The 55,690-nt window shown below is 66.0% G+C and carries 55 protein-coding genes and 2 rRNA genes (1 of these 57 cut by a window edge); 24 read left to right on the top strand and 33 right to left on the bottom strand.

Going from position 1 to position 55,690, the window contains the following annotated elements; translation table 11 throughout:
• Together ACFWF1_RS13935 and ACFWF1_RS13930 are read right to left on the bottom strand one after the other, a co-directional pair.
• Positions 1-1,174, bottom strand: partial view of a cutinase family protein gene (locus ACFWF1_RS13935; protein ID WP_379290131.1) — the 5' portion only. 707 nt of this gene lie to the left of the window's left edge; only the first 1,174 of its 1,881 coding nucleotides appear in the window; its start codon is at positions 1,172-1,174; its stop codon lies beyond the left edge, outside the window.
• A gap of 179 nt (positions 1,175-1,353) precedes the next feature.
• Positions 1,354-1,512 carry a hypothetical protein gene (locus ACFWF1_RS13930; RefSeq protein ID WP_379290129.1) on the bottom strand — a complete coding sequence of 53 codons (159 nt, stop codon included), beginning with the start codon at positions 1,510-1,512 and terminating at the stop codon, positions 1,354-1,356.
• 404 nt (positions 1,513-1,916) lie between these two features.
• On the opposite strand from ACFWF1_RS13930, the gene ACFWF1_RS13925 reads away from it, so the two are divergent.
• The 3 genes from ACFWF1_RS13925 to ACFWF1_RS13915 all read left to right on the top strand — a co-directional run bounded on the left by ACFWF1_RS13925 (position 1,917) and on the right by ACFWF1_RS13915 (position 6,973).
• The gene (locus tag ACFWF1_RS13925) at positions 1,917-3,062 is read left to right on the top strand and encodes a lactonase family protein (protein WP_379290127.1); all 1,146 of its coding nucleotides are present in this window, start codon (positions 1,917-1,919) and stop codon (positions 3,060-3,062) included.
• Between the two features lie 120 nt (positions 3,063-3,182).
• Entirely contained in the window at positions 3,183-5,444 is a 2,262-nt protein-coding gene (locus tag ACFWF1_RS13920; RefSeq protein WP_379290125.1) for a TIM-barrel domain-containing protein, read from the top strand.
• Positions 5,445-5,539: 95 nt separating this feature from the next.
• Entirely contained in the window at positions 5,540-6,973 is a 1,434-nt protein-coding gene (locus ACFWF1_RS13915) for a protein kinase (RefSeq protein ID WP_379290123.1), read from the top strand.
• Positions 6,974-6,976: 3 nt separating this feature from the next.
• Here the strand turns inward: ACFWF1_RS13915 and ACFWF1_RS13910 are convergent, their stop codons facing one another.
• Complete coding sequence (locus tag ACFWF1_RS13910; protein ID WP_379290121.1) at positions 6,977-8,026, bottom strand: alpha/beta hydrolase; 1,050 nt, start codon at positions 8,024-8,026, stop codon at positions 6,977-6,979.
• 223 nt (positions 8,027-8,249) lie between these two features.
• On the opposite strand from ACFWF1_RS13910, the gene ACFWF1_RS13905 reads away from it, so the two are divergent.
• The gene (locus ACFWF1_RS13905) at positions 8,250-9,707 is read left to right on the top strand and encodes a M20/M25/M40 family metallo-hydrolase (protein ID WP_379290119.1); all 1,458 of its coding nucleotides are present in this window, start codon (positions 8,250-8,252) and stop codon (positions 9,705-9,707) included.
• Positions 9,708-9,745: 38 nt separating this feature from the next.
• Here the strand turns inward: ACFWF1_RS13905 and ACFWF1_RS13900 are convergent, their stop codons facing one another.
• A complete protein-coding gene (locus ACFWF1_RS13900) occupies positions 9,746-10,315 on the bottom strand; it encodes a hypothetical protein (RefSeq protein WP_379290117.1) in 570 nt (189 codons plus the stop codon).
• Positions 10,316-10,496: 181 nt separating this feature from the next.
• On the opposite strand from ACFWF1_RS13900, the gene ACFWF1_RS13895 reads away from it, so the two are divergent.
• Positions 10,497-11,372, top strand: coding sequence for an LLM class F420-dependent oxidoreductase (locus ACFWF1_RS13895; RefSeq protein WP_379290115.1), 876 nt, complete (start codon positions 10,497-10,499; stop codon positions 11,370-11,372).
• A 3-nt stretch (positions 11,373-11,375) separates the two neighbouring features.
• On the opposite strand, the gene ACFWF1_RS13890 is transcribed toward ACFWF1_RS13895, so the two are convergent.
• The 5 genes from ACFWF1_RS13890 to ACFWF1_RS13870 form a co-directional block, all read right to left on the bottom strand.
• Positions 11,376-12,845, bottom strand: a complete 1,470-nt coding sequence (locus tag ACFWF1_RS13890; RefSeq protein ID WP_379290113.1) for a benzaldehyde dehydrogenase — start codon at positions 12,843-12,845, stop codon at positions 11,376-11,378.
• Positions 12,846-13,013: 168 nt separating this feature from the next.
• A complete protein-coding gene (locus ACFWF1_RS13885; protein ID WP_379290111.1) occupies positions 13,014-14,369 on the bottom strand; it encodes a CAP domain-containing protein in 1,356 nt (451 codons plus the stop codon).
• 130 nt (positions 14,370-14,499) lie between these two features.
• Positions 14,500-14,997 (bottom strand): hypothetical protein, encoded by a 498-nt coding sequence (locus ACFWF1_RS13880; protein ID WP_379290109.1) that lies wholly within the window; start codon positions 14,995-14,997, stop codon positions 14,500-14,502.
• A gap of 422 nt (positions 14,998-15,419) precedes the next feature.
• Positions 15,420-16,877, bottom strand: coding sequence for an AMP nucleosidase (locus ACFWF1_RS13875; RefSeq protein ID WP_379290107.1), 1,458 nt, complete (start codon positions 16,875-16,877; stop codon positions 15,420-15,422).
• A gap of 47 nt (positions 16,878-16,924) precedes the next feature.
• Entirely contained in the window at positions 16,925-17,668 is a 744-nt protein-coding gene (locus ACFWF1_RS13870) for an alpha/beta hydrolase family protein (RefSeq protein WP_379290105.1), read from the bottom strand.
• Positions 17,669-17,775: 107 nt separating this feature from the next.
• Here ACFWF1_RS13870 and ACFWF1_RS13865 point away from each other — a divergent pair, with 107 nt between their 5' ends.
• The gene (locus ACFWF1_RS13865; protein WP_379290103.1) at positions 17,776-19,605 is read left to right on the top strand and encodes an ABC transporter ATP-binding protein; all 1,830 of its coding nucleotides are present in this window, start codon (positions 17,776-17,778) and stop codon (positions 19,603-19,605) included.
• Positions 19,605-21,320: an ABC transporter ATP-binding protein gene (locus tag ACFWF1_RS13860; RefSeq protein WP_379290101.1), complete on the top strand. Its 1,716-nt coding sequence runs from the start codon at positions 19,605-19,607 to the stop codon at positions 21,318-21,320. Before ACFWF1_RS13865 ends, ACFWF1_RS13860 begins: the two co-directional genes overlap by 1 nt.
• Position 21,321: 1 nt before the next feature.
• Here ACFWF1_RS13860 and ACFWF1_RS13855 read toward each other — a convergent pair whose 3' ends face one another.
• Both ACFWF1_RS13855 and ACFWF1_RS13850 read right to left on the bottom strand, forming a co-directional pair.
• Complete coding sequence (locus tag ACFWF1_RS13855) at positions 21,322-21,807, bottom strand: GNAT family N-acetyltransferase (RefSeq protein WP_379290099.1); 486 nt, start codon at positions 21,805-21,807, stop codon at positions 21,322-21,324.
• Positions 21,785-22,801 (bottom strand): helix-turn-helix transcriptional regulator, encoded by a 1,017-nt coding sequence (locus ACFWF1_RS13850; RefSeq protein ID WP_379290097.1) that lies wholly within the window; start codon positions 22,799-22,801, stop codon positions 21,785-21,787. The genes ACFWF1_RS13855 and ACFWF1_RS13850 overlap by 23 nt, the downstream gene beginning before the upstream one ends.
• Before the next feature lie 90 nt (positions 22,802-22,891).
• Between ACFWF1_RS13850 and ACFWF1_RS13845 the strand changes: the two genes are divergently transcribed.
• On the top strand, positions 22,892-23,290 hold the full coding sequence (locus ACFWF1_RS13845) for a VOC family protein (protein ID WP_379290095.1): 399 nt from the start codon (positions 22,892-22,894) through the stop codon (positions 23,288-23,290).
• Positions 23,291-23,783: 493 nt separating this feature from the next.
• Here the strand turns inward: ACFWF1_RS13845 and ACFWF1_RS13840 are convergent, their stop codons facing one another.
• On the bottom strand, positions 23,784-25,091 hold the full coding sequence (locus ACFWF1_RS13840) for a glycosyltransferase 87 family protein (protein ID WP_379290093.1): 1,308 nt from the start codon (positions 25,089-25,091) through the stop codon (positions 23,784-23,786).
• A gap of 350 nt (positions 25,092-25,441) precedes the next feature.
• On the opposite strand from ACFWF1_RS13840, the gene ACFWF1_RS13835 reads away from it, so the two are divergent.
• Positions 25,442-26,071 (top strand): glyoxalase, encoded by a 630-nt coding sequence (locus ACFWF1_RS13835; RefSeq protein ID WP_379290091.1) that lies wholly within the window; start codon positions 25,442-25,444, stop codon positions 26,069-26,071.
• Here the strand turns inward: ACFWF1_RS13835 and ACFWF1_RS13830 are convergent.
• The 6 genes from ACFWF1_RS13830 to ACFWF1_RS13805 form a co-directional block, all read right to left on the bottom strand.
• Positions 26,068-26,763 (bottom strand): MspA family porin, encoded by a 696-nt coding sequence (locus ACFWF1_RS13830; protein WP_379290089.1) that lies wholly within the window; start codon positions 26,761-26,763, stop codon positions 26,068-26,070. The genes ACFWF1_RS13835 and ACFWF1_RS13830 overlap by 4 nt on opposite strands.
• Positions 26,764-26,792: 29 nt before the next feature.
• Positions 26,793-27,398 (bottom strand): MspA family porin, encoded by a 606-nt coding sequence (locus ACFWF1_RS13825; RefSeq protein WP_379290087.1) that lies wholly within the window; start codon positions 27,396-27,398, stop codon positions 26,793-26,795.
• 141 nt (positions 27,399-27,539) lie between these two features.
• On the bottom strand, positions 27,540-27,941 hold the full coding sequence (locus ACFWF1_RS13820; protein WP_379290086.1) for a hypothetical protein: 402 nt from the start codon (positions 27,939-27,941) through the stop codon (positions 27,540-27,542).
• A gap of 45 nt (positions 27,942-27,986) precedes the next feature.
• Complete coding sequence (locus ACFWF1_RS13815; protein WP_379290084.1) at positions 27,987-28,385, bottom strand: hypothetical protein; 399 nt, start codon at positions 28,383-28,385, stop codon at positions 27,987-27,989.
• A 468-nt stretch (positions 28,386-28,853) separates the two neighbouring features.
• Positions 28,854-29,345, bottom strand: coding sequence for a MarR family winged helix-turn-helix transcriptional regulator (locus ACFWF1_RS13810; protein WP_379290082.1), 492 nt, complete (start codon positions 29,343-29,345; stop codon positions 28,854-28,856).
• Positions 29,346-29,448: 103 nt separating this feature from the next.
• On the bottom strand, positions 29,449-29,892 hold the full coding sequence (locus ACFWF1_RS13805) for a nitroreductase family deazaflavin-dependent oxidoreductase (RefSeq protein WP_379290081.1): 444 nt from the start codon (positions 29,890-29,892) through the stop codon (positions 29,449-29,451).
• Positions 29,893-30,119: 227 nt separating this feature from the next.
• Between ACFWF1_RS13805 and ACFWF1_RS13800 the strand changes: the two genes are divergently transcribed.
• Entirely contained in the window at positions 30,120-31,007 is an 888-nt protein-coding gene (locus ACFWF1_RS13800) for a LysR family transcriptional regulator (protein ID WP_379290080.1), read from the top strand.
• Between the two features lie 7 nt (positions 31,008-31,014).
• On the opposite strand, the gene ACFWF1_RS13795 is transcribed toward ACFWF1_RS13800, so the two are convergent.
• Both ACFWF1_RS13795 and ACFWF1_RS13790 read right to left on the bottom strand, forming a co-directional pair.
• On the bottom strand, positions 31,015-31,746 hold the full coding sequence (locus ACFWF1_RS13795; protein WP_379290078.1) for an SDR family NAD(P)-dependent oxidoreductase: 732 nt from the start codon (positions 31,744-31,746) through the stop codon (positions 31,015-31,017).
• 45 nt (positions 31,747-31,791) lie between these two features.
• The gene (locus ACFWF1_RS13790; RefSeq protein ID WP_379290077.1) at positions 31,792-32,595 is read right to left on the bottom strand and encodes an oxidoreductase; all 804 of its coding nucleotides are present in this window, start codon (positions 32,593-32,595) and stop codon (positions 31,792-31,794) included.
• A 235-nt stretch (positions 32,596-32,830) separates the two neighbouring features.
• On the opposite strand from ACFWF1_RS13790, the gene ACFWF1_RS13785 reads away from it, so the two are divergent.
• Together ACFWF1_RS13785 and ACFWF1_RS13780 are read left to right on the top strand one after the other, a co-directional pair.
• On the top strand, positions 32,831-33,487 hold the full coding sequence (locus ACFWF1_RS13785; protein WP_379290075.1) for a winged helix-turn-helix transcriptional regulator: 657 nt from the start codon (positions 32,831-32,833) through the stop codon (positions 33,485-33,487).
• On the top strand, positions 33,484-34,293 hold the full coding sequence (locus ACFWF1_RS13780; protein WP_379290074.1) for a class I SAM-dependent methyltransferase: 810 nt from the start codon (positions 33,484-33,486) through the stop codon (positions 34,291-34,293). Before ACFWF1_RS13785 ends, ACFWF1_RS13780 begins: the two co-directional genes overlap by 4 nt.
• Before the next feature lie 11 nt (positions 34,294-34,304).
• Here the strand turns inward: ACFWF1_RS13780 and ACFWF1_RS13775 are convergent, their stop codons facing one another.
• The 4 genes from ACFWF1_RS13775 to ACFWF1_RS13760 form a co-directional block, all read right to left on the bottom strand.
• Positions 34,305-34,880: a TerD family protein gene (locus ACFWF1_RS13775; protein ID WP_379290259.1), complete on the bottom strand. Its 576-nt coding sequence runs from the start codon at positions 34,878-34,880 to the stop codon at positions 34,305-34,307.
• Positions 34,881-35,405: 525 nt separating this feature from the next.
• On the bottom strand, positions 35,406-36,176 hold the full coding sequence (locus ACFWF1_RS13770; RefSeq protein ID WP_379290072.1) for a hypothetical protein: 771 nt from the start codon (positions 36,174-36,176) through the stop codon (positions 35,406-35,408).
• Between the two features lie 48 nt (positions 36,177-36,224).
• A complete protein-coding gene (locus ACFWF1_RS13765) occupies positions 36,225-36,920 on the bottom strand; it encodes a TIGR00266 family protein (protein WP_379290070.1) in 696 nt (231 codons plus the stop codon).
• Positions 36,921-37,091: 171 nt separating this feature from the next.
• Positions 37,092-38,027, bottom strand: a complete 936-nt coding sequence (locus tag ACFWF1_RS13760; RefSeq protein ID WP_379290069.1) for an undecaprenyl-diphosphate phosphatase — start codon at positions 38,025-38,027, stop codon at positions 37,092-37,094.
• Positions 38,028-38,491: 464 nt separating this feature from the next.
• On the opposite strand from ACFWF1_RS13760, the gene ACFWF1_RS13755 reads away from it, so the two are divergent.
• The 3 genes from ACFWF1_RS13755 (at position 38,492) to ACFWF1_RS13745 (ending at position 39,763) form a co-directional block, all read left to right on the top strand.
• Entirely contained in the window at positions 38,492-38,623 is a 132-nt protein-coding gene (locus ACFWF1_RS13755; RefSeq protein ID WP_379290067.1) for a hypothetical protein, read from the top strand.
• 45 nt (positions 38,624-38,668) lie between these two features.
• Entirely contained in the window at positions 38,669-39,175 is a 507-nt protein-coding gene (locus tag ACFWF1_RS13750; protein ID WP_379290066.1) for a barstar family protein, read from the top strand.
• Positions 39,176-39,256: 81 nt separating this feature from the next.
• Positions 39,257-39,763, top strand: coding sequence for an O-acetyl-ADP-ribose deacetylase (locus tag ACFWF1_RS13745; RefSeq protein ID WP_379290065.1), 507 nt, complete (start codon positions 39,257-39,259; stop codon positions 39,761-39,763).
• Positions 39,764-39,806: 43 nt separating this feature from the next.
• Here the strand turns inward: ACFWF1_RS13745 and ACFWF1_RS13740 are convergent, their stop codons facing one another.
• Positions 39,807-40,697 carry a ketopantoate reductase family protein gene (locus tag ACFWF1_RS13740; RefSeq protein ID WP_379290064.1) on the bottom strand — a complete coding sequence of 297 codons (891 nt, stop codon included), beginning with the start codon at positions 40,695-40,697 and terminating at the stop codon, positions 39,807-39,809.
• A gap of 79 nt (positions 40,698-40,776) precedes the next feature.
• On the bottom strand, positions 40,777-42,111 hold the full coding sequence (locus tag ACFWF1_RS13735; protein WP_379290062.1) for an amidohydrolase family protein: 1,335 nt from the start codon (positions 42,109-42,111) through the stop codon (positions 40,777-40,779).
• Positions 42,112-42,173: 62 nt separating this feature from the next.
• Between ACFWF1_RS13735 and ACFWF1_RS13730 the strand changes: the two genes are divergently transcribed.
• The 4 genes from ACFWF1_RS13730 to ACFWF1_RS13715 all read left to right on the top strand — a co-directional run bounded on the left by ACFWF1_RS13730 (position 42,174) and on the right by ACFWF1_RS13715 (position 45,027).
• Entirely contained in the window at positions 42,174-42,668 is a 495-nt protein-coding gene (locus ACFWF1_RS13730) for a MarR family winged helix-turn-helix transcriptional regulator (protein ID WP_379290060.1), read from the top strand.
• A 188-nt stretch (positions 42,669-42,856) separates the two neighbouring features.
• Complete coding sequence (locus ACFWF1_RS13725) at positions 42,857-43,294, top strand: hypothetical protein (RefSeq protein ID WP_379290058.1); 438 nt, start codon at positions 42,857-42,859, stop codon at positions 43,292-43,294.
• Positions 43,295-43,371: 77 nt separating this feature from the next.
• Complete coding sequence (locus ACFWF1_RS13720; RefSeq protein WP_379290056.1) at positions 43,372-44,040, top strand: alpha/beta fold hydrolase; 669 nt, start codon at positions 43,372-43,374, stop codon at positions 44,038-44,040.
• 48 nt (positions 44,041-44,088) lie between these two features.
• Complete coding sequence (locus ACFWF1_RS13715; RefSeq protein ID WP_379290054.1) at positions 44,089-45,027, top strand: hypothetical protein; 939 nt, start codon at positions 44,089-44,091, stop codon at positions 45,025-45,027.
• A gap of 68 nt (positions 45,028-45,095) precedes the next feature.
• Here ACFWF1_RS13715 and ACFWF1_RS13710 read toward each other — a convergent pair whose 3' ends face one another.
• Both ACFWF1_RS13710 and ACFWF1_RS13705 read right to left on the bottom strand, forming a co-directional pair.
• A complete protein-coding gene (locus tag ACFWF1_RS13710) occupies positions 45,096-46,181 on the bottom strand; it encodes an LLM class flavin-dependent oxidoreductase (protein ID WP_379290052.1) in 1,086 nt (361 codons plus the stop codon).
• Between the two features lie 339 nt (positions 46,182-46,520).
• Positions 46,521-46,967, bottom strand: coding sequence for a nitroreductase/quinone reductase family protein (locus ACFWF1_RS13705; protein ID WP_379290050.1), 447 nt, complete (start codon positions 46,965-46,967; stop codon positions 46,521-46,523).
• Positions 46,968-47,054: 87 nt separating this feature from the next.
• Here ACFWF1_RS13705 and ACFWF1_RS13700 point away from each other — a divergent pair, with 87 nt between their 5' ends.
• Positions 47,055-47,678: a TetR/AcrR family transcriptional regulator gene (locus ACFWF1_RS13700; protein WP_379290048.1), complete on the top strand. Its 624-nt coding sequence runs from the start codon at positions 47,055-47,057 to the stop codon at positions 47,676-47,678.
• A 54-nt stretch (positions 47,679-47,732) separates the two neighbouring features.
• Positions 47,733-48,707, top strand: coding sequence for a CorA family divalent cation transporter (locus tag ACFWF1_RS13695; protein WP_379290046.1), 975 nt, complete (start codon positions 47,733-47,735; stop codon positions 48,705-48,707).
• Positions 48,708-48,709: 2 nt separating this feature from the next.
• Here ACFWF1_RS13695 and ACFWF1_RS13690 read toward each other — a convergent pair whose 3' ends face one another.
• Entirely contained in the window at positions 48,710-51,055 is a 2,346-nt protein-coding gene (locus ACFWF1_RS13690) for a pyruvate dehydrogenase (protein WP_379290044.1), read from the bottom strand.
• Between the two features lie 215 nt (positions 51,056-51,270).
• Between ACFWF1_RS13690 and ACFWF1_RS13685 the strand changes: the two genes are divergently transcribed.
• Positions 51,271-51,633 (top strand): PadR family transcriptional regulator, encoded by a 363-nt coding sequence (locus ACFWF1_RS13685; protein ID WP_379290042.1) that lies wholly within the window; start codon positions 51,271-51,273, stop codon positions 51,631-51,633.
• Positions 51,633-52,979 (top strand): permease prefix domain 1-containing protein, encoded by a 1,347-nt coding sequence (locus ACFWF1_RS13680; RefSeq protein WP_379290040.1) that lies wholly within the window; start codon positions 51,633-51,635, stop codon positions 52,977-52,979. Before ACFWF1_RS13685 ends, ACFWF1_RS13680 begins: the two co-directional genes overlap by 1 nt.
• A 7-nt stretch (positions 52,980-52,986) precedes the next feature.
• On the opposite strand, the gene ACFWF1_RS13675 is transcribed toward ACFWF1_RS13680, so the two are convergent.
• Both ACFWF1_RS13675 and ACFWF1_RS13670 read right to left on the bottom strand, forming a co-directional pair.
• Positions 52,987-53,409 carry a MarR family winged helix-turn-helix transcriptional regulator gene (locus ACFWF1_RS13675; RefSeq protein ID WP_379290038.1) on the bottom strand — a complete coding sequence of 141 codons (423 nt, stop codon included), beginning with the start codon at positions 53,407-53,409 and terminating at the stop codon, positions 52,987-52,989.
• A gap of 246 nt (positions 53,410-53,655) precedes the next feature.
• Positions 53,656-54,468: a thioesterase family protein gene (locus ACFWF1_RS13670; protein ID WP_379290036.1), complete on the bottom strand. Its 813-nt coding sequence runs from the start codon at positions 54,466-54,468 to the stop codon at positions 53,656-53,658.
• Between the two features lie 323 nt (positions 54,469-54,791).
• Between ACFWF1_RS13670 and mug the strand changes: the two genes are divergently transcribed.
• A complete protein-coding gene (mug, locus tag ACFWF1_RS13665; protein WP_379290034.1) occupies positions 54,792-55,337 on the top strand; it encodes a G/U mismatch-specific DNA glycosylase in 546 nt (181 codons plus the stop codon).
• 24 nt (positions 55,338-55,361) lie between these two features.
• On the opposite strand, the gene rrf is transcribed toward mug, so the two are convergent.
• Positions 55,362-55,478: ribosomal RNA gene (rrf, locus tag ACFWF1_RS13660) — 5S ribosomal RNA — on the bottom strand.
• Between the two features lie 69 nt (positions 55,479-55,547).
• Positions 55,548-55,690, bottom strand: a 23S ribosomal RNA gene (locus tag ACFWF1_RS13655); the annotation flags it as partial.

Below are 55,690 nucleotides of genomic sequence, written 5' to 3'. Positions count from 1 at the left end.
GCGCCAGGATCTTCGCCGCCGAGTTGAGCAGGGCCGCGGGCAGGTCGGCCACCGGTGCGACCTGCCCGACGAGTGCATTGATCTTGATCGTCAGCGTGGCCGCATCGGGCGAGTTCGCTTGGAGCGTCCGAATTCCCCGGCCCAACAGGCTGGTTGCGGTATCGGCGATCGTGCTCACCGCGGTCGCCGCGCCGGTCAGGTCGGACTCCTCGACCTTGCTCAGCACCTGGCCCGCATTGTTCTCGGCGGATCCGGCCGGGGCAGCGGCCAATCGATCGGCGGTGCTGGAATCTTGCAGACCGGCCAGCGTTTTGAGGGTGACCTCCAGCCTCGCCGCGGTGTCGCGGACGCGGGTCAGGTTGATGCCGCCCGGCGTGGTGAGGCTGGTGGACAGCTCGTCGACGGCATCGGCCAGACCGGGGAGGTCGGCCTTGGTGACATTCGCCGTCAGGGTCTTGGCCATGCTGGAGTTGCCGAGCACCTTGCTCAGCAGCGAGCCGAGTTTCCCGAGTAACGGGTTGTCGCCCTTCTTGATCGAGCAATACAGGTCGCCCGGGTCGCAGATCGAACTGACTCGACCGCTGAGCTTGCCCATGCCCGCCGGCCGCGGATCGGCGATCCCGGAGCCCGCGGTGTGCGGGCCGACGGCGGTTTCGCCCTTGGTGCCCGCGGCGGGATCGGCGATGAGACCGACGGCCAGGACCCGCTCCGCTGGCACGGGTCCGCGGTCGTTGCCGATCTCGGCGGCGACGTCGCCCGCGGCGTCCGCGCCCTGACTGTAGCCGGTGATCGTGAATTTCGCTGCGGGACAACGCCTATCGTAGTCATGCAGCGCCTTGCGGGCATTGACCAGCGCGGTGTTCTTGCTATCCGCGTAGGTGTGGCCGTTGTCGAAGGCACGGGCCATGTACGGCGTGAAGTAGATATCGGATTTGGGGCCTTGCTGACGCTGGATCGCCTCGGCGATCGGCCGGAGCATGCCGATCGGCTGTGCGGGATCGGCGTTTTCGTTGGTCTCCCAGGTGCCGGGGATGAACAGATTGAACGTCTCGGCGCAGTCGGCCTGCGCCGAGTGCGCGAGGGCCGGAGCGGCGACGGCCACCGAGGCGACGGCCACCCCGACGGCCACTATCGTCGCCATCACGTAGCGATTGGACGAATGCAGGACTGACATCTGAACCTCACTACCGAGCTCGGTCGACCGCTCATCGCCGAACGGCAGAGTCGGCCGATTCGACCGGAGAACAACGGGGGAAGCGGGCTTGGAGGTATCGCGCGGAATTTCCTCGGCACTGCTCACGCATATTCAGCGCGGCGACCGCTGGCGCCGCGCTGAATATCGCGAATTACCGGTCAGGACAAATTGCCGACAAGCAGGCTGAGCAGTTTCAGGGCGACCTTGGCGATATCCAGCCCGGTGCCGAGTGATCCGGTCGATGATCCACCGCCGCTGAGCGAATCGCCCGCATCGCTGGAGCCCGAGCTCGTGGCGATGTAATTAACGGTGTCCATAACGCTGAGGAGAGTCGACATGTCTCAAACCGCCTGTCTTGTAACGGTATTACACCGAGCAGCACCTGAGCTCAGGTGCCGTGACTATGGGATGTTGGCAGCCACAAGATTCCCCTGGGATCCCCGCCGCGTCCAGACGCTCAACTGGGGAAGTTGGACCACCGTGCACCATTCCGAGCGAATGCCGGTGGCAGACCGGCAGGTTTTCTGATCTCCCCACTGTGGACTGGGGAACGCTGATGAGGCTTTTTCGTGGCGACCGGCCGAAGATTGCCCACCCCTTGCAACGGAGCACGAACCGTATTGCACACTATGCAATATATGTTGCGCCACTTGCGGACTGGTGTGACGTACGACATTCTGACCCGAACGCGGGACCGGCCGCGGGAGGGAAGGAGAAAACCGTGCGCGATGGTGAACTCGGACGGCGGCGTCTGCTCGGAATAATGGGTGGCGCGGTGGGCGTCGGTGTCGCGGTGGCGACCGGAGTCTTACGTCCGGCGTCGGCGGGCGCGGCGAATGGGACTCGCGCGTTCCTCGGTTCCTATACCTCCAGTGGCGCAGGCGGTTCCGGTGTCAGTGTCGCCGCCGTCGATCCCGGCACCGGCCGGCTGACCGTGGAAAGCACGGTGGACGTGGCCGATCCGTCCTTCCTAGCTTTCTCGCCCGACCGGCGTTATCTGTACGCGGTGAACGAAGGCTCGGGCGCGGGCACGGCCACCGCGATCGATCTGCGACCCGCGCGGCCGACCGTATTGAATACGGTTGCAGTGCAAGGCAATGCGCCAACGCACCTGTGCGTCACCCCGGATGGCCGTTACGTGCTGACCGCGAACTACGAGTCGGGCAGCGTCAGCGTGCTCGCCGTGGCCGACGACGGACGACTCGGCGCGGTCACCGATGTCGTCCAGCACACCGGCAGCGGACCGGACCCGGATCGACAGTCCGCACCGCACGCGCATCAGGTATCGATCGATCCCTCCGGACGCTGGGTGCTGGTGGTGGATCTGGGCATCGACTCGATTTACGTCTACGAACTGGCCGGCGGCACGCTGAATCAGCACGCGCGGGTCGCGATGACGCCCGGCAGCGGACCACGACACCTGACCTTCCATCCCAACGGCCGCAACGCATTTCTGGCCAACGAACTGAATTCCACCGTGACCGTGCTCGATTGGCAGGCCGACCGCGGCGAACTGCGCGCCGGGCAGTCGCTGCCCGCGGATCTGAACGGCGGCGGCGATCGGAACTACCCGTCCGCGCCGGTGGTCGCCAAGGACGGCCGCTTCCTCTACCTCGCCAACCGTGGCCACGACAACGTCGCGACCTTCGCCATCGTCGGCGGGTTGCTGGTGCCGGTGGGCAGCACGCCGTGTGGCGGAAAGTTCCCCCGCGATCTGACGCTGAGCCCGGATGGCCGTCGGCTGTACGCGGCCAATCAGAAGTCGAACTCGGTGGCCTGGCTGGACCTCGATCCCACCACGGGCCTGCCCGCCGCGCCGTCGGCCGCACTGGACGCAACGGCGGCCACCTGCGTGCTGTTCGAGTAACGGGGGTTCGCGAGTCACTCTCTCGCACAACGGATTCCGAACCGCCTGACGCGTCAGGCGGACCGGTCCCCAGTTGTGCGCCCAGTCGAGTTGGGCGGCCGGGTGTGGTTCTACTTGGTCATGAATCGCACCCATCGCAGTTACGGCGGAGTGATCGACCTACGCAGGATCACGCATATCACGCTGGGTTTGCTGATCGTGGCGGGCAGCCTGGTCGCCGCGCCCACCGCCCTGGCCGAAGCGGACGCCGGTCGGCTCGGCAACCTCAGCGGCATCGCCGACGACGGCGTGACGACCACCATGCGCTCCGGTACGGCCGCGGTCCGGGTGAGCTTCCCCAACTCCGGCGCGGTGCGCGTGCAGCTGGCACCCGACGGCACGTTCACCGACCCGGCCCGCGACAAGATCGTCCTGCCGACCAAACTCCCGCCCGCCGCCGCGCACCGGACCGACAAGGGCGACTACTGGGCCATCGCCACCTCCGGTGTCACCTTGCGCGCGTACAAGACTCCGCTGCGCTTCGCGCTCTACGACGGCGCCAACACGAAGCAGATCTGGGCCGAGTCCGCGCCGCTGTCCTGGACCAAGACCGCGACAACGCAAAGCCTCGGCCGCGCCCAGAACGAGCAGTTCTTCGGCGGCGGCGAGCAGAACGGGCGGTTCAGCCACCGCGACCAGACCATCAAGATCTTCGCCGACGACAACTGGAACGACGGCGGCGCGCCGAACTCCCAGCCGTTCTACCTGTCCAGCAACGGATATGGCGTGCTGCGCAACACCTTCGCGCCGGGCAACTACGCCTTCACCGATCCGGCGCGCACCACGCACGAGGAACGCCGCTTCGACGCGATCTACGTCGTCGGCGACGGCCCCAAGTCGGTGATCTCCGCCTACACCGCGCTGGTCGGCAGGCCGTTCCTGCCGCCGATCTACGGGCTGGAGATGGGCGACTCCGACTGCTACCTGCACAACGCCAACCGCGGTGAGCGGCACACCTTGGACGCGGTCGGCATCGCCGACGGGTATGTGCGCAACCAGATGCCGAACGGCTGGATGCTGGTCAACGACGGCTACGGCTGCGGCTACGAGAATCTGCCGCAGGTCGGCGAGGGGCTGCGCAAGGACAATATGCAGCTCGGGTTGTGGACCGAGAACGGGCTGCCGCATCAGGCCGACGAGGTGAAAGCCGGTGTGCGCGTGCGCAAGCTGGACGTGGCCTGGGTCGGCCGCGGGTATCAGTTCGCCTTGGACGGCTGCGACAGCGCGCACCGTGGCATCGAAGACAACAGCGACGCCCGAGGTTTCGTCTGGACGCCGGTGAGCTGGGCGGGCGCGCAACGCTGTGCGGTGTTGTGGAGCGGCGACCAGTCCGGCACCTATGACTACATCCGCTGGCAGATCCCCACCTACGCGGGTTCGACGATGTCCGGCATCGCCTACAACACCGGCGACGTCGACGGAATCTTCGGCGGCAGCCCGCGCACCTACACCCGCGACCTGCAGTGGAAGGCGTTCCTGCCCACAATCATGTCGATGGACGGCTGGGCGCCCAACGACAAGCAGCCGTGGCGCTACGGCGAGCCCTACACCTCGATCAACCGAAAGTACCTGCAGCTCAAGGAAAGACTGCTGCCCTACACGTATTCGTACTCGGTCGAGGCGAATCGCACCGGCGTCGGCCAGGTTCGGCCGCTCGCGCTGGAGTACCCGAAGGATCCCGCGACCTGGGGTGACCAGGCGCGCTACGAATTCCTTTCCGGGAAGGACTTTCTCGTCGCGCCCGTGTACAACGACGCCGAAAAGCGCGACGGCATCTACCTGCCGGAGGGCACCTGGATCGACTACTGGAGCGGCCGCACCTGGACCGGGCCGACCACGGTGAACGACTACCACGCCCCACTGGACACGCTGCCGCTGTTCGTGCGCGCGGGCGCGGTGGTGCCGATGTGGGCCGAGGGCACCCAGTCGTGGCAGACCCGCGACAAGAGCGTGCTGGATCTGGACGTCTACCCGCAGGCCGCGGGCAGCTTCACGCTGGTCGAGGACGACGGGGTGACCCGAGGCTTCCAGCGCGGCGAACAAGCCTCGCAGAACTTCGCGGTCCGCTCGGCGTCCGGTTCGACCGAGGTGACCATCGGCGCCAGCACGGGCTCGTACCCGGGCAAGCCCGCCGTCCGGCGCTACGAACTCACCGTGCACGCCGCTTCCGCCCCGAAGGCCGTCCAGACCGCCGCCGGTCCGCTGACGCAGCGTGCCAGCCGCGCCGACCTCGATCGCGCGCCCAACGGATGGTGGTTCGACCCGCAGGATCGCGGCGGCGTCGTCCACGTCAAAACCGATCCGATCGCCGCGGCGAACAGTCAGTCGGTGACGCTGCGCTGATTATCGGAGGGTGCGTGTTCGGAGTGAGGGTGGTTAACTCCTCCTCGGATTGTCGTGCTCGAAGGGAGTTGGGGGTAGGCGTGGTGCAGCTCGGAGTGAACGAGTCATTCGCGGACTACCTCATCGAGGGCGTGCTCGGCCGGGGCGGGATGGGCACCGTGTATTTGGCGCAGCATCCGCGGCTACCGCGCCGGGTCGCCCTCAAACTGCTCAATCGCGAGGTCTCGGCGGAGCCGGAATTGCGGCGGCGGTTCGAGCAGGAGGCCAATGTCGTCGCGCGGCTGGACCATCCCGGCATCGTCGGCATTCATGATCGCGGCACGCACGACGGGCACCTGTGGATCGCCATGCAGTACATCCACGGCTCCGACGCCGCCCGGTTGAATCCGCGGGACGTGCCGATCGACCGGGCGCTGCGCATCGTCTCCGAGACCGGGGCCGCGCTCGATTACGCGCACAGCCGCGGCGTGCTGCACCGCGATATCAAACCGGCGAACATCCTGCTGTCGTCGCCGGACACCGGTCGCGCGGAACGCGCGGTGCTGACCGATTTCGGCATCGCCCGGCTGCTCGACTCGAACACGCAGCTGACCGTGAGCGGGACGTTCAACGCCACCCTCGCGTACGCCTCGCCGGAACAGCTGTCCGGCGAGCCGGTCGATCACCGCTCGGATCAGTATTCGCTCGCGTGCACCTTGTTCACGCTGCTGGCGGGGCACGCGCCGTTCGCGGCGACCAATCCCGGGCAGGTCGTCGCCGGGCATATCAGCAAGCCGGTGCCGCGACTGAGTTCGGTGCGGCCCGATGCGCCGCCCGCGCTGGACGAGGTGATCGCCAAGGCGATGGCCAAGCGGCGCGACGAACGATTCGGCAGCTGCCGCGAGTTCACCTCGGTGGCCTGGGATTCGCTGCACGGTCGGGCGGCTCCGGCTCGAATCACGCCGCCGCCCAACCGGATAGCGCCGACGGCGTTGAACCAGAACGGTACGGGTCGGCAGGCGGCACCGACGCCGGCACCGGTCGCCAAGCCCACTCCGGCACCTGCTGCCAAACTCGCGCCAACATCCGTTGCCCAGCCTGCGCCCGAGTCGGCTGCCCAACCGGTACCGGCGAGTGGTCGAGGCCGCGCGATGGGTGCCGCCCTGCTCGCGTTGCTGCTCGCCTGCGTCGTCACGGTGCTGGTGGTGAATCCGCGGGTGCGGGTCATTCGCGCCCTCATCGAGTTTCGGGACCCGCACATCGCGCCCTATGCCGCGGCGGGCATAGCGGCCGCAGGCGCGGCGGCGCTGCTGCTCGGTGGCGCGGTGCTGCTGCTCGCGCGCAGGCGGTTCGGCCGGGTGCTGGTGGTTTTGGGGTGCCTCGGCTATCTGGCGAGCCTGGTCCCGGTTCGATTCGAATATGACAGCCCGAAGGGCACCACCGGCTTCACCATGGCAGTGGGATTGGCGTTGCTGATACTGACGCTGATATTGACGCTGTCCAAGCCGACGGCCCGCTGGTTGCGGACCGCCGGCTCCGGCCGTCGGTAAGCCCTATTCAGGGAGACTGTCGGCCAACGCGTTTCGCATCACGTACTCCACGCCGGGGTCACCGGGCAGCGTCCAGTTGGGCCCGACGAAATACCTGGCCGCGTCCTTGTCGCCCTTGGCGAGGTATTGCATCCACGCCAAGGTGATCGGCGCGAACGGATTGTGTGCCGGATCGTCCATCGGGGTGATGTGGGTGCCGCCCCTGATACACGCGAGATAGGCCGGAATCGTTATGGCGGTGTGGTATTGGGTCCACATGGGGTGGTACCAGTGCCAGACGATCGCGTCGTTACAGCCGGTGAGATAGAGCGTCGGCACGTTGAGGAGAATGCCGAGCGCGTACGGCGAAGGCTCGACGGGTACCGCGCCGATGATCCGCACGTCCGGATCGACCGTGTGCCACACATCCGGCGGCAGGCTCGCGTTGAGTTGGGTCGCCCCACCGCCGCCGGAGTGTCCGGCGAAGATGACGCGGCCGAGATCCACCTTGCCGAACATCGGGCTGTCGGGATTCTTGCTGGCATTCGACAGCGCCTGTACGCCACCGAGTCCCATTTCCGGGGTCGAATTGAGCAGGTCGTAGGGCATCGCGATCACATAGCCGTAGCTGGCCCAGAAGCGAGCACTGGAGTCGTAATATCCGGGCTCCTGGCCGGTACCCGGCGAGAAGACGACGACCGGCAGCCGATCCATGTTCGCGATGTCCTTCGGGTAATAGAAGGTGACACCGAACGGTGAATCCGTTCCCGACGGAAATATATTCGTGCACTGCAGTTCCGACTGATTGCCCCAGAAACGCCAGGTGTTGTTGATCATTGATCCGTACGGCGACGAATCGCAGCTGTGCGTAGCCGTGGTTTGCGCTGTCTCGTAAGGCCCGGGCTCGGCATACCTGCTCAGTGGAATATCGCCCGGCGCGAAGCCGTCTTCGGCGGTAGCGGCCGGTGCGGCGCCGATCGCTAGACCGGTCAGGACAGTGGCCGCCAGAAAAACAGCGCTCAGTGATCGGCTGGTTTTTGTCGCCCAACCCGGACCGAGTCGTTCGGTACGCAACTCTCACCTCTCGTTCCCAAAGAATGCAAGCAAGTGAATGCGACTCGACAGTCGCGGAATTGGGTTCACTGTGGGATAAATTCACCTGGTAGTCAAGCAAACACGCTGATGGCAGTCCCGCGAACTCGGCACACCGAGCCGTGCACCAGGAACACAACAGCACTCGCGGGCTGACGTGCGCATTCTCGATACATCGTACTGAGCTTTGTGTTAAATTCTTGGCGTGTCTGAAATCAGTCGCCGCAATCCGCTCATTTCGGTGGCCGCCCTGGGACTTATCGCGGCGCTCACCGCAACAGCCTGCAACTCCGATGCCTCGAAGAACGAGACGAGCTCCGCATCGAGCTCGTCGAGCGTTCCGGCACAAGACAATACGAAACTCTTTCACGACATATACAAGCAATTGGTGGAAACCGATACCTCGCACTCCACCGGTAGCACGACGGTCGCCGCGAACGCGATGAAGCAGCGCCTGCTCGACGCGGGTTTCGCCGAAGGCGATATGCAGATCTTCGAACCCGTCCAGCGCAAGGGCGACCTCGTTCTGCGCTTCACCGGAACCGGGCAACGTAAACCGTTGCTGCTCTTGGGACATCTCGATGTGGTGGAGGCCAAACGCGAGGACGGGTGGAACACCGACCCCTACAAGCTCACCGAAACCGACGGCTTCTATGCCGCCCGCGGTTCGATCGACGACAAATCCATGGTGGCCGCCTTCGTTTCCGGCCTGAGCCAATTGAAGCGCGAAGGGTTCAAGCCCAACCGCGACATCGTGCTCGCGCTGACCGCCGACGAGGAGGCCGGGACGGACAACGGCGCGAAATGGTTGATGGACAACAAATTCGACCTGATGAACGCGGAATACGGCCTGAACGAAGGCGGTAGGGCACTGCTGGTCGACGGCAAGCCCGGCCTGCAGGGCGTGCAGGTGGCCGAGAAGACCTACGTCACCTATCAGGTCGAAGCCAAGGCGGCCGGCGGGCACAGCTCGGTGCCGACGCCCGACAATGCCATCTACACCCTCACCGCCGCACTGAATCGTCTTGCGGCATACCGGTTTCCGTCCTCACTGAGCGACCCGGCCCGCGACAACTTCGCCGCGCTCGCCGCGGGCCGCACCGGGCCGGAGGCCGACGATATGCGCGCGGTCGCCGCGGGCAACCCGAGCCCGGAGGCGGTGGATCGGCTCTCGGCGAATCCCGAGTACAACGCCCAGCTTCGCACCACCTGCGTGACCACCATGCTGAAGGCCGGGGAAGCCGAGAACGCGTTGCCGCAAACGGCCGACGCGACGATCAACTGCCGAATCCTCCCCCAGGACAAACCCGACGACATCGACAAGCAGTTGAAGGCGGCCCTCGCCGACAGCAAGCTGACCGTCACCCCCAAAGTGGATCCGGCAGGCGGCATCTCACCCACCAATGGCGACGTCATGACCGCCGTCACGTCGCTGACGAAGGAACTGTTCCCCACCGCCGCCGTGAGCTCGTTCATGTCCACCGGCGCCACCGACAGCAAATACGCGCGCAGCAAAGGGATTCCGATGTACGGCGTCAGCGGGCTGTTCATGGTCAGCGCCGACGCCGGGCGCATCCACGGCGTGAACGAACGAGCACCGATCGCGGGTCTCGATGCCAGCCGCGAATTCCTCTACCGCCTCATCAAACAACTGTCCCGATAGTTTTCCGTCGGCCGCCGCGCCCCACCGGGCGCGGCGAGTCACGCGGGCTGGTCCAGGGATTCGAGTTCGGTCCGCAGCGCGACGACCTCGGCGGCGAGTTCGTCGCGCAACTGTTCGCGTTCCAGCAGGCTGGCGCGCATGCTGTCGATGGTGTCGTTCATGGCCGCCAGCTTCTGGTCCGCGCCGGACAGGCGCCATTCGATGACCCCGCGGCGGTCGACATCTTCGCTGGCCTTGCTCACCCAAGCCACGACGTAGTCGAGCCAGTCCGGCTGCTTGGGCATCTCCTCGGTGGCATCCCAGCCGCGCCGGGCCGCCGTCTTCGCGGAGAGCACCCGCTCACCGGCGAGGCCGTCGGCGGGCGCGTTCATCTGCACGTGGCTGAGCTTGCCTGCGGTCGTCACGACGGCGGTCAGCCGGTAGCGCCCGGCGAGATGCATCTTCAGCTCCGCCGCGCCACGCCCGTCGGCATCCATCGCGCCGAGCCACGGGCCGTCGGCCGCATTGATGATCGACTCGAGCATGCCGAGCTGTCCGGCGGCGCGGCGCACCCGGTTCGCGTGCTCGCGTAGTTCGTCCGGCGTGGCGGTCATCTGGTCCCAGTGCATCGCACCTACTTCCTCGTCGACCGGCTCCCAAAGATTGGGAACTGCTACGAACGTACATTCGTCGCTCGCGCAACCGTGGGAGATGTGCGGCGTCGGCGGCTCGCGGCCGCACTTGACTTGGAGTGCACTCCAGGTCGTAGCGTGAAGGCTCTGAGTCGCCCACACACGAGGGGATCCTTCAATGGAACTCGGTTTTCACATTCCGATATTCGACATCGACGGCGGCACGGCGGCGATCGCCGGCGAGCTGACCAGGGTGGGCGCCGCGGCCGAGGCGTCCGGCGCGACCTGGTTGTCGTTCATGGACCACTACTTTCAGATCGAGCCGACCGGGCGGCCCGCCGAGTCGAACATGCTCGAGGGCTACACCACGCTCGGGTTCCTGGCCGCGCACACCTCGACCATCCAACTCGGCCTGCTCGTCACCGGCGTGACCTATCGGCATCCCGGCCTGCTCGCCAAGATCGTCACCACGCTCGACGTGCTCTCCGGCGGCCGGGCCGCGCTCGGCATCGGCGCGGCCTGGTTCGAGCGCGAGCACCTCGGGCTCGGCGTGCCGTACCCGCCGATCGCCGAGCGGTTCGAGCGGTTGGAGGAGGCGCTGCGCATCTGCCTGCAGATGTGGGATCCGGCGAACAACGGGCCGTTCGAGGGCAAGCACTATCAGCTGGCCGAGACGCTCTGCTCGCCGCAGCCGATCAACCGGCCCAAGATCCTCATCGGCGGCAGCGGCGAGCGCAAGACGCTGCGGCTGGTCGCGCAGTACGGCGACGCGTGCAACCTCTTCGGCAGCGCGCCTGCGGATATCGAGCACAAATTGGACGTGCTGCGCCGGCACTGCGACGACGTCGGCCGGGATTTCAACCAGCTCCGGATCACCATCATGGCCAACAATCCCCGGCCGACGCCGGATACCCGCGACGAATTCGTCCGGAGCATGGCCGATTACGCGAAGCTCGGCGTGCACGCCGTCATCATCACCCCGACCACCGGATCGCCCGCGGCGTGGATCGACAAGATGGCGCCTGCGGTCCCGCAGCTCGCCGAACTCGGCTGACCCTCAGAACGGGTAGGTCGCGGGGCGGTGCCGCATGGTGATCCACCGCGTTTCGGTGAACGCCTCGAGGTTCGCGGCGGTGCCGCCGAAGCGGCTGCCGGTGCCCGAGGCGCCGAACCCGCCGAACGGGGCGACGGCTTCGTCGCTGACGGTTTGATCGTTGATATGCACTATCCCGGTGGGGATCCGGTCGGCGAGGGCGAGTCCCCGGGCCGCGTCGGCGGTGACAATGCCGAGGCTGAGCGCGTATTCGTCGGCGGCGGCCAGGCGCACGGCCTCGTCCACGGTGCGGAACGACAGGACGGGCGCGACCGGACCGAACACCTCCTGCGCGTACGCGGGCATCCTCGGCGAAACACCGGCGAGCACGGTGGGGCGGTAGAACAGCTCGCGATAGCTGCCGCCCGCCGCCAGGTCGGCGCCCGCGTCGACGGTCGAGGTGACGAGGTGGTGGATCTTGTCGCGCTGGCCCGCATCGATGATCGGGCCGAGCGCGACCTGTTCGGTGGCCGGGTCGCCGACCGGGAGCGCGTCGGCCTTGGCGGCGAGCAACGCGATGTAGTCGTCGACGAGGCTTTCGTGCACCAGATGGCGGCCGGTCGCCATGCAGATCTGGCCCGAGTGCAGGAAGGAACCCCACGCGCCGAGCCCGGCGGCCGCGTCCAGGTCGGCGTCGTCGAGCACGATCAACGCCGAATTGCCGCCGAGTTCCAGATGCACCCGCTTCAGGTGCCGCGCGGCCAACTCACCTACTCGGCGACCGACCTCGGTGGACCCGGTGAATGAAATGACCGGGACGAGCGGATCGGTAACCAACGCCTCGCCGATATCGGCACCACCCGGCAGCACGTGCAGCACGCCCTCGGGCAGCCCGGCCGTCTCGAAAATCCGGGCCAGCGCCACTCCCCCGGAGACGGCCGTGCGCGAATCCGGTTTGAGCACAACGGCATTGCCGAGCGCGAGCGCGGGCGCGACCGAGCGGATAGCCAGGATGAGCGCGAAGTTGAACGGCGCGATCACCCCGACCGTGCCGACCGGCACCCGCCGGGTCATCGAGAGGCGGTCGTACTCGGTGGGCAACAGCACGCCCATCGGCGTCGAGGCCAGCGCCGCCGCCTCGAAGCATTCCTGAGCTGCCGCATCGGTTTCCACGGTCGCCTTGGCGGGAACCGATCCTGATTCGCGGATCAGCCAGTGCTGTAGATCGGAGGCGTACTGCTGGAACAGATCTCCGGCGCGACGCAAGACGGCGGCACGTTCGTGGAACGGCTGCGCCGCCCAATCCCGTTGACTCGCAACCGCGGATCGGGTTGCCGCGGTCAGGTCATCGACCGTCGCGATCCCGATCCGCCCGAGTTCGGCTCCGGTGGCAGGCTCGACGACCGGCGCGGTGACGGCGGCCGCACGCCAACCGTTGCTGAAAATCTTGCCTGCCCACGTCGTCGGCTCGAGCAAGTCTGTTCGGGTGGGCATAGTCATCGGTCTCTCTCGACGGAAATCGCTCGCGACCAATGATTTCACCGAACCGACGAGTCGGCTCCGCTTCGCCGAAGTTCTCCTTCGCCACCCGCGAAACAGCTGATCGCCGAACAAGGTTGGGCGTCAACCTTGTTCGGCGATCGAGTCGGATCGGCCGACCAGCTAGATGCCACCGGCGAGTGCGCCGAGGCCTTCGCCCAGGCCGCCGAGTCCGCCCAAAGCGTCACCCAAGCCGCCGAGTCCGCCCAGAGCGTCACCCGCACCGGCGAGTCCACCCAAAGCGTCACCGGCATCGCCGAGTCCGCCGAACGCATCACCCGCGCCGCCGAGTCCGTCTAGGAGGCCACCGAGTCCGCCGAGGTCGTCACCGCCACCGGTGAGTGCCCCGAGGCCGTCACCCGAGTCGTCGCCGCCGTTCCCGAACCAGTCGAAGCCATCGGAGGACGCGTCGCCTGCGGAATCACCGGCGTCCTTCGAGAAGATGTCGCTCCAGGAATCCTCGGGCGAATCGCCTGCGCCGTCGGCAGATTCGTCCGCACCGTCACCCAGCGAGTCCTCGGACAAATCGCCGCCGTCACCCGCGGACTCATCCGAACCCTGCGAATCCTCGGCCGAATCGCCTCCGTCACCGGCGGACTCGTCCGCACCGTCACCCGACGAATCCTCGGACGAATCACCCTCACCATTCGAAGACTCGTCCGAACCGTCGCCCGAGGGGTCCTCCGACGAATCGCCTGCGCCGTCCGACGACTCGTCCGAGCCGTCACCCGACGGGTCCTCCGACGAATCACCGTCGCCGTCCGAGCCGTCGCCCGAAGGATCCTTGGACTCGTCGCCGCCATCCGAAGGCTTGTCGCCGCCGTCGGAGGGCTTGTCCTTATCGCCACCGCCGGAAGGCTTGTCGCCTCCGCCGGACGGCTTGTCCTTGTCGCCTCCGCCCGAAGGCTTGTCCTTGTCACCGCCGGACGGCTTGTCTTTGTCACCACCGGACGGCTTATCTTTGTCACCACCTGAGGGCTTGTCCTTATCTCCCCCGGACGGCTTGTCTTTGTCCTTCTCTTTGCCCTTGTCCTTGTCTTTATCTTTGTCCTTGTCGGCGCCGTCGGACGCGCCGAAATCCTGCGTCCAGTAAGGGGTGCCGTCGCCGCTCTTGGCGTAGCCGACACCGATGTCCTTCAGCCCGCAGTTCAGGATGTTCGCCCGGTGGCCTTCGCTGTTCATCCACGCGTCGACGACCTCGGACGCGCTGGTCTGCCCCTCGGCGATGTTCTCGGCCCAGGTCTGTGCCTTGTAGCCCGCCGCGCTGATCCGGTCGCCCGGATCACCTTTCGACGAGTTGTGGTCCAGGTTGCCGCTGGCCGCCATGTCCTTGGTGTGGGCCTGCGCGGCTTCGGTGAGGTGCTCTTCGGATTTCAGCGCGGAGCAGCCCGCTTTGGTGCGTGCGGCGTTGGTCAGGCTGATCACCTCGTCGGCGGGCGAATCGGCCGCCGACGCCGAGGGAGCTCCAGCAAACGTCACAGCAAAAGCTGATACTCCGAAAGCGGTGGACAATGTGAGCATTGTTGCCGGCGAAAGTTTCCGCGGTGCACTGTGCTTACCCATGAGATGCCTTCTTGTTGCTGGTTGGCGGCCGTGCGTCGCCCTGAGATCAGAGGGCGCTGCCGGAGAGCAGGCCGAGCAGGGGCGCGAGGCCACCCGCCGCCTTGCTGCCGGTGGCGGCGCTACCGGCAGCCGCCGTGCTGCCGGTGCCGAGCGCCTTGGCCAGCGGCGCGACAGCGGCGCTGCCGGTGTTGAGGCTCTTCGCCAACCCGGTGAGCGTGGCGCTGCCGCTGTTCAGCAGCTCCAACGGATCTGCCGCGGGCTTGTCGGCCGCAGGCTTGGCCTTCGGCTTGGCGCCGGGCTTCTTCTTCTTGGGCGGCGCCACATTTCGGCTGTGGTGGCCCTGCCCGTTCGCGGCCAGTACCCGCTTCGCCTTGGCCGGAGCCGGTGCCACGTGGTCGCTCTGGTCGGCGACGGTCGTCGTTTCCGCGACGGCCTGTCCCGCTCCGCTGTGCGCCGAGACGCCGAGGCCGATCAAGGTCGCCGTCGACAGAATCGCCAATCGGGCCGGGATCTGGTTTTTGCTAGGTGCGCTGTGCTTACCCATGAGACGCTTCTTTCGGAGTTGGTCGATCGCGTGGTCGGATCGCCTGTCCCCCAAAGGCACAGGCTCGGTGCCGCCGAGTCGAGCTACAGGCCGGGACCTCCCGACCGCCGTTGGTCGGTGGCCTGGCTCGCCGGTGCCACCAAATTGTTGATCGCATTTGAGGTTAGAACTCAGCGCAGCAACCCACGACTTGTAAGTCGAATTCTAAAATCGAGTTGAGGGCTGATTAACAGCGACACAGGCGATCACGGTCTGATCACGCCCGGATCACATCGGATCACGAACGTTCCCGCTGGGCGGCCGACCAAGCCGCGCTCACGCGCGGTGTGCACGCTGCCGCGCGTCCGATCGGCCGGACCCCGACACAGCGCAGCCCGGCGATCAGGGACGCTGATCGACCGGGCTGCGGAGTCTGGCGTGGGCTACCGGAACGGCGGCTCGTTGAAGGTGCGCAGCTTGCGCGAATGCAGCCGATCTCCCTCGGCGCGCAACAGTTCCACGGCCCGGATGCCGATCTGCAGGTGTTCCGAGATGGCCCCTTCGTAGAAACGATTCGCCTGGCCGGGCAGTTTGATTTCACCGTGCAGCGGTTTATCCGAGACGCACAGCAAAGTGCCGTAGGGCACCCGGAAGCGATATCCCTGCGCGGCGATCGTGGCACTTTCCATATCGATCGCGACCGCACGACTCAGGTTGAAACGCAAGGCCGACGCGGAGTAGCGCAGTTCCCAGTTCCGATCGTCGGTGGTCACCACGGTACCGGTGCGCAGCCGCTGCTTCACCGCTTCGCCCGGCATGCCGCTGACGATCTTGGTGGCGTCGTACAGCGCCCGCTGCACCTCGGCGATGCTGGGAATCGGAATATCCGGCGGCAGCACCGAATCCAGCACGTGATCGTCGCGCAGGTACGCGTGCGCGAGCACGTAGTCGCCGATCGCCTGGCTCTCCCGCAGGCCGCCGCAGTGGCCGATCATCAGCCACGCGTGCGGGCGCAGCACCGCGAGGTGATCGCAGATGGTCTTCGCGTTCGACGGTCCGACACCGATGTTCACCAGGGTGATGCCGCGTCGATCGGCCGAGGTCAGGTGCCAGGCGGGCATCTGATGTTTCTTCCAGGCGAGATCCGACGTTGTTGCCGCGCCCAGGGTTTCGGCGGTGATCACGGTGCCGCCCGGACACGAGAGGCCGTCGTACGGGCTGTCGGGGTCGGCGATCTGCTCGCAGGCCCAGCGCACGAATTCGTCGACATAACGGGTGTAATTGGTGAACAGCACGAACGGCTGGAAATGGTCCACCGGCGTTCCGGTGTAGTGCTGCAAGCGCGCCAGCGAGAAATCGGTGCGCAGCGCGTCGAAATGGCTGAGCGGGAAGGTGTCGATGGCGTTGAAGATGCCGTCGGCGGTTTCGTCACCGATGCTGGCCAGGTCGGTGGTCGGGAAATACCTGGCCATCACCGCGGCCATCGAACTGTCGAGGGTGAGGTCGGCGCGATCGATCACATAGGGAAACGGGATCTCCTGCCGGGACGGCGAAACCTCGATGCGCACCTCGTAGTCGCGCTCGATCATCTCCAATTGCTCCGTCAGGTAATGACGCAGCAGATCCGGGCGGGTGATCGTGGTGGCATAGCTGCCCGGCCGGGTGAACCGCCCCCACGCGCGCGAGCGATTCTTCGGCGGCGCGGCACCGTCCCAGCTGATGCGCAGTTCTGGATAGACGAACAAGCCCGCGTCGCGGGTGGCCTCGTCCGGCACGGTGCCGTTCTCGACGAAGGCCCGGATCGCCTCGCGCAACGCGTCGACGGAGCGCTGATAGTGCGTTTCCAGCTGATCCAGGGCCTCGGCGCTGGTCAACGAACTGGCTGGTGGCCGATTCGGCATGGGTCTCCCTGCGTCGCGTTCGGAAGTTGTCGCAAGGACACCGTATTTCACTGTGTCTGCGGAGGCAGTTGCCGCACTGCTGAGCGCACCAATTGCAGTATCCGGGGCCACTTTTCGGACTCGGGATCGATGAGGTCGAAGTGGTGGGCGTCCGGTAGTACCAGCGATTCGGCCGGACTGTCCTGGCTCAGTGCGACGGGGACGGTCTGATCGTTGATGCCGTGCACCAGGAGTACGCCAGGAGGGCGCGGTGACAGACGCACTTGGGGGTCGAGGTCGGCGTATCGGCGCGGCTGTTGTTCGGGAGTTCCGCCCATCCAGGCGGTGACCGCGTGATCGCCGAGGTGTAGTCGGGATGCGCGCGCGAGATCCGCTACCGGTGCCAACGCGAGGACTGCGGCCGGACGCCGATACGCCCGTGTCAGCGCCAGCATCCCACCCGCGGAGTGGCCGGCCCACAGCACCGGTTCGGCCAAGTGGGACTCGAAGAGGTCCAGGTCCGCGATCGTCACCGACGGATCCCCCGGCACTCGCCGATATTCCAGCAGCACGACCCGCTGACCTGCCCGCGCGAGTGCACGGGCGAACGGCCTGGCGTGGGTCCGATCGATGGTGGGCCGAAAGTAGCCGCCGTGGACGAACACCAGCGTTGGTCCCGGTTCGCCGAATACTTCGATCACCTGGTCCGCATGCGGGCCGTAGGAGGTGACACTGCCCATATCGCCGGTCTGCCGCTCCAAGCGGTCGACTGCGGTGCGTTCCTGCTGCTGGAAACCCTGGTGATCGGTCAACGGTCGCCCTTCTCTTACAGGCAAATTAGCAAAGTTGCGATCTATGGCTCGGAGAACCGGCTCGAGGTACATTATTTATACGCGTACTGAAACTGGGAGGGAACGCGATGACCGTGCTCGACGTCGCTACGGCGACGGAACAGTCCACCCCCTCGCCGAGGGCCGATTCCACAGCAGGACAAGGTATTTCGAACCTGCTTCGCCCGCATGCACCAGGTTTCGCCGCAGTCGTCATCCTGCAGGTCGTCGGCGCTGTCGCCGGTCTCGCGCCGCTGCTGGCAGTGGTCGAACTGGGGCGAACACTGTTGTCGCCCGGCCCGATCGAGCACGGTCACGTCTGGGCCGTCGTAATCGCCGGTGCGGTAGGCATGTTCGTGCGACTGCTGTGCACGGCCGCGTCGGCCGGTATCGGGCACATCGTCGACAACCAGGTGCAGCTGTCATTTCGCAGGCAACTGGCCGAGCGGCTCGGGCGGGCGCCGATCGGCTGGTTCTCCCAGCGCCGCACCGGCGAGCTGGCGAAGGTGGTCGGCGAGGACGTCAGCACCGTGCACCCGTTCATCGCGCATGCTCCGGGCGAGCTCGTCTCCGCATTCGTGGTGCCGCTGATATCGCTGGTCTACCTGTTCACCATCGATTGGCGGCTCACGCTGATCACGCTGATACCGGTGGTGCTGGCGATTGCCCTTGTCCCGCTGATGATGACGCCGACCCGGCAGCGCGAGCAGGCGGTATTCGATACGGCCATGGGGCGGATCGCGAGTTCGGTGGTCGAGTTCGTACAAGGCATCTCGGTGGTCAAGGCGTTCGGCGGCTCCGGGCGGGCGCACAGTAAATTCCGTACGGCCGCCGACGATTTCGTAGACACCTTCGTGCACTGGGTGCGCGCGGTCTCCGCGATCGCCGCGGGGATGCAGCTGGCGCTGTCGCCGCCGTTCGTGCTGCTCGTCGTGTTGATCGGCGGTACGACGCTGATCACGAACGGCTCGATGGCACCGGCGGATCTACTGCCCTTCCTGCTACTCGGGCTGGGACTGACCGCGCCGGTGGCGGCGCTCGGCCACGGCTTCGACGATATGCAGGCCGCCGGGCGGGCGGTCGGGCGGATCAAGGACGTGCTCGCCGTGCCGTCATTGCCGGAACCCGCGCATCCTGTTGCGGCACAAGGACATCGGGTGGAACTGCGGGGTGTTCGCTTCGGCTACGACCCCGAGCACGAGGTGTTGCGCGGGATCGACCTGGTGCTCGAGCCGGGGACCGTCACCGCGCTCGTCGGCCCGTCGGGCAGCGGGAAGTCCACGCTGGTTCAGCTGTTGCCGCGGTTCTTCGACCCGACGCACGGTTCGGTGCTGCTCGGCGGGGTGGATCTGCGCGAGCTCAGCAGCCGGGAGCTCTATCGGACGGTTTCCTTTGTCTTCCAGGATGTTCGGCTGCTGCGCGCGTCGATCGCGGACAATATCGCGCTGGCGGTGCCGGAGACCGACCGCGATGAGGTGGTGCGCATCGCGAAGCTGGCGAATATCCACGATCGAATTCTCGAGCTGCCGCGTGGCTACGAGTCGGTGATCGGCGACGACGTCAAGCTGTCCGGCGGTGAGGCACAACGTATTTCGATCGCGCGTGCCCTGCTCGCCGCCGCGCCGGTTCTCGTGCTCGACGAAGCGACCGCCTTCGCCGACCCGCAGACCGAGCGCGCGGTGCGCGATGCACTGGCGACGTTGGCGGGCGATCGGACAATTCTGGTGATCGCGCACCGGCTGGAGACGGTCGCCGACGCTGACACGGTCGTGGTGTTGGCGGACGGAGCGATCATCGAGCGCGGCAGGCCCAGCGAGTTGCTCACGCAGCACGGAAAGTTCGCGGAGTTCTGGCAATCGCACCGATCCGCACTCACCGATGAGATCGAAACCCAAGTACGGCAAGGAGACTCGCGCTGATGATGCGAATGCTGTTGCAGGTGTTGGGACAGGAATACGCCCGGACGATGCGTCGCACCATGGCGCTGATGACGATCACCGCGGTGGTCGAGGGTTTGTCCTACGCACTGCTGGTTCCGGTGTTGCGGGCACTGTTCGGGAGCGATCCAGGAGCTGCTCGGCCGTGGTTGCTCGCGTTCGGTGTCGCGGTCGCGGCGTACGCGGCGTTGCGTTATCGCAGTGATCTGTCCGGATTCCGGGTCGGGGCAACGATGTTGCGCGGGATGTATCACCGGCTCGGCGATCATCTGGCCCGCTTGCCCATCGGCTGGTACAGCGCCGATCGGGTCGGCGAGGTGTCCGTCATGGCCAGTCGTGGTCTGCTGCAGGCGATGAGCGTGTCGGCGCATCTGCTGGCGCCGTTCATCGCCGCCTGTGTGACTCCGCTGACGATCATCGTCGTGATGTTCGCGTTCAACTGGCAGTTGGGGTTGGCCGCTTTGGTCGCCGTCCCTGTTGTCGCGGCGGTGCAGATCTGGACCGGCCGCTCGATGGCAGCTGCCGATATAGCGAGCGCCGACCGCGGCCGCGAGGCATCCGGGCGTGTTATCGAATATCTCCAGGCGCAGCCGGTGCTGCGGGCGGGCGGCCGGACGGGCGAACGGTTCGAACTGCTCGACGATTCATTGCGGGAAGCTCAGCGTGCGGCCCGCCGTTCCACGCTGTCGGCGGTGCCCGGGGTGGTGGGGCTGACGCTCACGGTGCAGGCCGCGTTCACCGGGCTGCTGATCCTCGGCACCTACCTTGCACTCGGCGGAAACATCGGCGCGGCAGAACTTTTGGCGATCCTGGTGCTCACCGCCCGCTGCGCCGATCCGCTGCTTTCGCTGTCGGATATCGGTGGCAAGCTGCGCGGCGCGCGTGCCGAGTTGGCCCGGCTCGACGCGGTGTTGCGCACCGAGCCGCTGCCGGAACCTCGGGAACCGATCACGCCGGTCGGCCGAGACCTGCGGTTCGAGTCCGTCACCTTCCGACAGCACGACCGCACCTTGATCAATGACCTGACGTTGTCTGTGCCGGAGGGACAGCGGCTCGCCATTGTCGGCCCCTCCGGCGCGGGCAAAAGCACCCTGCTCCAATTGCTCGCGCGGTTCTACGACGTAGACACCGGCGCGGTGCGGGTGGGCGGTGTCGACGTGCGCGCGATCAGCACGGAGATACTGATGCGGCAGATCGCCATCGTCTTCCAGGATGTCTACCTATTCGACGGCACGATCGAGGAGAACGTGCGCCTCGGCCGTCCCGACGCCGACGACACCGAGGTGCGCGCGGCCGCGACCGCCGCCCAGTTGGACGACGTGATCGAGCGGCTGCCCAGTGGCTGGAAGACGAATGTCGGTGAGGGTGGCGCGCTGCTGTCCGGCGGTGAGCGCCAACGTGTTTCGATCGCGCGAGCCCTGCTGAAGGACTCCCCCATCGTGCTCCTGGACGAGGTGACCTCCGCACTGGACCCAGTGAACGAGGCGGCCGTCCACGCAGGAATCGAACGCCTGATGTCCGGCCGGACAGTGGTGCTGGTCGCCCATCGCCTGCGCACCGTGCGAAGCGCCGACCACATCATGTTTCTCGACGGCGGCCGAATCATCGAGCAGGGCACCCACGAGGACCTACTGCGTCGCGGCGGTCGCTACGCGAATTTCTGGGACATCGCGATGGCGCCCGTCGCGAGTGAATGAGTCAGACCGTGCGGGCCATCAGGATGTCGTCGACATAGGTGCCGTCGATGAGGAATTCGTGGTGGAGGGTGCCTTCGACGGTGAAACCCATGCGTTCGTAGAGTCGGCGGGCGTCGGTGTTCGGGGCGAGGACGCGCAGGGTCAGGCGGGTGGCGCCCGCGCCGCGGGCTTCGGCGAAAGCGCTTTCGAGGAGGTCTGTTCCGATGCCGTGGCGGCGGAATTCCTCGTCGACGGCGAGGCCCTGGATCTGGCGGACGTGCGCGGCGCTCGGGACCGGTATCGGCTGAACGAGGCGGAGGTAGCCGACCAGACGGTTGTCGAGTTCGGCGACAAGGTAGTGCTCCGGTTCGCTGGCTTCGCCGAAAAACGTGGCGTCACGTGGTGGGCGCGGGGCGATCTCGGCCACCGGGTTCCAGCTGCGCCAGTTGAGATCGGCGAGTGCCGCCTCGTCCTGAGGAGTCGCTTTACGGATGTTCACCATCGCCATGCGCTCCAGTCTGCCTGGTGCGCGGCGGTTTTCGCTGGGCCGACTGCATCAGCCGGTCAGCGAGTGCTGCGACGAGGTCGCGGAGCTCGTCGGGTCGTTCGATGACGAACGGCAGGTCCAGGGACGCGAGCAAGGGAGGTAACCAGTCGAGGCGTTCGGCCCGCAGTTCGACGCGGGACCAGTCCGAATCCGATGACGGCTCCGTCACGATCGCGACGCTGGCGGGGAGTCGGGTGCGAATCTGCTCGGTGGTGCCTTGGATCCGGAGAGTCACCTCATGCCGGTAGGGCGCGGTGGCGAGTCCGGTCAGCACACGCGCTGCAGGGTCGAATTCGGCAGGCGGTTCGAACGAACCGGGCAGCGTGCGTGCGGCGGTGATGCGATCCAGCCGGAACGTTCGGTCTTCGCCGATCGCGGGGTCTGAACCGATCACGTACCACCGGCCCGAATGCGCGACGAGTCCATATGGGTGCAGCGTGCGTTCGGTGTGCCGGCCGTCGGCGGCGGTGTACCGGATCGAAATCGGCCAGTGCTGGCGGACCGCGTCGGCGATCGTGAGCAGAACCGCGGTCTCCGGAGCGGTCGTCTCGCCGGGCGTGGCGGTGAAGGCGAGCGAGCCGAGCACGGCATCGAGCCTGCGACCGAGCCGCTCCGGCAATACCCGCCGAATCTTCGCCGCCGCCGTCTCGCTCGCCGACCCCGTGCTCGTCAGCAAGCCTGCGCGCCGCCCCGCGACCAGGCCGAGCAGCACGGCCAGCGCTTCGTCATCGCTCAGCATGAGCGGTGGCATCCGGTACCCCGAGGCGAGCCGATAGCCGCCGTAGCGGCCGCGCACCGATTCGACCGGCACGTCGAGGTCGAGCAGGTGATCGACATACCGGCGCACCGTTCGCTCATCGACCTCGAGCCGGTCGGCAAGTTCCGCCACGGTCCGAGTACCACCCGCCTGCAAAAGCTCCAGCAATGCGAGCACGCGAGCAATAGGCCGGGACATGACCTAAGTCTCTCTCATATACCGGGCGGATTCTGTCCGGTATCAGCCATACCGTTCGGTCGAGACCACCAACCGACCAGGAGAGCACCCATGAACTTCGTCTCGATCCGCATCATCACCGCCGACATCACCCGCCTCGTCGCCTTCTACGAACGCGCCACCGGCCTGCAAGCAAACTGGTCCACCGAAGACTTCGCCGAACTCACCACGCCGTCCGCGACCCTCGCAATCGGCAGCACCCGCACCGTCCCTCTCTTCGCCCCCAACTCCGCCCGCCCCGCCGACAACCACAGCGTCATCATCGAATTCCTAGTCGACGACGTAGACACCATCTACAAAAACCTGACCACCTTCATCCCCGACTTCGTCACCGAACCCACCACCATGCCCTGGGGCAACCGCGCCCTCCTCTTCCGAGACCCAGACGGCAACCTCATCAACTTCTTCACCCCGGTAACCCCCGCCGCCATCGAAAAGTTCACTCGCTGAGCCGATTTCGATCTCAAATGCGCTCGCTGAATAGACTCACGGCATGTATGTCCCCTGCGCGGTCTTCCGGCGAACCCCGCTGGAGAGAGCGGATAAGGACCTGTCATGGCACCGGGACGACCAGTCGTTCTTCGCTGCCGGTGCGTGCCACATCCTGGCCTATGCGTTCCTGGAGGTCCATCCGGGCGAGTTCCGCCCAATCGGACTGTGGCCGAACGGAGCTGACGATCCCTGCCACGTCTACGCCTCCGACGGTCGATGGGCATTCGACCATTGCGGATGGACGCCGGAGTCGGAGCTACTCGCCGTCTCTCAGGCTGCTGAGCCCTGCGAACCACGGCCGATCCACGTGGACCTCGACGAACTCTGCGCCCGACACTGGCACCGGGCTCGGGCCGAGTTCGCGCACGACCCTTGGCATCGTGCGCACGCGTACATCGCGCGATTCATCGACCCACGACATTGACAACCACGGCCCCTGAGCGGCCGACGGTCAACTGCTCGTAGGCGATTCCGCGCGCTGAGTGTCGACCGTTTCCGCTGACGGCTGCGGGCGAGCCGTCGATCGGTGTAGGGCTATGGCTGTAACTGCCAGGAGTACCACGGTCAGCCAGAGGTAGGCGTTGCGGTAGAGGAGGGAGGGGCGGGCTCGGTCGGCGTAGTCGAAAATGCTGACCAGGGTTGGGTCGTAGAAGGTGAGGATGCCGCTGGAGACGACCAGTGCGGTTGCCAGGAAGGCGAGGGGGGCGAGGAGGCCGCGGCGGCGGAGGGCCAGGTCGGCCAGGTAGATGAGAAGTGGTGCTAGCCAGACCCAATGGTGTACCCAGCTGAAGGGGGATACGGCTGTCATGGTGACGCCGACGCACACTACGGCGGGTAGTTCATGGCCCATTCGGGAGAGGCGGCGGGCCAGGTATAGGCAGAGAGCGGCCATGGCGGCTGCGCCGGCCAACCAGAGCAACTGATGTGCGCCTTCGACGCCGACCGCGCGGGCGATCATGCCGCGCAGCGATTCGTTCGACAGGTTCGCGGGTATGCCGACGCGTTGCGGGTCGAGGAAGGCGCCACTCCAGTACGTCAGCGAATCCTTCGGCAGCACAGCGAAACCGATGACCATGGTCGCGGCGAACGCGCCTACCGCGGTCGCCGCGGCCCGGTAGCGCCGGGTGACCACCAGGTAGAGCACGAAGAAAGCCGGAGTCAGTTTGATGCCTGCGGCGATACCCGTCAGCACACCCTTCCAGCGCGAGGTGTCGGGTAGCGCCATGTCCACGATGACGATCAGCAACAGGAAGATGTTGACCTGACCGAAGGCCATGGTCATGCGGATGGGTTCGCACCACATCAGCAGTCCGGCGACCGCGACGGCCGCGATGGCCAGTCGTCGATCCCGCCGATAGCCGAGCATCGACAGCGCCACCCAGCAGGACACGGCCAGCATCACGAAATTGCCGAGGCCGCCGACGACCGTGTACAGGTCGCCGTGTATCCAGCGCAGCGGAACGAACAGGAGTGCGGCGAACGGGGTGTAGACGAACTCCCAGACACCTCGGGTGTTGCCGAGCAGCGGACTGTCGTACACCGAGACGTGATGGCTCACTCGATCGCCGGCGATCTGATAGACGCTCAGGTCGATCAGATGCAGCATTATCTGCCGATGCTCGAGCACCTGCACCAGGTAATACCCACCGGCGACGACACCGGCCAGCACGATCGTCCACCACACCAGCGGCGCGATGGTGCGAGGCTCATTCGGCGCGGGGGCGGACATTTCGATGTTCTCGATCGTCGATGTCGACAAACTCAACTCCCAGCTATCCGACTCCGTGCGCGCCACCCCACGCTAGCGGCGACCGAGCGCGCTTTCCAGCGCGACCGCAACTGGGCATACCCACGGAAGTCTCCGATACACGGCCCGACGCTGTCACGCATCGAATGACGCGGCAGCTCAAGCCGTTTGGTTACTCGATACCAATCAGGCTGCGGTGACCGCGTTCTCGTCGCGGAGTTCGTAAAGCCGTCTTGCGCGAACTGGATCAAGCGGACGAAACGGTCGAAATCCGCAAGACGGGCGCGCACGGCGCAACGACCGAGCAGACCGGTCAGGAATCGAGAAGCGCTGGTCACCGGGCGGCACCTAGCGTTGCTCCCATGAACATCAGCACTGATCAGACCACTATCGAGTCCGTCACCCTCGAGGTTTCCGACCCCGCGGCGGCCACCGCCTTCTACGACGCCGCGTTCGGCCTCGGAAACCAACTGCGCATCCGCGCCACCGACGCACCGACGAACGGATTCCGCGGGTACATCCTCTCGCTCGTGGTGTCGCAGCCGAGCACCGTCGACAGCCTGATCGGCACCGCGCTCGACGCGGGCGCGGTGACGATCAAGCAGGCCAAGAAGAGCTTCTGGGGCTACGGCGGCGTGATCCAGGCGCCGGACGGGGCGATCTGGAAGGTCGCGACCTCGGCGAAGAAGGACACCGGCCCGGCCACCAGGGCGGTCGATGATTTCGTGGTGCTGCTCGGCGTCGACAACGTCAAGGCGACCAAGCAGTTCTACGTCGACCGCGGCCTGACCGTCGGCAAGAGCTTCGGCAGCAAGTACGTCGAGTTCGAGGCGCCGGCGTCGTCGGTCAAGCTGGCGCTGTACGGGCGCAAGGCCGCCGCCAAGGACGCGGGTGTCGATCCGGCGGGCACCGGATCGCACCGCATCGTGCTCGGCAGCGGTATCGGCCCGTTCGCCGACCCGGACGGGTTCGTCTGGGCAGCCGGGCACTAGCCGAGGCTGAAGGGTTGGCCCCACAGGGTCTCCGAATCGTCCATCACGTTGTCGTGCACGGTGACCGTCGTGTAGGCGCGGGCTTCGGCGGCGCCTGCGCACCCCTCAACGGACAGTGTGTGATTCACGTACTGGGTGATGCCCGAGGTGCCGGTGAAGGAGTAGTCCTCGATCTTCTTCGTTGCCACCTTTCCCGGCTTGAGCTGAATGCTCATCGAGGGATCGGCGTAGGGCGAGACACCCGATTTGTTGACGGTGCCACCGGCGTAACCGCCCGCGCTGAGACCGTCGTTGCCGCCACCGTCCTTGCCCGGCTTGTCAGGGGTATCCGGTTTCGGGTCGCTCGGGGTATCGCCACTACCGTCCGCGTGGGTGGCACTGCCCAGATCGACCTGGCAGCCCACCAGGTAACCGGTCTCGATCCGGCCGCCGCTGACCGTGACCTCGGCGGGCACGGTGAGGTGGATCGACGTCACACCCGATACCCAGGCGTTGCGCGACAGCGGACTCGCGGCCATCGAGCCGGAGATGGTCGCTTGTTCGCCGGTGCGGTCGACCGCCGCGACGACACCATCGCGAACCGTGAACTGATCATGTCCATCCGGCAGTGTCACCGACGTGTCCGCGTGTGCCAGACCCGCCGGGATCAGCAGGAATGCGCACGCCACCGCGGCGCACAATGAACCGCGCATCGCGTTGTTCCTCTCGTTCGATCGCACGCTCAACCCACACTGAACGGGTCGCCGTACAGCATCACTTCGGCAGAACCCTGGTCGTTGGTCACGGTCAGCGCGCTGTATGCGCGGGCCTGTGCGAATCCGCCGCATCCGCTCAGCTGAATACCGCGATTGCGGTAGGCGATGCCGACAGCGCCCGCCGCCGGATCGAGCTTCTTGGTGCCGAACTTGACCACCGCCACGGCCCCCGGGCCCAGCTTGATGCTGGGGCTCAATTCCGGTGACACCGAGTCGGGCGACAGGTAGACGTCGCCGCCGAGGGACAACCCACCGGACAGATCCACCTGGCAGCCGACCAGATAACCGGTCTCCAGGGTGCCCGCTGTCGCGCCGGGGACGGTGGCGTAGGTGGTGCCCGATAGCTGCGCCGTTCGGGACATGCCGTTCGCGGCCAGCGACGGCGAGATGATCGCGGTCTCACCGGTCCTGGTCAGGTCGACCGGAATGCCGGTCGCCGTGGTCAGGGCCTGTTCACCGTCCGGCAGCGGGACCACCGTGTCGGCGCTCGCGACCCCGCCGCCGAGCATCAGCATCGCCAGCGCGACACCGATCCCGGCCACGCCGCGGCAGGCACCATCAACAACCCTCATCAAACCTCATCCTCGACAGCCATCAGGAACCGCAAACTTCGCACGCGAAGTTGAACGTCAGCTGGGAATCAGCGGTGGGCTTGCTGTACGCCGGCGCGGGGGTCGCAATTGTCCAATTAGGTTCCGGCGGGGTCGAATTCGCTAGGCGTTCGGGGCGACCCCGGCGCGACGCAGTGCGTCGACGGTGGTTTCCGGTGAAGTGTTGAAGCAGAACACCGTTCCGCTCAACACGTTGACGATCCGTTCGAACAACAGGGTGTGCTCCGGGATCATCCGGATCGCGCCGCCGATCATCGCCACGGCGATCGGGCCGTCGGCGAGGTGTGCGCGGATCTCGTGTTCGGCCTCGTCGGGTTCGGTGCCGACCAGACAGGACACCGCGTCGAAGCCTGCCGCGCGCATCGCGGCGTGCCCGGTTTCGATGCGCGCGAGCAGCTTCGGCTCGTCCAGGTCCGGAAATTGACTGTAGTCAAGGGATTTCGGATGCAGACCGATTGTCAGGATGCGACCAGCCGTGGGTCGCGGGGACTCTTCATGGACCATGCCGATACTCCCGTACGCGATTTACCTTTGACTACAAAGGTATCACTACGGCACCAGCAGATACCACTCCGCGAACGTGCCCTTGATCGGCCAGGACGCCGCCATAACCTTGGCCGGACCCATCCCGACCCACAGATCCGCCGTCACGGTCTCCCCCGGCGTCGCACCGGCACCGACCCAGACATCCTGAGTCCGCAGCCCCGCCGAACCCACCCAGCCCAGCTTCACCTGATTGCCACAAGGACCACCCAGATACCCCCGCGGCGTCACGTGCGCCAGCACATGCCCCGGCCTGCGCGGTGCCGCCTCGAGCGCAACGTCGATCGCGCCCGCACAGAACTTCGCGTCACCGAAGGAGAACAGCGTGGTGCCGACCGTCGTCACCTGCGGCAGCGGATCCGCCTGCGCCGGCGCCACCACCCCCATGCCCACAACAGCACCCACCGCTGCCAACATCCCCACCAAGATCCGCCGCGCCCTCATCAGCTGATAACCCTTCCCGCATAACAACATTCACGACCGAGCCACTAACCTCGTCCACCCGGCCACAGACACCAAGCAACAGCGCACCATTGCGCAGCAGCAGTCATTTCACGGGTCAGCGTAGCGAAACACCCCACACATGGCGGCTCAGTTAAGACCTACCTAACAGGTCCTGAAGTCCCGCTCCGCCAACACAATTCGCCTGCCGACATCAGCAGCGCCGGGCGGGGTAATACTAGTGATCGACATTGAGCCCCTCCTGAGACGCAGACGCCGATAAATATGTTGCCCCGCAGTGGATTTCGAATGATATGCGCATCCTGAAGGGGCGCGTCTTCAACGGTAGTGAGGGAATTTCGAGACGGGAAGGCGTAAGGACGACAACCAATTGCGTTCAGCGGACAGGTTTGTGTGCGGCCGCCAGGCGAATCAGCCCTCGGCCAATTCCTCGGCCGAGGCTTGTCCCGCGGTGCTGGTGCGGCGCAGGAAGTCGGCGATCACCTCGAGTTCGGCTGCGGAGTAGTGCTCGCAGACCTCGTCCATTCGGGTGTTCATCCCGGCGAACACCTCGAAGAGGGTCGAATTGCGTTCGCGCACTGCGCGAAGGGTGACTGCGCGACGGTCCGTTGATTCCGGATCGCGCTCGCGCTGGACCCAGCCGCCCTTCTGTAGCCGGTCGAGGATCCCGGTCAAGGTCGCCGGGTGCAGGCCGGCCTGGCGCGCCAGCGCGGTCGGGGTCATCGGGCCATATCGATTGACTAGGTCGAGGCAGGTCCAGTCGATATCCCTGAGCTCGACCCGGCCGCCGAACCTGCGGTTGAGCAGCGACAGCTGAATGTTCAAGTCGCGCATCGCTTCCTTGACGGCAACGGTGAGCTGCCGCCGCTGCCGCGCCCCGGCCCGATCTGCTACTGAACTCACACAGCGCTACTCTCACGTCAGTTTGTATGGATTCCGTATCGTATCGTGGCGCCGGACCGATCGACGCCACCGCAGACCGGGTCGATGAACCTGCCGGTTCGGTTCAGGCCGGTTCGACGCGGAATACCGCGATCCGATGCGCCGCCGCGGCGATCCCGTCCGGCGTGGCGGCCTCGGCCAGACCGGTGGTCACGAAGCGGTTGCCGACACTCGCCGGACTGGACTCGACCAATTCGCGCAACAGCGGACGACGTTCATCGACCGACACCTCGACCAGGCGGGCGGTCGAGGACTTGCGTCCCCGAGTCAACGTGACGGTATCCGCGGCCCGCGCGTTCGCCACCCACGCCGCCTTCGGGAACGCCTGGAAGATGTAGCGGCCGTCGCCCAGCTTGTTCACGGCGATCGGGAACGTGCGCGGCTGCCCGGTCCGGCGCCCCGGGACGGTGAGCAGCTGCATCGGCCCGAAAGCCACTCCCCTGCGCTGCAATCCGACGATGACCTTGTTGATCGTGTTGGTCAGCCGACGGTAACTGTCTGCGTTCATGGCATGGAACCCTTCTCCAAAAGTATCGCATCCGTAAACTACGATTTCAGTATCATATCAAACTCATACAATATTGGAGCTGGTCGGGGGTTGGCATACAAGAGGCCGGCTTCGGTGCGGTGACCGCCACGGAGTAAACCCGGCACGGCTCGCGTTGTAGCGCTTGTCACCACAGCGATCACAACGAGGTGGATCGCGGTCCACCGCATGAAGGGAACAAGCGCCGCATGAGCCTTCGCCAGTACGAGTACGCCCTGGCCGTCGCCGAAGCGGGCTCGGTGACGGCGGCGGCGGAGCTGCTGCACGTCGCGCAACCATCGATGTCCCAGCAGATCCGCGGCCTGGAGCGGGAACTCGGCGTGCAACTGTTCGACCGCACGCCGACCGGACTGGTACCCACCGCGGTCGGGCAAGCGTTCCTGCGCGAGGCGGAAATCGCGGTGAGCGCGTCGCGGCGGGCGCGGGCGACGGCGCGGGCCGGTGCCGACGAACTGGTCGGCGAACTGGTGGTCGCGGCGCAGCTCGGCTTCGGCACGCGGCAGCTGCCACGCGCGCTCGGCGCGTTACATCGCCGCTTCCCGCGGCTGGAGGTGACCGTCTTCGAGGAGCCCAGCTCCGCCGAGCTGGACCGGCTATGCCGTCGGGGCGTGCTCGACCTCGCGCTGATGGCGGAGTGCGAGCGAACCCCCGCCGACGCCCACCACCTCGGCGACGAGGAGTTCGTCGTGGTGCTGGGCGCCGCGCACCGGCTGCTCGCCGCGGACCGGGTCGAGCTGCGCGAACTGGCAGGCGAGCCGTGGGTGCGGTTCGACCGCGACAGCGCGCTCGACCGAGTGCTGTTGAATGTGTTGCGGGACAACGAGTTGACCCCGACCACGGCGGCCCGGGTCTCCCAGACGGCAACGGCCGCACGCTGGGCCGCCCAAGGGCTGGGGGTGACCCTCATCCCGTCCTCCGCGGTGCCCGCCGGTTACGAGCACCTCGTGCGGCCGGTATCCCCGATGGTGTCCCAGCCCGTCATCGCCGTGGTCCGGTCCAGTGGCGGCGCGGCGGCGGCCCTGCTCGAACAGTTGCGTCAAGAGAGTTGGTCCAGGTCCTTCGCACCGGTCTCCTGACCCGCCGCTAGAAGACGCTGCCGCCCGCGTCGACGTGGATCGTGGTGCCGGTGATGTAGCTGGCCCGCGGCGAAGCGAGGAAATAGATCGCCTCGGCGATCTCGGATGAGTCGGCCGTGCGCTCGAGCCCCAGCTCCTTGGCCACGCCCTCGTTGCCCGCCGGGCCCCATTCGGCCAGCACGCCTTCGGTGCGGGTCGGACCGGGAGCGACACTGTTGACCCGGACCCCGCCGCCGTTGAATTCCGTTGCCCAGGTGCGGGTCAGCGAGGTCAGCGCGGCTTTGGACGCGCTGTAGACCGAGGCGGCGGGGAAGCCCTTGAACGCCGCCAGCGAGGTGACGTTGACGATGCTGCCCGCGCCCTGTTCGAGCATGTGCGGCACGAGCGCGGCGACCAGGAAGTAGGCGCCGCGCACGTTGGTGTCGAAGACGCGTTGGTACTCCCGCTCGCTCTGGTCCACGGTGAGTGCGGTCGGGAACGCGCCCGCGTTGTTGACGAGGATGTCGACCGGGCCGCTCTGGCGGGCCAATTCGGCGACCGAGTCCAGGTCGGCCAGGTCGGCCGGGACGAATCGGACCGCGCCGTCCGCCTGCGCGGCGTGTTCAGCGTCCTTGCCGCGCTTGGTATCTCGGCCGCTGATGATGACCTCAGCGCCCGCATGGGCCAGCAATCGAGCGGTTGCCAGCCCGATGCCGGACGTGCCGCCGGTGACCAATGCCGTCTTGCCCTGCAATTCCATGATCTGCGACCTCTCGTAATGTCTTGTCCGCCTAGGGAATAGCCGTCAGCCGCGGGGGAATTCGCCGCCGTCCAGGAAGAGATTGCTGCCGGTCAGCCAGCTCGCCCGGTCGGACGCGAGGAACAGCACCGCGTTGGCGATGTCGTCGGGCTGACCGTCGCGCCCCAGCGGCACTGCGCTGCTCGCGCTTGACCCCGCAGTGTCGTCCGCGCTCGGCGCCGCAGTGTCGTCCGCACTGATGCGCGCCCACAGCTCCCGGGTTTCTTCGCCGCCGGGGGTGGCGGTTCTGCCGGGAGACACGGCATTGACCCGAATTCCGAAGGGCGCCAACTCCAAAGCCAATCCCCGGCTGTAGGTCTGCAGCGCCGCCTTCGCCGCCACGTAGTGCAGGAACGGTGGCGCCGCGGCGGGCACCGCAGCCGAGGAGATGTGCACGATCATCCCCGAACGCCGTTCCCGCATCCCCGGTACCAGCAGCGAGTCCAGCCGCACCGACGCAAGGAAATTCAGGTCCAACGCCTCCTGCCACACCTCGTCCGGGATGGCCGCGGAACCCTCGTACGGCTGCGCCCCACCCGCGTTGTGGACCAGCACATCCACCCCGCCGAGCACCTCCTGCGCCGCCGCGGCCAGCGCCTCCGCGCCCGCCCGCGTCCGCACGTCGGCCGCCACAAACGTGGCCCCGTCCGGTACCGAGCTGGTCGCCGACCTGGCGGTCGTGATCACCTCGGCACCCGCGTCCAAAAGCTGACGCACGATGGCCGCGCCGATTCCGCGAGTACCACCTGTGACCAGTGCCCGCTTTCCCGCGAATTCGCGGGTTCCCGAGCCGTTCTCGATCGTGGTCATGCCACCGGTCCTCTCGATTGCGTATTTGCCGCTCGACGGAAAGGATTGACACCTTGTCGAGCTGTTTCACGGTACGTCCGGAAAAGGACGAGAGGCAAAGACCAAAAGACAGTGGATGCCATAGGAACTTCCTATGCACCCAAGAACTTCCGGCCGTGACCGGCCAGTTGACCGATAGTAGAGATTTTCAACCAACAAGTAGATTTTCTCTACTTCCACGAGCTACGATGGCGGTATGCGGACCTACGACCAATACTGTTCGATCGCCAGGGCGCTCGATGTCGTAGGAGATCGATGGACGCTGCTGATCGTGCGGGAGCTGCTGATACAGGGCTCGTGCCGGTTCACCGACCTGAAGAACGGGCTGCCTGGCATCGCCACCAATCTGTTGTCGACGCGGCTGCGCGAACTCGAGCAGGCCGAACTGATCAGCCGTGACGATGCGCCGCCGCCCGTCGCGACCAGCCTTTACCGGCTCACCGAAGCCGGACTGGCGCTGGAGCCCACGCTGAAAGCGTTGGGGCTGTGGGGACTTCGTCAGATGACCGAGGTGCGGCCCGAGGACGCCTTCCGGGCCCAATGGCTCGCGTACGCGCCGGCGTGGTTCGTCACCGACGTCGACCCGGCGGCGGCACCGGTGATCATTCAGCTCAGCTCGTCCGGTGTCCACGCTGTCCTCGAAGTCGGTGCGGGACGGATCAATTCACGCACCGGTGTGGCCGTCGATCCCGATCTTGTCCTGGACGGTCCCCCGCACGCCGTGCTCGGGCTGCTCACCGGCGTGATCGATATCGAGCAAGCCACTCAGTTCGGGTTGACCACCCAAGGCCGCCGCGACGTGCTCACCAGGCTCCGGCCCGTCGGGCCGGAAACGAGAAGAGAACAGCCATGAAAGAAATGCGGATTCCGGCCCAGTACGCGACCGGGGTATCTCGGATCAACATCGAGCAGGCGCTCATCGCCGCAGGAAAAGACCTCGACCGACTGGAGCCCGCCGATCTCGCGTTACTCGAGGATTTCCACAGCGGCGGGCGTCTCGCGACCTATCAGCTCGTGGAACTCGTCGACCTGACGCCGGAGACCGAGGTACTCGACGCGGGCACCGGCATCGGGGGCACCGCCCGGTATCTCGCTGCTCGCTTCGGCTGCCGGGTCACCGGCGTCGATATGGTCGGGGAATACTGCGACACCGCGCGTTGGCTCAATCATCTTGTCGGCCTGGACGATCGGATAGCCGTCCGCCAGGGCGACGTCACGGAACTTCCTTTCGCCGACGCGTCCTTCCAGGTGGTCTTCAGCCAGCACGTTCAGATGAACGTGCCCGACAAAGACCGCCTGTATCGCGAAGCACGCAGAGTCACCGCGCTCGGCGGTCGGCTCGCCGTGTGGGACATCGTCGCCGGTGACGGCAGGGCGCTGGACTATCCGCTGCCCTGGGCGGAAGCGCCCGAGCACACGCACCTGGCCACCCCGACCGCGTTACGCACCGCGATCGAATCCGCCTGCTACACAGTCGAACACTGGGCAGACCTCACCGAGATGACCGTGACGACGATGCGCACTGTCCTGGCAATGCCGCCAAGTCCCCTTGGACTGCACGCATTCGTCCCCAACTTCCGCGAACGTGCCGAGCACCTCACCGAGGCGCTGGCCGACGGCCGCCTGCGGGCCGTGCAAGCAGTCGCCAGGGCAAGTTGACGATGCCTGCGTCAGACGTTGACCCCGTAGTCGCGGGCGATGCCACCCAGCCCTGAGGCATAGCCCTGCCCGACCGCACGGAACTTCCACTCGTTGCCGTGGCGGTAGAGCTCACCGAAGACCATCGCGGTCTCGGTGGAGGCGTCCTCGGTCAGGTCGTAGCGGGTCAACTCGGCACCGGTGGCGCGGTCGACGACACGGATGTAGGCGTTGCGGACCTGCCCGAAGGACTGCTGCCTGGTATCGGCTTCGTGGATCGACACGGGGAAGAAGATGTTGGTGATCGTCGGCGGGGTCGCGGCGAGATCGACGTTGATGACCTCGTCGTCGCCCTCGCCTTCGCCGGTGAGGTTGTCGCCGGTGTGCTCGATCGAGCCCTCCGGGGAGCGCAGATTGTTGTAGAACACGAAGTGCCCGTCCGAGAGCACTTTTCGGTCCGGTCCGGTCGCCAGGGCGCTGGCATCGAGATCGAAGTCGGCGCCCGTCGTGCCGCGCGCGTCCCAGCCCAGACCAACGGCGACCGCCGTCAGATTCGGGGCCTGCTTGGACAGCGATACGTTGCCGCCCTTGGCCAGCGTCACACTCATCGCGGTTTCCTTCCTATCGACGGCAAACGATTTCCAAGGCCACCCGTCCAACTGGAACGACGACCTCGGCATCGACAGTAGCGCGTCCAGAGCCACCCGATCCTGTCCCGCCAACGGTGGTCCGGCGGAGGGCTTCAGAATGGTCACGCCAGATATCGGGGTCGGCGGCTTGGCGACCGACGTGGTAGCGGTGATCGGCGGATCCAGCGCGGCCGAGTTCTCGCCGACGCTGTCGAGTTGATCGGCGATCGTGGTGATGCGCCGCTGTAGTTCGATCAGCTCGAGCATCGCGCGGCTCAGTCGCATTCCCGTGCGCTCGGCCGCGTTGGCGGCGCGCATCGCGTCCTCATGGGCGCCTGCCATGGCGGCACGTAGTCGCGCGGCCAACGGGGTGTGTGTGGAGGCGGCGCGCATCCTCGGCTCCCCCTCACCGGTTGTCACTCTTCGACAGTACCGCCAACCCGCATAGCGGCCCCACATCCTTACGCATTTCAGCTATGACCACCGATTCCGCTCGGCGCAGGCCTATTTGAACAAGCCGATCGCGCGCGCGATGACCAACGCGATGGTCAGCAGCGAGACCGCCGACTGCACCATCATGATCATCTTGGCCCGGATCGTGTAGGGCATGACGTCGGTGGGACTGAACGACGTCGCGTTGGTGTAGGCGAGATACAGGTAGTCGGCGAAGCTGGGCGTCCACTCCACCAGCGTGGGATCCAGGTCGGCCTGCTGCGGAAACACGAAGTCTCGATGGCAGACCGCGGCACGGGAACCGAGCGGCCCACCCCGGTCGAGCTGCCAGTACCACAGGCTGAACACGATCACATTGGTTGCCCAGATCGCGGCACCGGAGATCAGCAGAATGAACGCGTCTTCCTGCTTGCCCTGCGCGATGTCGATGACGAGCCGGATAGCCGACCACCCGTTGGTCACCGTGATCATCGCGGTGAGCAGCACCATCATCCGGCGCAGCCACCGGGTCGGGCGGGCCCGCCCCCGCGGATCGGCGACCACCAGTCCACCGAGCAGCACGAGCTCGAGACCGGGCACCAGCCGATGCCCCGGCGTGAAACTGTTCGGCAGGCACAGTTGCAGCGCGACGGCGACCACCACCGCGGCCGCCACCGGCCAGCGCGAATGCACGATCCGCGTCAAGGTCTGAGACGGTTGCTGTTCCTCGGCGAGATCGAGCAGCCGCTCGGATTTACGCAACTGCTCCTGCAACTGCCGCAGCGCCTGCCGCGCCGTCGCCTTTGCCGGGTCCGGCGAGCCGGATCGATCCGGGTTCTCCACGCTTTACCTCCGCTGCGCAGCGCCGCCTTCGGCCGCTGCTGATCCACATCAATTACCTTGCGGCTCAGGCAGATACGGCAGCAGCACGTGGGCGAGGTTGCTCACGGTCAGCGACTGCAGCCATACCCGGCCGGGACCGGTGAGGGCGGCAAGGAACAGACCGTCACCGCCGAACAGAATGTTTCGGACGCCGCGCAGCACGGTGATGTCGAATCCGACTGTGGCATCGAACATTCCGACGTGCCCCGGATGCACTCGCAACGTCTCCCCCGGCGCGAGGGTGTACTGGAAGACCTCACCGGATAGCTCGGCCCACGCGTAGCCGGACCCGCTGAGTCGTTGCAGCGTGAATCCGGTGCCCCCGAAGATGCCCGCGCCGAGGCGGCGCTGGAAGGTCAGCGCGATCCGTACATCGCCGGTGCCGCACAGGAATCCGTGCCGATGCACCAGGTACTCACTCCCGGGGCCCAGGGTGACCGGAATGATCTGCCCCGGCAGTTTCGCCGCGAACGCCACTCGCCCCGGGCTCTTCGCCGCGGTGTATTCGGTGAGAAACCACCCGGCACCCGCGGCGGCCCGCTTGACGGCACCGAGCAGCCCGCCCGCGGTTACCCGGCTGGAGGTACGCAGCCGTATCGATTCGGTCATCCACGACAACTGCCCGGCCTCGGCGATCAGATTGTCCCCGGGGGCCAAGGTCACCTCGAGTACCGGCATCACCGTGCCGAGAATCCTGGCGTCCAACGTCCCTCCCCTTGGCTAGGGATCACATGCGCTTGCCGCACAAGAACTTTCGGCTCGCGCACCCAGGTAGCGATCCGACGCACGAGGCTGTCGGCCGACCGGATATCCGTCACTTTCAACGCTACGCCTTGCCGAACCCGCATCGGAACAGCAGTTTCCTCGGCTCGGCGTTCACAGGAAGTGGATCACCGAGGCCAGACCGAATGCCAGACTGTATACCGCGAACGGCAGCAGCGAGTTCGACTTGAAGTAGCGCTCCAGGAACCGGACGGCGATGTAGGCGGCGACGCCTGCGACGATCGATCCGACCAGCACCTGCCCGAGGATGCCGTTGCCCTGCGGGCCGGCCAGGGTCGGCAGCTTCAGCACACCCGCGGCCAGGATGACCGGGGTCGCCAGCAGGAACGCGAATTTCGCCGCGTCCTCGTGGTCCAGGCCGCGCAGCAGGCCGCCGACCATCGTCATGCCCGAACGGCTGATGCCCGCGAAGAGTGCGCCGGTCTGGGAGGCACCGATGATCAACGCGTCCTTGGTGGTCAGGTCCGCCAGCTGGACGTTGTCATCGGAGTCGAGGTAGCCCTGCGAGATCGCCTCGGCGCGGGCCTCGGACTCGGCGAAGCGCCTGCCGTATTCGGCCAGCGTCGGCTGGCTGCGGCGGCGCAGCACCTCACCCGCGATGAGTACGACACCGTTCAGTGTCAGGAACAGCCCGGCCGCCAGCGGTTTCGCGAACAATGTCCGCAACGGATGCTCCAGCAGCAACCCGAGGATCCCGACGGGCACCGTGGCGACGATGACCAACCACGCCAGCCGCTGACTGGAGGTCTCGATCCGGCGCGTGCGCAGCGTGGTGAGGAAGCCGACGATGATGCCGACCCAATCTCGCCAATAGAACACCAGCAGGGCGATCGCGGTCGCGACATGCAACCCGACAACGAACGCCAGATACGGCGTGCCGTTATCGGAATCGCCCTGGGTGACCAGATCGCTCCAGGATCCACCCAGCCACGCGGGCACCAGCACCGAATGGCCCAGGCTGGAGATCGGGAACAGTTCAGTTATGCCTTGGAGTGCGCCGATCACGACGGCTTGGGTATAGGTGAGCATCGGTGACAGCTTCCCACGTGGTCGCGCCGGACGCCGCGCAAGGTAGCGCTGCGATCGGTCATCGCGGTTCGACCGCGCCGAACACGGACACCAACAGCCGGTAATCCGTTGGTGCCGTGCGATTCTCGGCAGACTTCAGGCGGATGAGGTGAGCAGTGCGCGCCCCGTCATGAGCAGGGTGTGCAGCAATTCAGGGTTGTCGAGCGCTTCCGGTGAGGTCCCGGTAGGCGACCTACTCGATCGCGACCGCCGTGCGGCAGGCTCGGCTGACCAGCACGCCGAGTAGGTAGGATCCGTCAAGCCGAGCCGAAACCGGCGTCCGCACAGAGGTGCCGCCCGGGCCGAGGAGGATAGCCAGCGAACGACATTCGCAGCGAGCAGGTGAGGTGACGACTGGATGGCGCGTCGAAATGACACCGAAGTTGAAAGTCTTGCCAGCTGCGGAAACATGATCCGCAGATTCCTTGTTCGCCGATGTCAATGACTACGTTTCCGATCCTCAGCTACGGGCCGAGGCCGGTGGACTGGACGACGAACAACTACGCCGACGCGCGGTCGCAACCTACGACCGACTGTTCGGAGCCGAAGACCCCTGAGGAAGGCATCAAAGGACTACTCCTTCGAACGAGTGAGGTGGACGAATGGACGCGAACCAAGGACTGCGCTTCGACGTCGTAGCTTCCAGCCTCGCGCACTTCGGTGACGCTGAGACCCGCCTGGCGGACTCGGGATATCGGGTCGTACGCGTCCGCGGTCAGCACATGGCCACTACATCGAAGCTGTTTGCCGAGTTCGCGGGTGCATTCCGGTTCCCCGCGTATTTCGGACAGAATTGGGCTGCCTTCGATGAGTGCATGACCGATCTCGACGAATGGCTTCCGCCAGGTCGGCAGGGATACGCCCTGGCGGTGTGGAATGCCGATGCCGTCTTGGTGAAAGAGAAGGCGGCGTTGGCAATCCTCATCAAAAGTCTGGATTTCATTCAGGAGGAGTTGGCAGAACCCTCAGGGCTGGTTTCCACCGGAACGGGTGTTGCCTCGCCTACCCCGAGAGGGTTCCGGGCAGTGCTTCATTGCGAACCCGACGCACGTAACCGACTGGCCGACAGGTGGACTCGCGCCGGAGCCCAGCTCAACCCCATCGTCTAGCTCCGCCGGGCAAGCGGGTTGAATGTGGCCGGATGTCCGTTGGGATTTTGTTGCGTCGAGGAGAGTCGTGACAATGGGGGGATGGTCGAAATCGTGCTGGTCCGGGGGGATATCACCGAGCAGGATGTGGATGCGGTGGTTAATGCGGCGAATTCGTCGTTGCTCGGTGGCGGGGGTGTTGACGGGGCCATTCATCGTAAGGGGGGGCCTGCGATCTTGGACGCGTGCCGTGACCTGCGGGCGTCGCATTATGGGAAGGGGCTGGCGACCGGGCAGGCCGTTGCGACGACAGGTGGGAAGCTGGCCGCGCGCTGGGTGATTCACACCGTGGGGCCGGTGTGGTCGGCGCAGGACGATCGATCGGAGTTGCTGGCCTCTTGCTATCGCGAATCACTGCGGGTGGCAGACGAATTGGGTGCCCAGACGGTGGCGTTCCCGGCCATCTCCACCGGCATCTTCGGCTGGCCGATGGATGACGGTGCCCGCATCGCGATCGGGACGGTGCGAGCGGCCGACACCGCGGTGCGGGAGGTGCGTTTCGTCCTGTTCAGCTCAGACGCCTACGACTCCTTCGTCGCGGCAGTCTGATTGCGGCACTGTCGATCACCGCACGGATCCGCAGTGCGCATTCCTAGGTTTGCCCGGGCCGGATCGCGAGCAGCGCCGACGTGCCTTGCGGTGCGGCGGAGTTCATTTCGTCGATCAGGATCGTCGGTTCACCTTTCGGCGCCACCGACGTCATTCTGACGAACGCCGGGAGCCTGGCGAGGGCCCACAGCAGCGAAGCGAGTACCGGGACGGGAAGACGGGCGAGTACGGCCATCGGGCTGGGCGTGAGTCGGTTTCCCAATCGCCGCACCAGGTTCAGTCCTTCGCGCAGGGCGCGAGCCAGTGCTATCGCTTCGCTTCGGCGCACACCCCGGCCACTCTGGTGTGCACTGAGTCCGGTCAGCACCAGCGGCACGACGAGGGCAGCGTGGGTACGCAGCCAACTCTGCATATCGGGGTGTACGGCCGAGCGAATCCCGGCGTCGGAGAAGACAATTGCCCAGCGCTCAGTCGAGACGGGGGCAGGTATGCCTCGACGGAGAATGGTCGACGACAGTCGACCATTCTCGAGGCTGGCCGCTATCGCCGGAAAACCGAACACCACACGCTGTGCGCCCACGGTGTCGCGGAAGCGGTCGAGAGACCGAAATGTATTGAACATGAACATGACAGCGTGCGCGGCGCTGTCGGCGAGGCGCGGCAGCAGCGCGTCGACGTCCGAAACGAGCACCGTGACCAGCACGAGATCCCATGCGGTAGTCGCGTCCAACTCATCGGCGACATGCACGGCGGCTTGTTCACCGGTGGTCGTGACGATTGCCTCGTCGCGGCGCAGCTGCCGCAGTCGAGTGCCGCGAGCGATGACGGTGACGTCGTGGCCTGCACGGGAGAGCTGAAAGGCGAAGGTACTGCCGATTCCGCCGGGACCGATGACAGCGATGCGCAGGCCAGGCTTGTCGACAGATGGGGACATCCTTGTTTTCTACTCTTCCATCGCAGGCTCTGCCCGACAACGGCTCATTTGACACGATTGCTGTGTGGCCGAGAGGTTTTCAGCGCCTCGCTGAGGGCGCCGCATCGACTCCGAGCTCGGCCCTCCCAGTGCCAGTCTCCGGCGACCAGCCTCGCCGCAGCACTCTGCCCTGGCGGATCGTGGCCGCGCGACCGGCCGGGTCGGACAATGCGCTCGGATCCGCGAGCGGGTCGCGGTCGAGTAGCAACGCGTCGGCGACCGAACCCGCGGTGATCGTCCCGGTGTAGCCGGGCATCGCGATCCGTTCCGCGGCGTGCCGGGTCGCCGTGACGATGATCTCGGCGGGTGACAACCCGGCCTTGGCGAACAGTTGCAATTCCCGCCGCAACGCCAACGGCGGCGACGGTAGCGTCAGCGCGATGTCGCTGCCCGCAACGATTTTCACCCCTGCCGCGTGCATGATCGGCAGTGTTCGCATCCCGTACCGGAAACGCGTCATGGATTCCTCCGCCGGGTGGTGCGGGAACGGTCGCCCGAATCCCGGCCGCGCCGCCACCGCCCGCGCCTGAACTTCGTCGATAATTCCGTCGACAAGAAGTTCCTGCAGGTAACCGGTGTCGCCGCCGTGCCCGAGCTGCTCCCAGGTCACCAGGGTCGGACAGTAGTAGGTTCCGGAACTCGCCAGCAGATCGGCGAGCTTCCCGGCTTCGGTGAGCTCGTCGTCTCCCGACGGCAAGGGTGCGTGTTCGACACAGTCCGCCCCGGCCGCCACCGCGTCTTCGATGTCGGCGTGCGTGCGAATGTGCACGAGCGCTTTCTTTCCCGCCTCGTGCGCGGCCTCGACCATGACGTGCAAGGCGCGGCGGGACAGTTTGTCGGGAGCCCCAGGCTCGCCGTCGTAGATGAATTTGACGAAGTCGACGTCCGCGGCCAGCTCGAGTACTAGCTGACGGCCCTGGTCGGGATCGCTGACCTGAACGGCCATGGCCGGGTTGCCGTGTGCCTGAAGCGGCCAGCCCTCGACCCCGGTGAACACCGGACCGGCGTAGCAGAGTTTCGCCGTCTCGCCCGGATCGGCTTGCGTCCGCACAGCGCGGTCGATGTCCAGCGATCCGCCCAAGTCGACGACCGTCGTGATCCCTGCCGCCAGGAAATCGGCCAGTGCCCGGATGACGAAGGGAACCTGCTCCGGTTCCGGCAGGGAGGCCGCGTAACCGGCCAAATGCGTGTGGCTTTCCCACAATCCGGGGATCAGGTACCCACCACCGCCGTCGATGACCTCGCCATCGGTCGGCGCCGCGTTCGGCGCACTGGGCCGGACCTCGGTGAACCGTTCGCCGGCGACGACGACCTCCGCGTTTTCGATCGGCGCTGCGCCGGTTCCGTCGATGACTGTCACGTTCCGAATGATCATGCGAGCAAAGTACATCGGATCCGATATTAAATCTAGATCGGATCCGATGTATCTTGGACGGCATGACGGATTGGCACCCCGAAGCGGCACCCGCCCAGCTGATCAACCATGCGGCTCGGCTCTTCGCCCTGCTCCACGACAGTCGCCTGCGCGCACTCGGCATCACGGCAGGCCAGATCCCTGTCCTCGGCACGCTGGCCGACGGATCCGCCCTGACCCAAAAGGAACTGGCCACGCGATCCAGCGCCGGGCAGCCCGCCATGGCCGAACTGCTGGCCCGCATGCAACGCGATGGCTTGATCGAGCGCACACCGCATCCGAACGATCGGCGCAGTAGCCTGGTCGCGCTCACCGACCGGGCGCTGTCGCTACTGCCCGAGGCCAGGAACGTGTTGTCACAAGGGCACTCGGACGCACTCACCGGCTTCGACGAGAGCGAGATTCAGCACCTCGCGGCTCTGTTGACGCGGTTGATCGCCAACTTGGAGCAGGCGGTGTCATCGACCGGTGACAACCGCACGGGCAGCACGCCGACGGAGGAATCCGACTCGAACTGACCCCGCCACTCCGATCCGTAGCACCAGGCTGGTTCGGCGAAATCAGTTGGATGACACCTGAATTGGGGGCACATGGCTACAGGGCGGGCCGGATAGGCTAGGCCCGGTTCCGGCGGAGCGACTCATCATAGGGGTGCTCATCGAACTCGTCTTCAGTGTTCCCACACCCCTTTCCAGATGGAGATCTCATGCGGTACATCAGTTGCCTCACGGCTGTCGTGGCCGCTGCCGCGCTGAGCATGAGCGTGTCGGCATGCGGCGGTTCCTCGAACCAGGCAGCCACCTCGACGACATCTGCGGCGACCACTTCGGTGACAACCACATCGGCCACCCAGTATCCGTACGCCCTGACGACCGTGAACTGCGGCCCCGCCAAGTCCGGTCTGGACCTCAAGGCGATCACGACCAAAGGGGCCACGAGTGAAGGAATGAACGCGGCGTGTGTGACGGCGATGGCTGTCGCCGATGCCTATCAAAACGCCCCCAAGAAACCTGGCGACACCTTCGTCCAGGTAACCGCGAACAGCACGGCGTGGGCATGCGACCAGCGGCAGGGCAATCCCAATCCGTACATCGAGTGCATGAACCAGCAGGACACGCGGGAAAGGCTGCAGTTGGCCTCGTAACAGCAGGCTTCGGCGTGGCATGGGCCGAATCAGGCACTGACACAGAAGTTATGCAGCTGCCGGTATAACGAACAGTCATGCGCCCCTTGATCATCTTGCACGGTGCCTGGCTACAACCGGCCCACTACGATGAGATCGCCCAGCACCTGCGCCGCGACGGCATCGATGTCACGGTGCCGGACCTGGCCGGGCATTCGCTCGCCGAGAGCACCCGGCTTGTCCAGGACCTCGTTGATCAGGCGGCCGAGGCGCCGGTGGTACTGGCCCACTCCTTCGGCGGTGTCATCGCGACGGGCCTGAAGGGCATCTCGCATCTGCTGTATCTGTCGAGCTTCGTCTTCGACATCGGCGAGAACGCTCAGCAGTGGATCGAGCGGATCGAAAAGGAGACCGGCCGCCAAGGCGCCCCGCTGCCACTCACCGTCGACGACGCGGGCCTGACCCGGCTGGACCCGGCCGGCGCCCGCGACGGCCTATTCGCCGACTGCACAACCGAAGTCGCGGACCGAGCGATAGATCTCCTACGCCCCGAACCCTTTTCGATCTTCGTATCCGCACCCGCACATGCGGCGTGGAAGGACACCCCGTCGACCTACATCGCGGCGACTGAGGACCGGGCGATCCTGCCCGAGATGGTCGCCTACTTCACTCAACGCTGCGGCACCACCGTGGCCTGGCCGAGCGGTCACTGCCCGTTCCTGAGCCGACCCGCCGACGTCGTGACCCTGGTTCGCGATCATCTCTGACCGGTGAATCACCTTGCGGGGCCGGGGTATTCGTCGGATCATCAGCTGGTGAGAACAGATGGCGAGGCCACCGCATCGGTGGACCTGTCGTGGCTGCGGCGACCGCGCAGCGTAATCGTCGTGGCGCAACTGCTGGTCAGCTTGCCGATGGTGGTGCTGACGGCCCTGCTGCTGGGGTGGCTCGACCGAATGTTGGGGTGGCCGCAGTGGATTCTGCCGGTGGCCTGGCTGATCTGGTGTGTCATCGCCCGCTACCGGCCGGTCCGGGTCCGGTTCGTATCGCGGATACGCGCACCGACAGCCGAGGAAGCCGCGCAGCTGACTCCGGCGTGGGCCTCGGTCGCACGTGCGGGCGGGGTGCCCAGCGCGAAGTATCCGTTGATGCTGCAGGACAACCCATTACGAACGGGCCTGGTAATCCGCCCGCGGGCGATCATGGTGGTGAACGCGACGGCGCTGACCGAACCGCCGAGCACCCTGTCCGCTTTGTACGCGCATGGACTGGGCCTGCGGCTGATCGGCCCGTCGTACGCGCAGCGACTGGCGGGCCTGTATCGCAGGCCCGCCGCATTCGTGCTGGGGATCCCCGGGGCGGTGGTCTCGCTGGTGGTGATCGCGGGCTTGGCAGCCTTCGCGCTCGCTCGGGGCAGGACCGACGTCAAGGGCGATATGCCAAGGGGGGTCCGTCCAGCCATGGAGATCGTGGTGTACGTGGCCATCGCCGCAGTGGTGCTGCCGGTGTTCGGTGTGCCGGGTGCCGTGGCGGCCGTGGTGTTCTCCTTCCTGGATTCCTACGGGAAGGAGTACCTGGGGCTGTACCGCGCGACCGTCGCCGACCGCGTCGCGGTCTGCCTCGGCTACGGATGGGCACTGTACGACTACCTGGCAGCCCACCCTGACCAGGACCGCTTCCGACGCTCCCTGCCCTGGACCCGCGGGCGCCTCTGGTACCTGGAGCAGCGAATGTCATCCCAGGAAATCGATTGACAAACCGACATCAAGTTGCGAGATCGCCGCGCGCACAGCGGAAACCAAACAAGCAGGACACCGGTACGTCACGTCACCGCGAGCGGACCTGGTCGCCGTCTCTTCAGCTTGCTGATCAGCCGACGCTGTTCCCGGAGTCCGGCCACCGCCAACGCCGGTTTGACCGCGGCGGCGAAGGCGTAGAAGAGGATGTGATTCAGGCCCGCTTCGAGGTAGGGGTCCAGCCAGCGCTCGACGTCGGCGGCGGTGCCGGACGGCATCAGGGCGCGCACCAACTCGGGTGTGACGTGCTTGCGGTATTCGGCGAAGCGCTCGCCTTCGAAGACGGCGGGATCCACGTGCGAATAGCCAGGGTTGTCCGCGCCGAGCGGATGCGTCGCTCCGGCCGCGGTCCAGCTCGCTCCCGGCATGACCAGTGCCATGGCCTGGATGAAGGGCGCGCGGCACAGTTCGTCGAGGACACGCTGGTCGGGTGCCAGTAGCGGGGCCAGCAGCACGCTGCGATGCAAGGTTTCCGGGTCGCGCCCGGAGTCCTTGGCACCGCGCGCGAAGTGGGTCGCGGCGGTGTGCCAGGAGATGGTGGTGTCGTTGAGGATGAACATCCAGCCGTCGCCGTGCTGCCCGGCGATCCGGCACGCGCGTGGGCCTTGCGCGGCCACCCATACCGGCGGAGTCGTGCCGTTGAGCGGCGGCAGCCCGAATCTGGCGTCACGCCAATCGTGAAAGGGCCCTTTGTGAGTGAGCAGTTCGTCAGGGGCCGACCACGCGGCGCGCAACGCGGTCAACGCGTCGGCCAGCCGCCCGGCGCGCGGCTCGAGCGTCAGTCCGTAGGGGACGGTGTTCTCGTATTCGCCCGACCCGATCCCCAGCACGACCTTGCCGCGCGACAGATGATGCAACGACATCCACGCCCGGGCCAGATCGGCCGGACTGCGCCGGACCACATCGGTGACCGCGACCCCCATCACCGGCCCGCGCGGACGCGCCCAACGGGCCAGCGCGACTGCCGGATCCAGGTACGCGTCCAGCGAGGAAACGAAGCGCGCCATCGGCGAGAACCGAACGTTCCACGCGGCAGCGGGAAACGCCGACTTGGTGTGGTCGGAAAACCACACATCATCGACCCCGAGCACACTCGCGGTCCGCATGTTCATCTTGATCGCCCACACGGGAGCAACAGGCTCGATCAAGGACCCGACCCGCACCCGATCATCCCGCGGCCGAACCTTGTACGGACTTTCACGCCGGTCCATAGCCACCCCCGAGAGGAATCCTGTTTCGATTTATAGCAAGAAGCTAGGACTCCCGGCCCCGAAACGAGCGAACATGATGCCGGGTCGACTTGTCCGCCTCTGGGTGCACGACAGGGGAGATTTCCGCCACGACCCGTTGGGACGCAGAGGAATTCATGAGAAAGCGCCATGATGGATGAGGGCGACACAGAACTTCTTACGCTGATGGGCGAGCGTTCCGGATCCTTGTCGCCAGCATGATCATGGTTGATCGACGATGCGGAACACGGCGATGCGGTGCGCGGCGGCGGCGATGGTCTCCGGGCTCGGGTCATCGACCAGGCCGGTGGTGACGAGCAGGCGGCCCAGTCGGGGCGGGCCGTTGGTGACGTGATCGCGCAGTAGTGTCCGGCGCTCTTCGACGGGCAGGTCGATCAAACGCACGATGGTCGAACGGCGGCCTCGGCTGAGCGTAACCGTTTGGGCGGCACGAACATTCGCCACCCAAGCGGCTTTGCGATAGGCCTGGAGAATGTATCGCTCACCGGCGATCGGCCATACGGCCACGGGCACCGTTCGTGGTCGGCCGCTGTGTCGTCCGGTCGCTGTGAGCAGATACATCGGCCCCATCGCGATGCCCACCTTCTGCAAGACAGCGATGAGTCGGTTGAACCGGTTGATTCTGCGGCGGTATCGCTGCGGGTCCATGACGTCTTCCTCGGGTGCCGTTATTGTGATACGAACATATCACTTCCCTGGTATGGACGTAACATCAAAGGTCGACACGGAAGGAAGGTGGCGGATCTCTTGCCACGGTTGGTCGATCACGAGCAGCGGCGACGCCAGATCACCGATGCCACACGCCGCGTCATCGTCAGCGGTGGCATGGGTGCGGTGACCTTTCAAACCGTCGCCGTCGAGGCCGGGTTCTCGGTGCGGCTGGTGCAGTACTACTTCGGCACCAAGCACGAGTTCCTGCTGGCAACCCACCGCTCGGTGATGGAAGATGCCGGCGCGCGCTTCCTACGGCAGTGGAACGCACTGGGTTCCGACGCCACCCCCAGGGAGGCAATCCGCGCAGTGCTGATGGAACTGCTCCCTCTCGACGACCAGCGCCATGAAGAAACGCTCGTGCTCGGCGCCTTCGGCTGGGCGAACATCACCGGGCAGGGCATCAACGCCGAGGAAACCAACGTCGCACCAAGAGCTGTGGTCACCCTTGTCACCGATCAACTCCGACGCGCCCAGCTCCCGGACGAATCGAGCTCGGCCGAACACGCATTGGACGCCCTACTCGTCGTCGCGGCAACCGGCGGAATCGCCCAAGGCATGCTGCAAGGCTTCAGCACCGCGGAATCAGCGACCGCCCTCATCGATCATCTACTCGACCGTGTACTGGGACCCGACAGCAAACACTAGAACGGTCCCGGGGACGGACGCACGACGATTCCGGTCCCAGGGCAGAATGCCGACATGATCACCGATGATGCCGTCTACCTCGACGGACAGCTGTGCCCCGAGCTCCGGGCGACAGGTTCCGACGGCAACCATAAGACGCCAGGGGCATTCGCGTGGATCGGTGTGCGGGATCTCGATGACGACGATCTCACCCAACTGCACCAAGCGGTGGGCCTGGATCCGATCCTGCTGTCCAAGGCTCATCGAGACCTGCAACGGCCAGGCTTGGCAGTCCACGGCGAGACCGTCGTCATCGCGTTGACCACAGGGCATTTCAACCCCGAAGACACCTCCATCGACGTAGCCGATGTATTGCTCGCCGTAGGACGGGATTTCCTGGTGACCGTCGGCACCGACCTCACTCCCCCACCCACGCCGGGAACCCACACCGACCTCGCCGACGGGCCGCTCGCCGCATTTCGCGTCGTCCTCGACTACATCATCGACGGCTACCTGACCCTGCTCGACCACCTCGACCGCGAGATCAAACAGGTTGAGGCCGAGGTCTTTTCCACTGGTCGGGCAAACCCGGTCGAACAGATCTACCGCCTACGACGCCTGCTGATGGAATGCGAGCAAACCACGGCCCCACTCGTCGACGAGCCCCTCGAACGCTTGGTCCGCCGTCGCCTGCCCGCCTGGATCGCCGACGATCCGTACAGCGCCAACATCGGCGAGCAAGCACTACACGAAATCGACCGTCACTTCCGCTACATCGACAACCGCGTCCGCGCCCGCCGCGAACTACTCGACGGCGTCCTCAACGCCAACCTCACCCAGGTCGGCATCCGCCAGAACGAAGACATGCGCAAGATCTCCGCCTGGGTCGCCACCGCCGCCGCCCCCACCCTGGTCGCCGGTATCTACGGCATGAATTTCGAAGGCATGCCCGAACTTTCGTGGACCTACGGCTACCCTGCCGCCCTCGCGCTGATGATCACCCTCGCCACCCTGGTGCATATCCTGTTCCGCCGCAAAGGATGGCTCTGACCTCACCCGGCGGTGCCGAGGACGTCGAGGGCGGCGGCGACGATGCTGTCGGTGTCGAGGCCGTGGTAGCGATACACCTCGTCGAGGGATCCGACCTGCCCATAGCGCGTCACACCGAGATCGATGTGATGCACCCGGTTGATCCCGGACAGGAAAGACAACGTGTGCGGGTGGCCGTCCAGGACGGTCACCATCGGTGTGGCCCGACTTGCCGGGAACAGCTGATCCAGGATCCAGCTGTCGCCGTGGCCGCGACCTTGCCTGGCCTGCATCGCCTCGAAGAGCAACCCGGGGCTGGTGACGCAGACGACGTCGGCCACCACGCCGGCCGAATCGAGACGCTCGGCGACCGCCGCCGCCTCGGTCACGACGGCACCCATCGCAACGATGGTCACCACCGCACCGTCGCGTCGGCGCAGCGGATACCCTCCCGCGACAACCTGTTTGCGACGGCGTTCCCTTGCGGCGGGATCGGCGGGCACCTCGGCGAGTTGCTGGTCGACCGGTCTGGTCGACAGCCGCAGATACGCCGAGGTTCCGTCCGGTCGGCCCAGCCGCGCGATGCTGGCCAGCAGGGTCCATTCCACATCGATGGCGAACGCGGGCTCATAGCAGATCAGGCCGGGGGTCTCGATTCCGATCGACGGCGTCGTAATCGATTGGTGGGCACCGCCTTCGGCGGCGAGGGTGACACCGGACGGGGTCCCGATCAGAATGGACTGACCGCCCGCGTAGATGCCGTAGGTCCACGGCTCCAGCGCGCGTTCGACGAACGGGTCGTAGAGCACGCCGATCGGGAACAGCGGCTGCCCCCACCTGCTCCAGGTCGCGCCGAGTTCGCTGATGAGTCCGACCAGATTCGTTTCGGCGATACCGAGTTCCATGTGCTGGCCGGTGGGCTGCTCGTGCCACCGCATCAGCGTTTCGGCGTCGTCGGCGAACCAGTCGTGCCGCTCGGCGGTCGACCAGACGCCGACCTTGTTGATCCAGCCCGCCAGATTCGTGGTGGAGCTGACGTCGGGGCTGACGGTGATCACGCGCCGTGCCAGTTCCGGGGCCGCGCGGGTCAGATCGAGCAGCGTGCGGCCCAGGGCCGCCTGGGTGGTGGTGGTACCTTTCGGCGTGCGGCCGAAATCCCCTGACACAGTGGGTGGTTCGGCCGGGCGGACGGGGTCGCGACGCAGCCGCGCTGCGGTATCCGCGCACAGCCGGGCGGCGGGGCTGTCGTCGGCGAGCCGTTCCCACGGTTGCTGCGGATCCCGGCCCAGCTCCGCGGCCAGGGACTCGTACTCGGCCACCGACAGCAGCGACGAATGGTTCTGCGGGTGGCCCTGCGTCGGCAGGCCATAGCCTTTGATGGTGTAGGCGATGATCACCGTCGGGCGGGTGTCATCGATCTGCGCATAGGCATCGATCAATGCCTGCATGTCATGCCCGCCGAGGTTGCGAATCGCGGCTAACAGCGTCGAATCATCCAGTCCGGCAATCAATTCCGCCAATTGCGCGTGGTCGGCACCGGTACCGGGCAGCCTGCGCCGGAGCTCGTCGGCATCGCAGCGCAGCAGCCGTTGATACTCGGGGTTGGGCATCTCCAGGACCCGGGTGCGCAATGCCGGACCGCCCGGCCGGGTGAACAACGATTCCAGCAGATGCCCGAACTTGGCGGTGAGCACCTGCCAGCCCGCCGCGGCGAACATCGCCTCCAGCCGGCCCGCCGCGATATTGGGCACCACCCGGTCCAGGGACTGGCGGTTCAGATCGACGATCCACACGATCTCACCGAGTTCGGCGTTGCCGGGATCGACGATGGCCTCCCACACCGCGCCTTCGTCCAGTTCCGCGTCGCCGACCAGGGAGTACTGCCGACCGCTGCCGGTATCGACATCCAGCGCGGAGTTGAGATAGCGGCGGGCGATCGCGCCCCAGATCGGGGCCGTCGCACCGATCCCGACCGATCCGGTGGAGTAGTCGACCGGATCGGGGTCCTTGGATCGGCTGGGATAGGACTGCAGGCCGCCGAATTGCCGCAGGGTGGTCAGGTACGACTCGTCCAATTCGCCGAGCAGATAGTTGATGGCATGCAGGACCGGCGAGGCGTGCGGTTTGACCGAGACCCGGTCGCCGGATCGCAAGGCGGTAAACCACAGCGAGGTCATAATCGTGGTCATCGACGCACACGACGCCTGGTGACCGCCAACCTTCAGTCCGGAAGGGTTCGGCCGCACCCGGTTTGCGTGATGAATCATCGCCACTGCCAGCCAGCGCGTGCGGCGCTCGATCTCCGACAGGGCGCCGAGATCGACTGCGGCAGCGCTGTGCTGGTAGTTCGGCGCGGTGAGGTCGGTCATCGGCTTGCTCCTCGAAGGGAATCCGGGTGGTCGGATGCGTCCGTGCCTGGTTCGGCCATCGATCGAACGACGGCGTTGCACTCGATCTTGCCATTCGCCGTCCGCTCGCCTCGCCGGAATTCCGGGGGCGTGGCGGCACGCGGGACCATCCTGACCCGCTACCACCAGCGTTTCTGCTACCGTCGATACCTAGCACATCTAGGTATCGGAGTCCGATGCATATCGACAAAGACTTGGTAGCCGCGGCCGCAACGCCGCTGGTGCTCGGGATACTCGCCGACGGCGAGTCCTATGGTTACGCGATCCTCAAACGGGTCAACGAGCTGTCCGGCGGGCGCATGCAATGGACCGACGGGATGCTCTATCCACTGCTGCACCGGCTGGAACGGCTGGGACACGTGACGTCGACCTGGCAATCCGCCGACACCGGGCGGCGGCGCAAACATTATGCGATCACCGATTCGGGCCGGGCCGCGCTCGCGGAACGCCGCACCCAATGGGCCGTCGTGGCCGACGCACTCGGGCAGGTCTGGCGCAGCATCGAGCAGCCGCCGACCGCGGCGAAGGGATGGGCGTGATGGGTACCGATGCCGAACTGGAGTCGCAGATCGGGCAGTGGCGCGGCTACGTCCAGCGTCATCATGCTATCTCGGCCGCCGACGTCGAAGAAATGGAAGACCATCTGCGCGAACAGGTTTCGGATCTGACCGCCGTCGGGCTCGCCGCCGACGAGGCGTTCCTGGTCGCGGTCAAACGGATGGGCAGCGTGGATTCGATCTCCCGCGAGTTCGCCCGCGAACATTCCGATCGGCTGTGGAAACAGCTGGTACTGCTGCCCGCTGAACCCGAAGACGGGGGTGTCCGCCCCAAGCGTGAGTTGATCGTCGTGCTTGCCCTGGCCGTCGTCGCGGCGCTGACGTTGAAGCTCGGCCTCGCGGTACTCGACGGCGCCGCGGTGGCGCGCAATGCCGGTCTGTTCGTATTGCCGTTCCTCGCTGCGTATTTCGCGTGGAAGCGACAGGTGACGCCGCGCGTCGCCGCCGCGTTGCTGGTTCCGTTCGCACTCGCCGCCATCGTGCTGAACGTCTTTCCCTTCGACCCGGAGGGATCGACCGAGATCATCGCCGCGATCCACGCACCGATCGCGTTGTGGTTCGTCGTCGGCCTCGCCTACGTCGGCGGGGACTGGCGATCCGACCGGCGCCGAATGGATTTCATCCGATTCACCGGCGAATGGATCGTCTACCTCACCCTGCTCGCCTTCGGCGGCGGCGTGCTGATGGGACTGACGGTCAATGCGTTCCGCACGCTCGGCCTGGATATCGAATGGGTCATCGGAGACTGGGTGGCGCCGTTCGGCGTCGCGGGTGCGGTGATCGTCGCGGCCTGGCTGGTCGAGGCCAAGCAGAACGTGGTGGAGAACATCGCCCCGGTACTCACGCGCGTGTTCACCCCGCTCACCGTCGTGATGCTGCTCGCGCTGCTGGTGGCGTTCGCGGCCAACCGCAGCGTCATCGACATCGACCGCGAGCTGCTGATTCTGATGGACCTGATTCTCGTGGTAGTGCTCGGATTGCTGTTGTACGCGATTTCCGCGCGCGATCCGCAGGTGCCGCCCGACACCTTCGACCGGCTGCAACTGCTCCTGATCATCAGCGCCCTCGCTGTCGATATGGTGATGCTGGCCGCAATGGCCTCACGTATCGCGGAATTCGGCTTCACCCCGAACAAGGCGGTGGCGCTCGGCATGAACCTGGTGCTGCTGGTGAATCTGGCGTGGTCGGTGCGGCTCGGCTTCGGATTCGTCCGTGGCCGGCGCGGATTCGCCGAGGTCGAACGCTGGCAAACCCAGTATCTGCCGGTCTACGGCGCGTGGGCCGCGGCCGTAATCGTCGTGCTCCCACCGATTTTCGACTTCGCTTGACAGCGACCTATGGGGGCGGCTCGAGGAGCTCGGCCAGCGCGATGGTATCCTGCAGGTAGCGCTCGTACGGGAAGCCGGCGGCGAGCAGGGCGGTGCGTAGCTCGTCGGCAAGTGGCTTGCCGGTCCCGTGAAAAGCCTTGCGGCCCGCTTCGGTGGTCCTGACCAGTCGTCGTCGTTTGTGCTCGGGGTCGATCTCGATCTGCACGAATCCGGCTTCTTCCAGCGGGCGTAGAGCCCTGCTGATCGCCGGATCGGATACCGAAAGCGCTTGCGCCAGCTGATGCTGGGTCACCGGTTCGATCTCCTCCAACGTGCCGATCAGCCGTATCTGGCTATAAGTCAGCCCGCCGGTGTTGTCCACCCGCCGCCGAGTTGCTTCGCCGAGTAGGAACACCACGCGATGCAGCAGGTCTCCGAGTCCATCGTCCACCCGTCGAGCATAACCGAGTCTTACCCAGTTAAGATTGAACCTGGAACGCTCCGGCGCGGCTTCTCCCATTCGCTGGTATCGCGATCTCGATTGCCAAGGTCGATGTTCAGTTTCGCGGCGATTCGAGTCCTGGCTTCGACATGGTCAAGCCCTTCGGCCGGGTTGGGACCCACTACTTTTCGGTGCACGATACCCGAATCAGTCGGCTCCTCATGCTCTGCTGCATTTTCGCGGAATAGACGCGTGTCAACGCGGCAGTGGAATGAGGGCGAGCTGGCGCGTCTGCGCGATCACCGCCCCGGTGGCGTCCAGGACGAGCTGATCCTGGACGAACATCCGCTCGCCGACCTCGGGGGTTGTCGCGATGACCCGCAGCCAGCCGGGTGTTGGGCGGCGGTGCACATGAGTGGTGAGCTGGACGGTCGGTGCCCAGCCGAAACGTCCCAGATTCATCGACACCGGCGGGCTCATATCGCCGGCCATTATCGCGAAATACGTCGCCACCTCGGGATCCTGCTCATCGGCGGGACGCGGGCGGATCCACAGCCGTAGCTGGGGCTTGCCCTGCGCACCGTCGAGGAAGCGAGCCCAAATCGGATCGAGGGCCACCGCGGCGCCCGCGCTGAGGTGGGCGATGCGCATGGGCGAATCCGGGCCGTAGGCGACGGCGTCGGTGGTCGGTTCAACGGGCATATCGGTATGACTCTCGGGGACGTAGACCGGCGGCGCGTCATCGAGATGACCGAAGGTGAATGCGGTGTGCACCAGGGTGCGCCCACCCTGCACGAGATCCGCGTCGACCAGGCAGATCTGCCGTCCGGTCTTGCGGATGCGCACCTCGTACTCGACTTGGCCGGGCTCGGGCGCTCCGAGGAAATCGGTGCTGGCCGTCATAGGCGACATCGCCGCCGAATCCGGATGAGCGGTTCGCAACCCGCGGGTGGCGGCCGCAGCGCTGGTGGCGACCATGGTGCCGCCGTGCAGCTTCTTGCCGATGGTCCAGATCGCATCGATGAGGCCGCGATAACGAACGATGGTCGAATTGTCGGACGAAGGCATCGGATTATCCGAGGGCAGTTCGGTCAATGCGCACGCCCGGCCGAAGGGGGCGTCGCCGAGAGCGACCGGCTGCTGGGAGTCGATCGTCGATTCCGTCTCCGCCGCTGTTTCCGGACTTGGGACACGATCTCGGCCGTTCGCGATCATCAGGCGAAACCACCTCTCGTCATCAGTAGGGTTCTCCGGGACGACCGAGTCACAGGCATTTCTACTTTCCTAAGACCGCAGAAAGCATACCTATCAGTTTGCTTATCATCGGGATTGTCAGCCGGTTGCCGGTTGTTCTTGCGTCTGTGATGGCGCGTGCAGGAGAGGACAGTCGGATGAAGGATATTCTGGCCCCTGAGCTGGACGTGCTCTTCTGCGGTATAAACCCCGGTCTCTCGTCGGCAGCCGTCGGCTTACCCTTCGCGACGCGCAGCAGTCGATGGTGGCCCGCACTGCATCGGTCGGGCTTCACGCCGCGGGTGCTCGCGGCCGCCGAAGCCGACCAGCTACCGACCTGGGGACTTGGCTTGACGACGATGGTCCGTCGGCCAACCGCCAAGGCAGCGGAGCTTACTCGTGCGGAACTAGTCGCCGGAGCCGCCGAACTGACGAAACGCGTACACAATTGGCGGCCGCAATGGCTGGCCGTCCTTGGCGTCACCGCGTTCCGCGCCGGCTACGGACGACCAGAGGCCACCGTAGGGCCACAAGATCTCCGCATCGGGGAAACACAAGTATGGGTGGTCCCGAACCCCAGCGGCCTCAACGCGCACTATCCGCCCCAACAGCTCGCGGAAGAATTCGCACGGCTGCGCCGAGCCGCAGCTATACCCGATCGAAGGGGCGAACAGCCCGGAAACGACGAAAGCCCCCCAGCGTGAGCTGGGGGGCTTTCGTGAATGATGTTCCGGCGGTGTCCTACTCTCCCACACCCTGTCGAGTGCAGTACCATCGGCGCTGGCAGGCTTAGCTTCCGGGTTCGGAATGGGACCGGGCGTTTCCCTGCCGCTATGGCCGCCGTAACTCTATGAAACTATCCACACAAATTGTGTGTTGTTTCAGATACTGCACAGTGGACGCGTAGCTTCTTTGTTGGTAAGTCCTCGGCCGATTAGTACCAGTCACCTACACCCGTTACTGGGCTTCCAGTTCTGGCCTATCAACCCCATGGTCTGTGGGGGGCCTTAACCACTCGAAGGTGGTGAGAAACCTCATCTTGGAACAGGCTTCCCGC

This window comes from Nocardia sp. NPDC060255, from assembly GCF_042727395.1.
Classification (GTDB): domain Bacteria; phylum Actinomycetota; class Actinomycetes; order Mycobacteriales; family Mycobacteriaceae; genus Nocardia.
The sequence above is the reverse complement of the archived record's forward strand: the minus strand, read 5'-3'. Positions and strand labels throughout refer to the sequence as shown.

Excerpts from the sequence above, each read along its gene's own strand:
- ACFWF1_RS13720 (WP_379290056.1), top strand. The coding sequence starts at position 43,372 with ATGCGCCCCTTGATCATCTTGCACGGTGCCTGGCTACAACCGGCCCAC.
- ACFWF1_RS13695 (WP_379290046.1), top strand. The coding sequence starts at position 47,733 with ATGATCACCGATGATGCCGTCTACCTCGACGGACAGCTGTGCCCCGAG.
- ACFWF1_RS13735 (WP_379290062.1), bottom strand. The coding sequence starts at position 42,111 with ATGATCATTCGGAACGTGACAGTCATCGACGGAACCGGCGCAGCGCCG.
- ACFWF1_RS13785 (WP_379290075.1), top strand. The coding sequence starts at position 32,831 with ATGCGGACCTACGACCAATACTGTTCGATCGCCAGGGCGCTCGATGTC.
- ACFWF1_RS13685 (WP_379290042.1), top strand. The coding sequence starts at position 51,271 with ATGCATATCGACAAAGACTTGGTAGCCGCGGCCGCAACGCCGCTGGTG.
- ACFWF1_RS13900 (WP_379290117.1), bottom strand. The coding sequence starts at position 10,315 with ATGCACTGGGACCAGATGACCGCCACGCCGGACGAACTACGCGAGCAC.
- ACFWF1_RS13750 (WP_379290066.1), top strand. The coding sequence starts at position 38,669 with ATGGACGCGAACCAAGGACTGCGCTTCGACGTCGTAGCTTCCAGCCTC.
- ACFWF1_RS13880 (WP_379290109.1), bottom strand. The coding sequence starts at position 14,997 with ATGGGTAAGCACAGCGCACCTAGCAAAAACCAGATCCCGGCCCGATTG.
- ACFWF1_RS13800 (WP_379290080.1), top strand. The coding sequence starts at position 30,120 with ATGAGCCTTCGCCAGTACGAGTACGCCCTGGCCGTCGCCGAAGCGGGC.
- ACFWF1_RS13690 (WP_379290044.1), bottom strand. The coding sequence starts at position 51,055 with ATGACCGACCTCACCGCGCCGAACTACCAGCACAGCGCTGCCGCAGTC.
- ACFWF1_RS13680 (WP_379290040.1), top strand. The coding sequence starts at position 51,633 with ATGGGTACCGATGCCGAACTGGAGTCGCAGATCGGGCAGTGGCGCGGC.
- mug (WP_379290034.1), top strand. The coding sequence starts at position 54,792 with ATGAAGGATATTCTGGCCCCTGAGCTGGACGTGCTCTTCTGCGGTATA.
- ACFWF1_RS13725 (WP_379290058.1), top strand. The coding sequence starts at position 42,857 with ATGCGGTACATCAGTTGCCTCACGGCTGTCGTGGCCGCTGCCGCGCTG.
- ACFWF1_RS13830 (WP_379290089.1), bottom strand. The coding sequence starts at position 26,763 with ATGCGCGGTTCATTGTGCGCCGCGGTGGCGTGCGCATTCCTGCTGATC.
- ACFWF1_RS13860 (WP_379290101.1), top strand. The coding sequence starts at position 19,605 with ATGATGCGAATGCTGTTGCAGGTGTTGGGACAGGAATACGCCCGGACG.
- ACFWF1_RS13730 (WP_379290060.1), top strand. The coding sequence starts at position 42,174 with ATGACGGATTGGCACCCCGAAGCGGCACCCGCCCAGCTGATCAACCAT.
- ACFWF1_RS13670 (WP_379290036.1), bottom strand. The coding sequence starts at position 54,468 with ATGCCTTCGTCCGACAATTCGACCATCGTTCGTTATCGCGGCCTCATC.
- ACFWF1_RS13790 (WP_379290077.1), bottom strand. The coding sequence starts at position 32,595 with ATGACCACGATCGAGAACGGCTCGGGAACCCGCGAATTCGCGGGAAAG.
- ACFWF1_RS13850 (WP_379290097.1), bottom strand. The coding sequence starts at position 22,801 with ATGTCCCGGCCTATTGCTCGCGTGCTCGCATTGCTGGAGCTTTTGCAG.
- ACFWF1_RS13930 (WP_379290129.1), bottom strand. The coding sequence starts at position 1,512 with ATGGACACCGTTAATTACATCGCCACGAGCTCGGGCTCCAGCGATGCG.
- ACFWF1_RS13805 (WP_379290081.1), bottom strand. The coding sequence starts at position 29,892 with ATGAACGCAGACAGTTACCGTCGGCTGACCAACACGATCAACAAGGTC.
- ACFWF1_RS13865 (WP_379290103.1), top strand. The coding sequence starts at position 17,776 with ATGACCGTGCTCGACGTCGCTACGGCGACGGAACAGTCCACCCCCTCG.
- ACFWF1_RS13825 (WP_379290087.1), bottom strand. The coding sequence starts at position 27,398 with ATGAGGGTTGTTGATGGTGCCTGCCGCGGCGTGGCCGGGATCGGTGTC.
- ACFWF1_RS13710 (WP_379290052.1), bottom strand. The coding sequence starts at position 46,181 with ATGAACATGCGGACCGCGAGTGTGCTCGGGGTCGATGATGTGTGGTTT.
- ACFWF1_RS13890 (WP_379290113.1), bottom strand. The coding sequence starts at position 12,845 with ATGCCCACCCGAACAGACTTGCTCGAGCCGACGACGTGGGCAGGCAAG.
- ACFWF1_RS13705 (WP_379290050.1), bottom strand. The coding sequence starts at position 46,967 with ATGGACCCGCAGCGATACCGCCGCAGAATCAACCGGTTCAACCGACTC.
- ACFWF1_RS13740 (WP_379290064.1), bottom strand. The coding sequence starts at position 40,697 with ATGTCCCCATCTGTCGACAAGCCTGGCCTGCGCATCGCTGTCATCGGT.
- ACFWF1_RS13920 (WP_379290125.1), top strand. The coding sequence starts at position 3,183 with ATGAATCGCACCCATCGCAGTTACGGCGGAGTGATCGACCTACGCAGG.
- ACFWF1_RS13855 (WP_379290099.1), bottom strand. The coding sequence starts at position 21,807 with ATGGCGATGGTGAACATCCGTAAAGCGACTCCTCAGGACGAGGCGGCA.
- ACFWF1_RS13795 (WP_379290078.1), bottom strand. The coding sequence starts at position 31,746 with ATGGAATTGCAGGGCAAGACGGCATTGGTCACCGGCGGCACGTCCGGC.
- ACFWF1_RS13845 (WP_379290095.1), top strand. The coding sequence starts at position 22,892 with ATGAACTTCGTCTCGATCCGCATCATCACCGCCGACATCACCCGCCTC.
- ACFWF1_RS13820 (WP_379290086.1), bottom strand. The coding sequence starts at position 27,941 with ATGGTCCATGAAGAGTCCCCGCGACCCACGGCTGGTCGCATCCTGACA.
- ACFWF1_RS13875 (WP_379290107.1), bottom strand. The coding sequence starts at position 16,877 with ATGCCGAATCGGCCACCAGCCAGTTCGTTGACCAGCGCCGAGGCCCTG.
- ACFWF1_RS13895 (WP_379290115.1), top strand. The coding sequence starts at position 10,497 with ATGGAACTCGGTTTTCACATTCCGATATTCGACATCGACGGCGGCACG.
- ACFWF1_RS13835 (WP_379290091.1), top strand. The coding sequence starts at position 25,442 with ATGAACATCAGCACTGATCAGACCACTATCGAGTCCGTCACCCTCGAG.
- ACFWF1_RS13780 (WP_379290074.1), top strand. The coding sequence starts at position 33,484 with ATGAAAGAAATGCGGATTCCGGCCCAGTACGCGACCGGGGTATCTCGG.
- ACFWF1_RS13775 (WP_379290259.1), bottom strand. The coding sequence starts at position 34,880 with ATGAGTGTGACGCTGGCCAAGGGCGGCAACGTATCGCTGTCCAAGCAG.
- ACFWF1_RS13760 (WP_379290069.1), bottom strand. The coding sequence starts at position 38,027 with ATGCTCACCTATACCCAAGCCGTCGTGATCGGCGCACTCCAAGGCATA.
- ACFWF1_RS13745 (WP_379290065.1), top strand. The coding sequence starts at position 39,257 with ATGGTCGAAATCGTGCTGGTCCGGGGGGATATCACCGAGCAGGATGTG.